Annotated in this window: 41 protein-coding genes, 7 tRNA genes and 1 pseudogene; 12 read left to right on the top strand and 37 right to left on the bottom strand. The window is 41.6% G+C overall.

All coding sequences use genetic code 11. The features are described 5' to 3' along the window. Window positions 1-119: 119 nt before the first annotated feature. Window positions 120-710, top strand: coding sequence for a 5'-deoxynucleotidase (gene yfbR, locus DWW43_RS05470; protein WP_008401342.1), 591 nt, complete (start codon window positions 120-122; stop codon window positions 708-710). 412 nt (window positions 711-1,122) lie between these two features. Here the strand turns inward: yfbR and ftsH are convergent, their stop codons facing one another. Both ftsH and DWW43_RS05460 read right to left on the bottom strand, forming a co-directional pair. After that, on the bottom strand, window positions 1,123-2,997 hold the full coding sequence (ftsH, locus tag DWW43_RS05465) for an ATP-dependent zinc metalloprotease FtsH (RefSeq protein WP_119962955.1): 1,875 nt from the start codon (window positions 2,995-2,997) through the stop codon (window positions 1,123-1,125). Window positions 2,998-3,133: 136 nt separating this feature from the next. After that, window positions 3,134-4,363, bottom strand: a complete 1,230-nt coding sequence (locus DWW43_RS05460; RefSeq protein WP_119962954.1) for a hypothetical protein — start codon at window positions 4,361-4,363, stop codon at window positions 3,134-3,136. A 158-nt stretch (window positions 4,364-4,521) separates the two neighbouring features. On the opposite strand from DWW43_RS05460, the gene DWW43_RS05455 reads away from it, so the two are divergent. Continuing rightward, on the top strand, window positions 4,522-5,301 hold the full coding sequence (locus DWW43_RS05455; RefSeq protein ID WP_119962953.1) for a hypothetical protein: 780 nt from the start codon (window positions 4,522-4,524) through the stop codon (window positions 5,299-5,301). A gap of 130 nt (window positions 5,302-5,431) precedes the next feature. Here the strand turns inward: DWW43_RS05455 and DWW43_RS05450 are convergent, their stop codons facing one another. From DWW43_RS05450 to glyA, 3 genes are all read right to left on the bottom strand, one after another. Next, window positions 5,432-11,041 carry a fibronectin type III domain-containing protein gene (locus tag DWW43_RS05450; RefSeq protein WP_119962952.1) on the bottom strand — a complete coding sequence of 1,870 codons (5,610 nt, stop codon included), beginning with the start codon at window positions 11,039-11,041 and terminating at the stop codon, window positions 5,432-5,434. Between the two features lie 148 nt (window positions 11,042-11,189). Beyond that, window positions 11,190-12,746, bottom strand: coding sequence for an LCP family protein (locus tag DWW43_RS05445; RefSeq protein ID WP_119962951.1), 1,557 nt, complete (start codon window positions 12,744-12,746; stop codon window positions 11,190-11,192). A 9-nt stretch (window positions 12,747-12,755) separates the two neighbouring features. After that, entirely contained in the window at window positions 12,756-13,991 is a 1,236-nt protein-coding gene (glyA, locus tag DWW43_RS05440) for a serine hydroxymethyltransferase (RefSeq protein WP_119962950.1), read from the bottom strand. A gap of 297 nt (window positions 13,992-14,288) precedes the next feature. On the opposite strand from glyA, the gene rpsT reads away from it, so the two are divergent. Further along, on the top strand, window positions 14,289-14,552 hold the full coding sequence (gene rpsT / locus DWW43_RS05435; RefSeq protein ID WP_008401332.1) for a 30S ribosomal protein S20: 264 nt from the start codon (window positions 14,289-14,291) through the stop codon (window positions 14,550-14,552). A 178-nt stretch (window positions 14,553-14,730) separates the two neighbouring features. Here the strand turns inward: rpsT and holA are convergent, their stop codons facing one another. The 16 genes from holA to DWW43_RS05350 form a co-directional block, all read right to left on the bottom strand. After that, window positions 14,731-15,744: a DNA polymerase III subunit delta gene (gene holA, locus DWW43_RS05430; protein ID WP_119962949.1), complete on the bottom strand. Its 1,014-nt coding sequence runs from the start codon at window positions 15,742-15,744 to the stop codon at window positions 14,731-14,733. A gap of 68 nt (window positions 15,745-15,812) precedes the next feature. After that, window positions 15,813-16,475 carry a DUF6198 family protein gene (locus tag DWW43_RS05425; protein ID WP_119962948.1) on the bottom strand — a complete coding sequence of 221 codons (663 nt, stop codon included), beginning with the start codon at window positions 16,473-16,475 and terminating at the stop codon, window positions 15,813-15,815. Window positions 16,476-16,636: 161 nt separating this feature from the next. Next, complete coding sequence (locus DWW43_RS05420; RefSeq protein ID WP_119962947.1) at window positions 16,637-17,020, bottom strand: VOC family protein; 384 nt, start codon at window positions 17,018-17,020, stop codon at window positions 16,637-16,639. Between the two features lie 715 nt (window positions 17,021-17,735). Then, entirely contained in the window at window positions 17,736-18,365 is a 630-nt protein-coding gene (locus DWW43_RS05410; protein WP_243104401.1) for a helix-turn-helix domain-containing protein, read from the bottom strand. A gap of 220 nt (window positions 18,366-18,585) precedes the next feature. Further along, a complete protein-coding gene (locus tag DWW43_RS05405) occupies window positions 18,586-19,362 on the bottom strand; it encodes a hypothetical protein (protein ID WP_119962945.1) in 777 nt (258 codons plus the stop codon). A 479-nt stretch (window positions 19,363-19,841) separates the two neighbouring features. Further along, window positions 19,842-22,709 (bottom strand): ComEC/Rec2 family competence protein, encoded by a 2,868-nt coding sequence (locus DWW43_RS05400; RefSeq protein WP_133302400.1) that lies wholly within the window; start codon window positions 22,707-22,709, stop codon window positions 19,842-19,844. Between the two features lie 198 nt (window positions 22,710-22,907). Further along, window positions 22,908-23,858, bottom strand: coding sequence for a GerMN domain-containing protein (locus DWW43_RS05395; protein WP_008401320.1), 951 nt, complete (start codon window positions 23,856-23,858; stop codon window positions 22,908-22,910). A gap of 23 nt (window positions 23,859-23,881) precedes the next feature. Continuing rightward, on the bottom strand, window positions 23,882-25,336 hold the full coding sequence (locus DWW43_RS05390) for an ATP-binding protein (RefSeq protein ID WP_119962943.1): 1,455 nt from the start codon (window positions 25,334-25,336) through the stop codon (window positions 23,882-23,884). An 8-nt stretch (window positions 25,337-25,344) separates the two neighbouring features. Continuing rightward, the gene (locus tag DWW43_RS05385; protein ID WP_008401318.1) at window positions 25,345-26,031 is read right to left on the bottom strand and encodes a response regulator transcription factor; all 687 of its coding nucleotides are present in this window, start codon (window positions 26,029-26,031) and stop codon (window positions 25,345-25,347) included. 20 nt (window positions 26,032-26,051) lie between these two features. Beyond that, entirely contained in the window at window positions 26,052-26,699 is a 648-nt protein-coding gene (locus DWW43_RS05380) for a helix-hairpin-helix domain-containing protein (RefSeq protein WP_165853018.1), read from the bottom strand. A 183-nt stretch (window positions 26,700-26,882) separates the two neighbouring features. Then, window positions 26,883-27,773 carry an acetylglutamate kinase gene (argB, locus tag DWW43_RS05375; protein ID WP_044945251.1) on the bottom strand — a complete coding sequence of 297 codons (891 nt, stop codon included), beginning with the start codon at window positions 27,771-27,773 and terminating at the stop codon, window positions 26,883-26,885. A gap of 13 nt (window positions 27,774-27,786) precedes the next feature. Continuing rightward, a complete protein-coding gene (argJ, locus tag DWW43_RS05370; protein ID WP_119962941.1) occupies window positions 27,787-29,013 on the bottom strand; it encodes a bifunctional glutamate N-acetyltransferase/amino-acid acetyltransferase ArgJ in 1,227 nt (408 codons plus the stop codon). Between the two features lie 55 nt (window positions 29,014-29,068). After that, entirely contained in the window at window positions 29,069-30,109 is a 1,041-nt protein-coding gene (argC, locus tag DWW43_RS05365) for an N-acetyl-gamma-glutamyl-phosphate reductase (protein WP_008401314.1), read from the bottom strand. Between the two features lie 398 nt (window positions 30,110-30,507). Next, window positions 30,508-32,049 (bottom strand): sodium:solute symporter family protein, encoded by a 1,542-nt coding sequence (locus DWW43_RS05360; RefSeq protein WP_119962940.1) that lies wholly within the window; start codon window positions 32,047-32,049, stop codon window positions 30,508-30,510. A 375-nt stretch (window positions 32,050-32,424) separates the two neighbouring features. Next, window positions 32,425-32,937 carry a shikimate kinase gene (locus DWW43_RS05355; protein WP_119962939.1) on the bottom strand — a complete coding sequence of 171 codons (513 nt, stop codon included), beginning with the start codon at window positions 32,935-32,937 and terminating at the stop codon, window positions 32,425-32,427. Between the two features lie 112 nt (window positions 32,938-33,049). Beyond that, a complete protein-coding gene (locus tag DWW43_RS05350; RefSeq protein ID WP_008401306.1) occupies window positions 33,050-33,994 on the bottom strand; it encodes an AEC family transporter in 945 nt (314 codons plus the stop codon). Between the two features lie 350 nt (window positions 33,995-34,344). Between DWW43_RS05350 and DWW43_RS05345 the strand changes: the two genes are divergently transcribed. The 7 genes from DWW43_RS05345 (at window position 34,345) to DWW43_RS05315 (ending at window position 35,126) form a co-directional block, all read left to right on the top strand. Next, window positions 34,345-34,419 (top strand) — tRNA-Pro (locus DWW43_RS05345). Between the two features lie 39 nt (window positions 34,420-34,458). After that, window positions 34,459-34,529: transfer RNA gene (locus tag DWW43_RS05340), tRNA-Gly, on the top strand. Between the two features lie 38 nt (window positions 34,530-34,567). Beyond that, window positions 34,568-34,641: transfer RNA gene (locus DWW43_RS05335), tRNA-Arg, on the top strand. Between the two features lie 58 nt (window positions 34,642-34,699). Then, a tRNA-His gene (locus tag DWW43_RS05330) sits at window positions 34,700-34,773 on the top strand. A gap of 31 nt (window positions 34,774-34,804) precedes the next feature. Beyond that, a tRNA-Gln gene (locus tag DWW43_RS05325) sits at window positions 34,805-34,876 on the top strand. A gap of 19 nt (window positions 34,877-34,895) precedes the next feature. Further along, window positions 34,896-34,968: transfer RNA gene (locus tag DWW43_RS05320), tRNA-Lys, on the top strand. Window positions 34,969-35,044: 76 nt separating this feature from the next. Further along, window positions 35,045-35,126: transfer RNA gene (locus tag DWW43_RS05315), tRNA-Leu, on the top strand. A 54-nt stretch (window positions 35,127-35,180) separates the two neighbouring features. Here DWW43_RS05315 and DWW43_RS05310 read toward each other — a convergent pair. From DWW43_RS05310 to DWW43_RS05245, 14 genes are all read right to left on the bottom strand, one after another. After that, complete coding sequence (locus DWW43_RS05310; RefSeq protein ID WP_119962938.1) at window positions 35,181-37,169, bottom strand: TIM-barrel domain-containing protein; 1,989 nt, start codon at window positions 37,167-37,169, stop codon at window positions 35,181-35,183. Between the two features lie 267 nt (window positions 37,170-37,436). Continuing rightward, complete coding sequence (locus DWW43_RS05305; RefSeq protein WP_044945249.1) at window positions 37,437-37,985, bottom strand: transcription repressor NadR; 549 nt, start codon at window positions 37,983-37,985, stop codon at window positions 37,437-37,439. Window positions 37,986-38,083: 98 nt separating this feature from the next. After that, window positions 38,084-38,938 carry a carboxylating nicotinate-nucleotide diphosphorylase gene (gene nadC, locus DWW43_RS05300; RefSeq protein WP_119962937.1) on the bottom strand — a complete coding sequence of 285 codons (855 nt, stop codon included), beginning with the start codon at window positions 38,936-38,938 and terminating at the stop codon, window positions 38,084-38,086. A 112-nt stretch (window positions 38,939-39,050) separates the two neighbouring features. Next, window positions 39,051-40,349, bottom strand: a complete 1,299-nt coding sequence (locus DWW43_RS05295; RefSeq protein ID WP_119962936.1) for an L-aspartate oxidase — start codon at window positions 40,347-40,349, stop codon at window positions 39,051-39,053. Between the two features lie 470 nt (window positions 40,350-40,819). Beyond that, entirely contained in the window at window positions 40,820-41,116 is a 297-nt protein-coding gene (locus DWW43_RS05290) for a hypothetical protein (RefSeq protein ID WP_119962935.1), read from the bottom strand. A gap of 96 nt (window positions 41,117-41,212) precedes the next feature. Beyond that, window positions 41,213-43,558 (bottom strand): UvrD-helicase domain-containing protein, encoded by a 2,346-nt coding sequence (locus tag DWW43_RS05285; protein ID WP_119962934.1) that lies wholly within the window; start codon window positions 43,556-43,558, stop codon window positions 41,213-41,215. A gap of 15 nt (window positions 43,559-43,573) precedes the next feature. Further along, the gene (locus DWW43_RS05280; protein ID WP_008401297.1) at window positions 43,574-44,560 is read right to left on the bottom strand and encodes an SPFH domain-containing protein; all 987 of its coding nucleotides are present in this window, start codon (window positions 44,558-44,560) and stop codon (window positions 43,574-43,576) included. A 10-nt stretch (window positions 44,561-44,570) separates the two neighbouring features. Further along, the gene (locus DWW43_RS05275; RefSeq protein WP_119962933.1) at window positions 44,571-45,251 is read right to left on the bottom strand and encodes a PspA/IM30 family protein; all 681 of its coding nucleotides are present in this window, start codon (window positions 45,249-45,251) and stop codon (window positions 44,571-44,573) included. Between the two features lie 146 nt (window positions 45,252-45,397). Then, the gene (locus DWW43_RS05270) at window positions 45,398-46,354 is read right to left on the bottom strand and encodes a hypothetical protein (protein WP_119962932.1); all 957 of its coding nucleotides are present in this window, start codon (window positions 46,352-46,354) and stop codon (window positions 45,398-45,400) included. Window positions 46,355-46,394: 40 nt separating this feature from the next. After that, window positions 46,395-47,075: a gamma-glutamyl-gamma-aminobutyrate hydrolase family protein gene (locus tag DWW43_RS05265; protein WP_008401294.1), complete on the bottom strand. Its 681-nt coding sequence runs from the start codon at window positions 47,073-47,075 to the stop codon at window positions 46,395-46,397. Window positions 47,076-47,079: 4 nt separating this feature from the next. Beyond that, window positions 47,080-49,488 carry a PEP-utilizing enzyme gene (locus tag DWW43_RS05260; RefSeq protein ID WP_119962931.1) on the bottom strand — a complete coding sequence of 803 codons (2,409 nt, stop codon included), beginning with the start codon at window positions 49,486-49,488 and terminating at the stop codon, window positions 47,080-47,082. 179 nt (window positions 49,489-49,667) lie between these two features. Next, window positions 49,668-50,210 carry a nitroreductase family protein gene (locus DWW43_RS05255; protein ID WP_008401292.1) on the bottom strand — a complete coding sequence of 181 codons (543 nt, stop codon included), beginning with the start codon at window positions 50,208-50,210 and terminating at the stop codon, window positions 49,668-49,670. A gap of 107 nt (window positions 50,211-50,317) precedes the next feature. Next, complete coding sequence (locus DWW43_RS05250) at window positions 50,318-51,403, bottom strand: N-acetylmuramoyl-L-alanine amidase (protein WP_119962930.1); 1,086 nt, start codon at window positions 51,401-51,403, stop codon at window positions 50,318-50,320. Window positions 51,404-51,461: 58 nt separating this feature from the next. After that, window positions 51,462-52,841 carry a M18 family aminopeptidase gene (locus DWW43_RS05245; RefSeq protein WP_119962929.1) on the bottom strand — a complete coding sequence of 460 codons (1,380 nt, stop codon included), beginning with the start codon at window positions 52,839-52,841 and terminating at the stop codon, window positions 51,462-51,464. 134 nt (window positions 52,842-52,975) lie between these two features. Here DWW43_RS05245 and DWW43_RS05240 point away from each other — a divergent pair, with 134 nt between their 5' ends. Beyond that, window positions 52,976-54,070 carry a prephenate dehydrogenase gene (locus tag DWW43_RS05240; RefSeq protein ID WP_119962928.1) on the top strand — a complete coding sequence of 365 codons (1,095 nt, stop codon included), beginning with the start codon at window positions 52,976-52,978 and terminating at the stop codon, window positions 54,068-54,070. 51 nt (window positions 54,071-54,121) lie between these two features. Beyond that, window positions 54,122-55,393, top strand: coding sequence for a 3-phosphoshikimate 1-carboxyvinyltransferase (gene aroA, locus DWW43_RS05235; protein ID WP_119962927.1), 1,272 nt, complete (start codon window positions 54,122-54,124; stop codon window positions 55,391-55,393). 636 nt (window positions 55,394-56,029) lie between these two features. Here aroA and queA read toward each other — a convergent pair. After that, the gene (gene queA, locus DWW43_RS05230; RefSeq protein WP_044945243.1) at window positions 56,030-57,055 is read right to left on the bottom strand and encodes a tRNA preQ1(34) S-adenosylmethionine ribosyltransferase-isomerase QueA; all 1,026 of its coding nucleotides are present in this window, start codon (window positions 57,053-57,055) and stop codon (window positions 56,030-56,032) included. A gap of 204 nt (window positions 57,056-57,259) precedes the next feature. Next, window positions 57,260-57,671: pseudogene (locus tag DWW43_RS05225) on the bottom strand (hypothetical protein); the annotation flags it as partial.

The raw sequence follows: 57,671 nt of genomic DNA, 5'->3' as shown, positions 1-57,671 counted from the left end.
AGGCTTGCTACATAACAGTATGCAATATTCCAGACTGTGGGCGGTTTTTAGTTCAAACAAGGTGTAGCGGGTATATATCTTTGCAAATATCTGCATACATACAACAAGGAGATTGAAAGATGGAATATAATTTTTTTGCTATGATTTCGAGAATGAAATACATTGACCGCTGGGCGTTGATGCGGAATACAAGGGAAGAAAATCTGTGTGAACACAGTCTGGAAGTCAGTATTATCGCTCATGCCCTTGCCGTGATCGGCAATACTTACTACGAAAAGGATCTGAATGCGGAACGGGCTGCTCTGATCGGGCTATACCATGACGCTTCAGAGATCATAACCGGTGATATGCCGACTCCGGTCAAGTATTATAATGATGACATCAAGGAATCATTTAAAATGATCGAGAAAACAGCCTGCTATAAGCTGTTAAACAAACTGCCGGATGAGATGAAGCCACAGTATGAACCGCTCTTCTTTCGTCAGTCCGGGGATGAATATATCTGGAAGCTTGTAAAAGCTGCGGATAAGCTGTCCGCTCTTATCAAATGTATGGAAGAAACTTCTGTCGGCAATCCGGAATTTTCCAGTGCCTACGAATCCACAAAGGCTGCTGTCGACAAGCTTGCTGCCGACCTTCCGGAAGTTACCCATTTCCTGTCCGACTTCCTCCCTGCCTACGGCAAAAACCTCGACCAACTTCAATTTTAATTTTAGTAATGCCGTTTTTGGCGTGGCATGTAATACAACTATTATTCCGCAAGACGCTTGCGCTCTATTCCTCGACGTAACGGTACATAAAGTTGCAAAATACGTAACTTAAGTACCGACGCTCGGAAAGGCTTGCTTCATAACAGTGTATTACATGCCACGCAAAAAACGGCATTTTTAAAACTACCACAACATATTGCAACTATGCAGTGGTATATGTTTTTAGGGGATATCAAAAATACCGCACATGGGCGGTTATATTACACACTGTTATGTAGCAAGCCTTTTTCCACGCCGGTTCTTAGTGAACCGCCACAGGCGGAGAACTTAGCACCGCTGCGTGGAAAATAGAGCGCAAGCGTCTTGCGGAATAATAGTTGTGTGATATAACCGTCCATGTGCGGTATTGCACCTATCTCTGTGGTTCCACCTGAGCAAGAATCGACATGAATTCTTTGCCGGTGATCGTTTCGTGTTCTATAAGGAAGTCAGCGATAGAATCCAGGGCTGCCATATGAGCAGACAAAAGTCTTTTTGCTTTATTATAGGAATCTCGCAGCATATCGCGGATTTCTTTATCGATCTTGGTAGCGGTCTCATCCGAACACTGAAGGGCAAGATTTCTGTCCAGATACTGCCCTTCTATCGATTCAAGCTGCACCATACCGAATTTGTCTGACATACCATACATGGTTATCATGGCTCTGGCTGTCTTGGTCGCCTTCTCGATATCATTTGATGCTCCTGTTGTCACCGAGTCGAATTTCAATTCTTCCGCTGCACGTCCGCCAAGCAGGGTTATAAGCTCTGCTTCCAGCTCTTTCTTGGATTCCAGATATTTTTCTTCTTCCGGAACCTGCCATACATAACCCAGAGATCCCATTGTTCTTGGAACGATCGTAATCCTCTGGATTGGCTCAGGGTGTTTCTGAATTGCAGCAAGTAATGCATGTCCGACTTCATGATAAGCAACGATCTGTTTTTCTTCTTTACTGAGCAGACGATCCTTTTTCTCTTTGCCGGCAAATACAACCTCTACCGCGCCGATCAGATCCTGTTGAGAAACCAGGCTTCTGCCATCACGAACGGCTGCCAGTGCTCCCTCATTTATGATATTTGCAAGATCCGCACCAACTGCACCTGAAGTTGCAAGTGCCAGTTCATGAAGATCAACGGTTTCATCCATCTTGACATTCTTGGAATGAACCTTCAGTGTATCGATTCTTCCCTTCAGATCCGGCTTCTCTACGATAACTCTGCGGTCAAATCGACCCGGACGAAGAAGCGCCTTATCAAGTACCTCCGGGCGATTCGTTGCTGCAAGGATTACAATCCCCTTTGATGTATCAAAGCCATCCATCTCCGCAAGAAGCTGATTCAAGGTCTGCTCCCGTTCGGAATCTCCGCCATGTCTGGAATCTCTGCTTCTTCCGATCGCATCGATCTCATCGATAAATATAATACATGGTGCCATCTGTGTCGCCTGTTTGAACAGATCTCTGACACGGGAAGCACCCACACCGACATACATCTCTACAAAGCTGGAACCGGACATAGAGAAGAATGGTACATTTGCTTCACCTGCCACAGCTTTTGCAAGCAGGGTCTTACCGGTTCCCGGAGGGCCGACAAGCAGCGCACCCTTCGGCAGCTTCGCACCGATATCCAGATATTTCTTTGGATTGTGAAGGAAATCAACCATCTCTGTCAGAGACTCTTTTGCTTCTTCCTCGCCGGCTACATCCGCAAAGGTAACGCCCGTCTTCTTCTCAACGTAGATTTTCGCATTGGCTCTGCCTACGCCACCGCTTCGTTTCATGATCATCGACAACAGCAGATAGAATGCAACGATCATCACGATATAAGAAATGATCGTACCGACCATAGCACTTCCACTCTCATCTACACCTTCATATTCTGTTCCATATTTGGTCTTTGCCTGACGAAGCTTCTCTGCCAGACTGTCATCCGATATTCTGGTTGCTGTATATTTGGTCTTACTGATCAGCTTATCATCAGCATTATTTTCAAATACGATCTTGCTTCCGTAGATCTTTACAGAACCAACCTCGCCCTTATCCAACATCTCGATAAACTGACCATATGTGACTTCCTCTTCTCTGCCGGATGACACCCGGTCAAATACGCGCCAGAATAAAAATGTCAGTAAAATGGAAATAACCAGGATCACAATGATCGAGCGGTTGTTTTTCCCTTTATTTCCATTATTATTGTTATTATTGCTGTTGTTATTATTGTTACTGTTTTCCGGTAAATTATTGTCCAATCGGAACCTCCTTTTATACAGTTCTTATACTGTATCTTTCTTTTGTATGTATTTCTGATAATTTCGCATTCATTATAGACATATTCTTTTTTGCTTGCAATATAATAGCATTTTTGTTCATGAAGATTTAACCTTTTTATTGCTCTACATACATATCAACGTACAGATAGCCTCCCAGACGTGAAACCGATATCTCCCATTCTCCAATATGTACTTCTGTATAATTATTTCCCGTTTCATCTGATGTATCCGTCGCATCACGCAAAGTATGGAGCCCTGCTATAATAGAATCGTAACCACTTCCGGATTCCAGATCCGGTTCATCAAGAGCATTTGCAATTATCGTATATATATCATCCATACGGTAATAATCATTGTCATCCTGAATCTTCTGTGCGATCATCAATGAATGGATTCTGTCAGAGTTATAATCTCCATAGACCGCAACACGAAGGAATCCCATATCTGCATAAAATGAATCTTTTTTCTCATAGCAGGTATTTCCATCGTCATACTTATAGAGTCCAAGATATCTGCCATACTCATCCGCCTGCAGACCGATTCCCATATTCTGCGCGCCTGCCAGCATATCAGATTCAAAATCCGCCATGGCTGTGCCATCATAATGACCAACCAGAGTACATTCTCCGCCATCCTCTGACACTTCTTCTGCTGAAAGAGCCGTGTAATAATTACCTTCTGATCCCTGTTTTTCTCCGGGAGAAGTATAATACATATAGCCGTCCGGAGCAGCAAGTGAAGCATCATCTATGTCTTCGTTGTCCCATTCCGTATCCTGATCCATATAAGTATCATCTTCTATATTCTCTTCTTCTGTATCTGCCTCATACGAATCATCCTTTATATGATCAAATATGACCGGTAAAAATTCGCAGCATAAACCAATAATGACACCGATAATAGCAAGCGCAGATGCTTTCTTTTTCTTATTTTCTGTATTATACGAAGTTCCCGGTGCACGATTCTGCCAGGATTTCCATTCTCCTTCTGTCGATTTCGTCTGTCCGTTCTGTATGTCAGAATATGCTTTCTGTTTCTCCTTCCGGTTGTAATCTTCATTATGATCAGATCCGAATCCATCATGAAAATCCTTTTGCTCATCCCTGTCAAATTCAAATTCATCATGGCAGTCAGATACAGTATCTTCTACCTCCAGCTTATCCGCACTATAATCATAGACATCTCCGTCAAAATTATAATCTCGTCGATAATCTACATCACTCCGTCTTTCATTCAGATAAAATGTATGATTATTCTCGATCGGAGTAACAAACCGCTTACATGTCTTGCAAAAATTAATACTATTTACCGAACTGTCACAAATCGGGCAAAGCTTTGTACCCATTTACCGCACCTCTTTTCAAACAAATGTACTTCTGTCGTTTACTTTAAAGCCTTTTCCATATTTCGTCAACACCGGAAATGAATGGTGCCGCTTATTTCTCCGTGCTTGACACTCTACTATAAACTATCTATTATTATCTGAGAAAGAAGGTCAAGACAATGCCAGGATTTTTGATGCACCTCGTAGAAGGCGAAATGATTTTAAATAATTTTAGTAAACAAATAAATATATCTAAGACATTTACAGAAGAATTCATGCTTGGATGCATTCTTCCCGATGTCACATCGGATAAAGAACGAACGCATTTCCGTCCATTATACCAGAAATATCAGATCACAAAATATCCGGACATGACAACGGTTTATGCTCTGTATGGGAATCAGGAGCTTTCTCCTATCGATCTAGGGATTCTTGCTCATTTACAACTGGATGCCAGTTATGTGACGGATTTCTGGCAGCATTTTTTTATCTTTGAAGATGAATCCGGTGCTCCCTCTGTCGATACCAGGCATCCCTTATTTGTAAGGCTTCTCAAAGGGCAGGAGGCACGAATCCCGCTTGCGGACTTCTTCTCTGACAAATGGTTCTATGGCGAGTATGACCGGATCAATCCTGTTCTGAACAGACAGTTTCATCCATTTGTCCCGGATCATGTATCATATCGGGCGGAAGATATACATATCAAAGAATGTATCCCCAACGATGCCGGAATGATAAAAACAAGTTTATCGGCATATGTCGGAACCGTGGAGGCAATCGTGTCTGAAGATCAGGCCGCATTCGGCTCTGGTAATCAGGCGGTCTGCTCTAATGCACAGAACTCTCCTGATGATTGTAAGACAAAAATCTTTCCTTATAAGAATATCATCTCCTTTTTACAGGATCAGGCAGACAATTATCTGGCAATTCCCTATATGAAAAACATCTTATGTAAATAACATCCGTATGCCTAACGGCAAACATTATAAACTATAGAATAATCATATATAAATAAAGCTCCATCCACAGCGGTTTCTATTCTATCTGAATATGATCCGCTATGGATGGAGTTTTTTATAAAGTTTTCATCTATTTGATTTTTGCTTTTATAACCTTTGTATAAGCACCATAGGTTTTCTTGCCCTTATATGTCTTATACGCTCTGACTTTGAAATAACAGGTCTTACCTTTCTTTAATTTCTTCTTGGTAAGTGTTACTTTCTTGGTCTGACCGATCTTCTTATATTTGCCTTTCTTGGATGTAGCCATATAGACTTCATAACCATCGGCTCCCTTTGTTTTTTTCCAGCTTACTACGCATGTCTTTGCTTTCTTGGATACTGCCTTTGTCTTCTTAACAGCACCCGGCTTTGTAACAAATGTGTATGCTGTGCCGGAACCTTTGATCTTGGTCTTGCCTGACAATTTGTAAGCATAGATCGTGTATGTATACTTGGTTGCTGATTTCAGCTTTGTTGCTTTATAAGAAACTGTTTTTGAACTTACAGTCTTCACAAGCTTCGACTTTCCGGTCGATGGATTCTTCCTGTAAATCATATAACCGGATGCGCCTGATACCTTCTTCCATTTCAGGGTTGCAGATGTTGTCTTTACACTCTTTACACTGATTCCCTTTACCTTACCCGGCTTTGTTACAGTAGGTGTAACAGGCTTTGCTGCTGCCTTGATCGTAAATGTCGCCGAAGCGCTTCCAACATAATTACCCTGACCTGTAACCGTAACAGTTGCCGTTCCAACATTTATATTATTGCTATATGCTATGGTGTAAGCTGATGCCGGAAGAACCGCTCCATTTAACACTACTGTTATACTTGGTATCAATGTCTTTCCGGTATAGGTCTGATCTGCAACTGTTATCACAGCGGATGACAGATTGATCTTCTCCGGTGTTGGATCATTCTTCTTTACAATCGTAAAGCTTCCGGTATAGGTTCCGGTATAATTGCCCTGACCTTTTATAGTGATCGTAGCTGTTCCGGGATTTGTATTATTGCTGTAGGAAACTGTATAGTCCTTATCCTTTGTAAGTTCTACAGTTTCTCCATCCATTACAGTTACTCCCGGTCTACATTCTGCACCGGTATAATCAACACTTGAAGAATAATGAACCTGACATTCTGTGATATTCTTTGGTGTGATCTCGTAAGTTCCTGATGCCGTACCTGAGTAATCTCCACAGCCTTCTACGGTTATCGTAGCCGTACCTGCACCTATATTATCCTTTACTGCTACAATTGTATATGATGTATTATCAAGTACCGTTCCATCTGCTAATTTTACAGTGAGATCCGTTTTTTCCGGTGTCTGTACACTTCCGTTATATACAAATGTCTTATTTACCGTTACTGTGGCACCGGTAATATTAATAATGTCCTTACTGATCTCAAACTCTTTGGTAAACTGACCTGTATAGTTACCCATACCTTTGACAATAGCTTTTGCCTTTGAATATTCCGTTGTTACAGCTGTATTATTCTCGTAGGTAACAGTATAATCATTTCCAGTCAGTTCTTTACTTCCATCATAAACTCTGACTGGAGGCTTACATTCCTTACCATCCTCATAGGATACCTTTGAGGCACATCTCACATCAATGCTGCTATCCTGTAAGTTCTTAGCCGCAATCGTGAAATTGCCTGTCATTGTCCCGGTGTAGTTATCAACACCTGCAACTGTAACTGTGGCTGTACCTGCATTTGTATTATTATCATAGCGTGTGATCGTGTAGTCACCTGAACTTAATTGTCTGCCATTTACGCTGACTGTAAGATCAGATGCCTGCGGCTCCCATGCCTTTCCACTATAGGTATAAGAACGATTAACATTTACTGTTGCTCCGGCTATACTCTGCGGGTTGATCGTAAAGTACACTGTCTTCTGACCGGTATAATTATTCACACCTTCGATGACTATTGATCCGGCATCCTTGCCGGCATTGATATTCTCTCCATAGGACACAATCTTATAATCAGCCCATTGCTGAAGATTATTTCCGTTTCCGGTTACCTTAATATCAGATGTCTCAGGCTGTATCTGAGCTCCTGTATAGGTTGCATCTGCTACTTTACAAATAATATCTGCTGCCGTAATTGACTTTCTCCGGATCTCAAAAGACTTTGATATGATTCCGGTATAATGATTCGTCTTACCTGTGATCGTTGCCGTTGCTGTACCTGCCGCCGTATTATTAGCATACTGTACCCTCAGTTCAGACAGATCTGTAATCTTCTTTCCTGACTTTGTCGTGATCATCTTCACAACCGGAATGATCGCATCCCCTGTATACTCAAATGTATCCTTCTCCAGTTCTGCTACTGCTCCTGTAAGGTCAATTGCCGTGATCTCGAATGTCACTTCTCTTGTTCCTGCAAATGCATCTTTACCGGTGAGCTTCACAGTAATTACTGAACCGACTTCATATCCTTTGGTCTTATTTATCACAGCTACATCATAAGATTCTTCTTCTGCCAGAAGCTTTCCGTTCTGTGTCACTGTTATAACCGGTGTTACTTCCTTTCCACCATCATATTCCAGATCTGATGCATTAACCTTAATGGAACTGTCATTAATATCTGTTCTGTTTCTTGTGATCTCAAAGTAATAGGTCTTAGTTCCTGTGAAATTGCCTGTACCTGTTACATTAATCTCCGCTTTTGTGGTTTCATTCTGATTGTTATTATAAGTAACTGTGTAATCGATTCCTTTTACAAGGGTGTAATTGCCGAGTTTCAAAGTGATCTCCGGCGTAATTACCTGTCCGTTATTCCACATCATTTTTCCGGAATATTCGGCGGTACAACTATCAATCGTTGCTTTCTCGATCGTGAAATCTCCTGATGCCGAACCACTATATCCGTTTTTACCTGTTACAGTTGCTGTAGCTGTTCCCGCATCTTTATTATTTGTATACTTAACTGTGTAATACTTTGAATCCAGCGTCTTGCCATCTAATACAACAGATATCCGATCAGCTGATGGTGCAAATGCCGAACCGGCATATATCTGTGCCGGAACCGTTACCTTGGCTCCTGCAATACTCTTACTTACGATATTAAATGTCTTTACTGCATTACCTGTATAGTTGCCTGTTCCTGTAAACCGGATCGTCGCTGTTCCGACATTTATGTTATCTATATAATCTGCTGTATAGTCAATTCCTTTTACAAGGGTTCTTCCGGCAATTGTCAGTGTTGGTTCCGGCTTGATCTCGTTTTCGGTAAATGTCTGATCCGAAACAGTACTGATCATACAGGTGTCATTTGAAAGGGTCGCTTTCTTGATCGTAAAGGTTGTACTTGCAGTTCCTGTATAATTACTATTTGTACTCTTTGGTTTTACTGTAATCGTAGCTGTTCCTTTATCTACATTATTTGTATATGTAACATCAAAAGCATTCAGATCAGTTATTGTTGTTCCATCTTCCGTTACAATGCTTGTAACCTTAGGTTTTTTTGCAGATCCATTATAGATATTATCATATTCTGCATATTTAACGGTTGCACTATCAATAGAAACGGAAGTGATCATATACAACAGGTCTATATGATCTGTATAATTACCTTTACCAGTGATCACCACAACGTACGATCCCGCTTTTACCGGATTCGATGAACTATACTGGATCGTATAATCTTCATTCTCAACCAGAGTAATGTTTCCATAAATTACAGATATCTTTGGTATGATCGCCGAACCGGTATATGCGAATTTCTGACCGGATACCAGACCTTTCACGGTACAAACCCGATTAATATTCGCTGCATTGATCTTGAACTCAATCAAACGGGTTCCTGCACAGGTATGTTTATTTCCTGTCAATGTGATCTGACCATAACCAACATTCTTGTTCTCCCCGTAAGTAACGGTATAATCCTTATCCTTTGTAAAGGTCTGACCTGCTATCGTTATCGTACTTACATCCGGAGTGATCTGTTTTCCTGTATATGTCTGATCCGCTATTGTAAGAGACGCATCTTTAACATTTGGAAGTGGTGATGTGATCGTAAAGTATGATGTCACACTTCCTGTATAATTTCCTTTAAATGTAACAATAACTTTAGCCTTATCACCAGCATCTATATTATCCTTATAATCTACTGCATAATCTTTTCTGGTTTCCAAGGTTATTCCATTTACAACTACAGCTGTTACAGCAGGCTTAAACGCCTCACCATTATACTCATATTCCGTTTGTGCCAGTGTCACCTGTGCGGACTGTGATACATCAAGTGGCAGCACCCGATATGTACCTGTTGCAGTTCCTGTATAATTAGAATCTGCCTTTGCTGTGATCGTAAATGAATAATTGTCTCCAACTTCTGTAGGACGTGTAGGATAACTGATCGTATAATCTGTACCATATGTTCCACCAGTTAATTCTTTTCCCGATGCTGTATCTGTAACAGTAATTACAGGTGATGAAACATTAGAACCATATGCATATGTCACATCACTTGCTGTAACCTTAATGGTCGGATCACTCAAATCCTTTTTATTGATCGTAAAGTTCTTTTCTACCGAGCCTGTATAATCACCCATTCCACTGATAACTGCAGTTGCAGTCATTGTACCAACATTTATGTTATTTCGATATTGAACCGTATAATCCTTATCCTTTTTCAATGGCGTACCGGCATAGACAACTTTTACATCCGGAGTCACCGCTGCACCGGTATAAGTTGCATCCGATACTTTGATATCCGCCTGGGAAATATCCTGATTCTTTCCGGCATCACTGATCGTAAATTCTTTCTCAACCGAACCAGAATAATTACCTTTTCCTGTGATCACTACTTTCACGGTTCCCGGCTGTATATTATCATGAGCTGCATCGCCATATGTAACTGTATAATCTGTACCCTCTTCCAATGTTCCATCAACTGTTGCTGTTGGATAATATGTTCTGAATCTGGAATCCTCTATTGTAATCTTTGGTGCCTTTGCTGTTCCATCATAGGTACAATTCGTATATTCCATGGTGATATTCTCGGACGCAATATCTGCCTTTACTACCTGCCAAGGTATTTTCTTACTGTAAGAAGAAGCCGATGACCAGTTAGAGCCTGATTTTCCTGTAATAACAAGATTGCCACTTTCTCCAACTCCTTTTAATGCGTTTCCCTTTGTCAATGTATAATCCTTATTTTCAGTTAACTTTTTCCCTCCATAGGATACTTTATCAATAAGTGGATTCATTACTCCCGGTTTTACATATGGCACATACAGGATTGATCCTGTCCTGTTATAATATGCATCACCTTTAAAAGCAACGTCAGCTTTTGAAATATCGCCCTCTATAATATGAAAATATGCATACTGAGAACCTGTATATCCCCGACTCTCAATACCATAGATCCAGATCTCAGCTGATTCTGTTCCCTTTCGAAGCTCTACATTATCCTTATATTCAACCGTATAACAATTCGGGCTGATCGTCTGTCCATTCACGGTAACAGAAATTTCCGGTTCAATCGGAGAACCTGTATACCGGAAGTTCCCTGTGCTATTTGTCAGATTAATTTTTACGTTATTCGTGTCTTCATCACTCAGATCGATCAAGTCTGCCGCCTGTACGGTTTCTCCGGCACCTGCCGCCAGCCCTCCCCACTGGAATACTGTCACTGCTACCATTACAATGGTTAGCAACCACGCCGTTACGAATCTTACACATTTTTTCATATTATGCAACCCTCCATGTCTTCGTTTGTCTGCGGAGCAGACCGCCCTGTAAAATAAAAATTCCAAATACGGAAAATCCGCAAAATCTAGGTCAATTTTACCATTTTTCCGATCTTGCTTCAATCCGCATTTGGAACATTTTTACAAATTATTCTTTTTCTGTATAAAATACCCGGATCAATAAATCAACCAACGCGTCCTGATCCAGTTTGTATTCATCAAAATACGTGTTTCTCTCATATTTACCCGGCAGATCTATCACATCCGCTTCTGTCACACCCAGATCAATCCCATGCATCCGGTAATATAAATACAGGATATCATTTCGATCCAGATTCGTCTGCATATACGGTTTTGCCGCTTCATATACAACCTTTGCTTCTTTCCTGCTATCTCCATAAAGCTGCAGGAATCGCTCAATCCATAAAGTAAGATACTGCTCCTGCCTTGCCATTCGTTTTGCATGTTCGCCAATGGCATCTATGCCAGTTGCCATCTTCTCTACATACTTATATGCATCTTCATCTTCAAGCGTCACTGTATCCTTGGCAAATACATTCTCACTCACCGTATCTTTGGCATATAGGGTAACACCTTTTACCGCGTCATTGATATCCGCAATTCCTTCCATATCAAGTGCGATATAGCCATGGATCGGAAGATCGTAGAGCATCTCTGAAATCTTCTTTGTGAAATTCTGACAGCTTATCGTCCCGCCATCTGCATATCCATAGGCAAGCCCCACCTGCATCGTATCAGTCAGCGCGACCTCGCCCTTCGTTGTACAGATATCGACATCCGTCATGCTGTCCCGGTTAATATCGATCACATCCAGTTTTCCTGTCTTTTTATTAAATACAAACAGGAAACACATATCAACCCTTCCACCATACCGTACATATTCCGATCCATTTGCATCGGAATATGTCAATTCATCATCCCTGTCTCTGGTATCGGTTTCTTCCGTTGTCTCTTCCCCATACAGATTCAGGTCATCGGAAGAATCCTCTTTTGGTGCCTGATACTCACTGTTATCTACGCCAAATACAAGGATCGATATAATGTCTTTATTATATACATAATTTTTTCCATTATAGGTTACCGCAGTAGAATGCGAACCATCCTCATGAAAACTGATGATCTCCGATGCTGCATTTGCTGCCAGCTGTTTCTTTCCCTGATTTATCATCCAAGCCAGAATGGCTGTCGGTATTCCGACCAGAACAAGGATCGCCACAAATGTGCCAACAATTATTTTCTTCTTCAGACTCCACGGATCACGCAGCTTTTTCGGTCCCATTCGCTTATGTTCCCGCGCACGTACATACAGATCCTCATCTGTACTTTTCTCAATATCTCTTTTTTGATTCTGAGTTTTTTCTCTGAACGAAGTTTCGTTCTGATTTTCCGCTTTCTTTTGAAAAAAATTCTTTTTTATATCTTCGGTTCGGATCCCTTCCGCTGCAATCTCATCCTGCGCTTCCTGTACGATCTCTTTAATCAACAGATCAACAGCTTCTTCACCTGTCTGAGGAGCCGGGTCAGCAGCCGGTTCTTCCTGCCGGCTGACCGGACTGCTACTTTCGGTTTCCTGTTTTACTTCTGTCTTTTTTACTTCTGGCTCTTTTTCTTCTGACTGTCCATCCTGCAATGCTTCTGCAAGCCGGATCGCTTCTAACAGCTTCTCGTCAAATAAATCTTCCATATAACAACCTTATGCATACAGTGGATATTTCTCTACAATACTCTTAACAAGGGCTTCTGCTCTTGCCTTATCATCATCAATAACTGCTGCCTTGATAGCCTCAGCAATTGTCTCCATATCAGCTTCATTTGCACCTCTGGTTGTAACTGCAGGTGTTCCGATACGGATACCGCTTGTTACAAACGGAGATTTTGGATCATTTGGTACTGTGTTCTTATTTACAGTGATATGAACCTCATCCAAAAGCTTCTCTACTTCTTTACCGGTACGATCCAGATTCTGAAGATCTACCAGCATAAGGTGGTTATCTGTTCCTCCTGATACGATATTGAAGCCTCTTGCCATTAATGCAGATGCAAGTGCTGCTGCATTCTTTACAACTTGTGCCTGATACTCCTTATATTCCGGCTGTAATGCTTCCTTTAAGCATACTGCCTTACCTGCGATGACATGCATCAGAGGTCCACCCTGGATACCAGGGAATACTGCCTTATTGAAGTTGAATTTCTCATTGATCTCGTTGCTGCACATGATCATACCACCTCTAGGTCCGCGAAGTGTCTTATGTGTAGTAGTTGTTGTAACATGTGCATATGGAATCGGGCTCATATGAAGTCCTGCTGCTACAAGACCTGCGATGTGTGCCATATCTACCATCAGATATGCACCAACCTCATCTGCGATCTCACGGAATCTCTTGAAATCGATTGCTCTTGCATATGCAGATGCACCTGCTACGATCAGCTTTGGCTTGCATTCCTTTGCGATCTCAAGAACCTTGTCATAATCTATAAATCCATCATCATTTACACCATAAGGTACGCAATGAAAATATTTACCGGACATATTTACAGGTGAACCATGTGTCAGATGTCCGCCGTGATCCAGATTCATTCCCATAAACGTATCGCCGGGATTTAAAATAGCGAAAAATACTGCCATATTCGCCTGTGCTCCGGAATGTGGCTGAACATTTACATATTCACATCCAAATAATTTTTTTGCACGCTCTCTGGCAAGATCTTCCACTACGTCTACATACTGGCATCCACCATAATATCTTTTTCCGGGATAACCTTCCGCATATTTGTTTGTCAGATGGCTTCCCATAGCTGCCATAACTGCCTTTGATACGATATTCTCTGATGCGATCAGCTCCAGATTGTTATTCTGTCTGTTCAGTTCATCCGTCATTGCCGCCGCAACTTCCGGATCCACTTTTGTAATTTCATCAAATCCAAACATTTTCTTACCTCCTGGTATGTAATAATATATAACGCATTAATAGAAACAGTATAACATGTCCTCCCTTTCCATACAAGCCAACAAGTACCAGAAATAGGATGAAATAAGATAGAAATAAAATTGATAGGAATAAGATCCGATCTTATTTTTCAGAAATGGAAATATTTTCACTTCGCCCCTTGACAAATAAATCTCTCTATACTAATATTGATGAGTATGTTTACATTGAATTGTCCGTGTCCGGTTTTAATGTAAAAACCTTATTATAATCTATAATTCAAATGGAGGTAGAGAATTTTGGCTAACATCAAATCTGCAAAGAAAAGAATTGAAGTAATTGACAAGAAGACTTTAAGAAACAAGATGATCAAGTCTAAGGTTAAGACAGTTATCAAAAAGGTAGAAGCTGCTATCGCTGCTGGTGACAAAGAAGCTGCTCAGGCAAATCTTCTGGTTGCTATCTCAGAGATTGACAAGGCTGCTTCAAAGGGCGTTTACCACAAGAACAATGCTTCTCGTAAAGTATCACGTCTTACAGCCGCTGTCAACAAGATGGCTTAATCTGACTCATATATATTTTTATAATTGATTACATATGTAAGGCTGCACATATATAATCAAAACCGTCAAAAAAACAGAACCCTTGAGGTTCTGTTTTTTTGTGTAATAATTCCGGCATCCAAATCGCAATACCTACGGTATGTTTTGACTCACTGCATTCCTGCGCGTCACATACCAGCTACCGACTCAATGATATTAACAGCACTTCCACTGCCACTACATCCGATGCCTGACTCGTCTTTAATTTATAGTCAGTATCCTGACAGGCTTCCATGATCTTCTTTAATTCCTGTTCCGAATAATTCCGGCACTGTTCCGCATATTTCTTCACCGACCAGGACGGAACCCCAAGTACAGATGCCGTATCTGCATAATTCTTATTCTCAGCAAGACACATCTTAGTCTTTAACAACAGATCGTACTGTCTCGCTATCAAAAACAAAATCCGCATCGCCGGTTCCCGGTTCTCAAGCAACTCATGGTACAGATGGATTGCTCGATCCTGCTGTTTTCTGGAGATTGCATCAATCATCTCAAAGATATGTCCTTCCGAATTCCCCACGCAGAGATTCTCGACATCGGATGTCGTTACAGCCTCTCTGTCCACTGTATAGCTTATCAGTTTATCAATCTCATTCTTGATTGAATTCATATCCGATCCGGTATGCTCGATCAGCGAACGGATTGCATCATCGGTTATCTGTTTTCCTTCGCCTTTGAACATTCCTTTAACCCATACAGCCAGAGTCTTCTCATTTGGAGTTTCAAAGCACAGGGCTTCTCCCAGCTTATCAATGGTTTTATATAATTTATTTCTCTTATCAACTTCGGACTCAACAAACAGGATCAGCGAAGTATCCGGCAGCTCTTTGATCCGCTCGACAAATTCCTCACAGCTCTTTTTAAACAATCCGGTCCCTTCTGCCAGCACCACCCGCCGGTCAGCGAAGAACGGCATTGTTTCACAGAAGCCTATGATCTCCATCGGATCTGTCTTCTCGCCTGCAAACTTTGCAAAGTTCATATTGTCGTCACGGTCTGTTACCGCCGAAAGCAATTTATCTCTGTACTGGTTCACGAGATATGTTTCGTCCCCATATAACAGATATACCGGAGCATAGCTTTCGTTTTTTATATGCTCATTTATAACCGCCATTGCATCCTTATCATTCTGCTTTTTTCCTGCTGCCATAGCTATGTCTCCTTTCTTTCCTGCTCCAGTACATTATGCCAAATACCGTTTTTATTTTCAACACCTGTCTATGATATTCTTCCGTAATACAGATGATCACGCCATATTCCAAATGCCTTTGTTACCGATCCCAGTACAAAGCCCACCAGAACCGCTGCCATAACTGTTCCGATTCCAACACTGCCAACACTATGTATCGCGATCAGACATGTAACAAGTGAAATGATAACCATGCTGCAGTCAAATCCTATCTTAACCTTTGGAAATGCAATGCCGGAAATCTTAGATACTGCCTGCATCGCACCCTCTCCTGCTAGTGGCATAATATTTGCCGGCAGATAGAAGAAGATTCCGACAGCGATCAGAACAACACTGATTAACATCATTCCCAGTCGTATGATCATATTATCCGTAGACGGCAGTAATGCCACAAGCGAATTACACAAAGTCGTGAATTTTCCAAATATAATTCCTACTACAACCTGACACAGATTGATCCATTTAAAATCTTTCCGCAATAACAGGATCTGTAACAGGACCAATACAATATGAAACAGGATGGTTGCATTTCCCATCTCCATACCAAATACACAGGTAATCGTATATGGAATCGAGCTTACAGGCGATACTCCAAGGTTTGATTTTACCGATACGGCGATTCCTGCCGTCATGATAAATAAGCCTCCCAGATATGCCACCAGCCGGATTCCCAATCGATCTTTCCACTTCATTTTCTCTCTCGCCTTTCTCTTTCTGACTTTAAACCACAAAAAAGTCTGGTATCATACATCTACCAGACTTTTATCTGCTAATCTATTGTAAGGAATGGCACCGGCAAAGTCAAGCGGCTTTGCGTATAGTTTGTGGGGTGTTCCCAAATTCATTCCGAAATTCAGACCGTAATCTCGATCTGATTATCCTCTACATCAAAAATGCAGCTCTCATAATATCCATCTCCCGTCACCCGCGGTCCACTGATGACTTTATATCCGTCCTCCTGAAGTCTCCTGGTAAGCTCATCTACTTTCTCTCTGCTTCCAACCGAAAAAGCCACATGAATAAGACCAATTCTTGCCAGTTCCTTTCTCAGATTTGACACCCTTGGCTTCTGCATGATCTCAAGTCTTGCTCCATCATCAAAGCTTAAGAAATAAGACTGAAACTCTGTTTGTGGATTATAATAACGCTCACCGGCTTTTGCATCAAAATATTTTATAAAAAATTCTTTTGTCTTTTCCAGATCTTCAACATACATTGCAACATGTTCTATCTGCATATCTGATATCCTCCTGTTTTCTATGTGTTTCAAAAAAATAACCGAAATATAAAATTTATCCAACCCGGATTATCCAGGTTGTCAATTCAACTCTTTTCTGTTATAGTAGCAGAGGTTTTTGAGAATATCAAATACAAAAATCTAAAATTCTATTTTCAAATGGAGGTGAATTTTCATGGATAGTTGCGATCGTATTGGACGAAGTAAAATATGCGATGTTATGATAAGGAAGCATAAATGGATGTGGCTGTCTATGAAGCTCCGATAACCCCATCTTATATTGTTGTGTGCCTTTTCATACATCGCATCAGACGATCCTGACCATCCGGTCTTCACACTGAGGCGATGTATTTTTATGCCTGAAAACAGGCAGGAAGGAGGTCACAATGAAGAAAATCACAGTATTTAAAAGAGATTATGTAACAGAACTCGTAAAGATCATTCGTAATGCAAAGAATGCACAGGTATTGCAGAAGCATTTGGCAAACTATCACGACAAAGATGTCGCAGAAGCAATCACACGGCTAAACGAAACAGAACGAATGCACCTGTACACTATGATCGGCACCCCACGGCTCGCAGAGATCTTCTCTTATCTGGATGATGCCAAGCCGTATCTGGATGAACTGTCACTTGATAAAGCCGCAAGAGTCATATCCGATATGGATGCAGATGATGCTCTGGATATTCTGGATGAATTCTTTTACCGGAACTTTTACATCATGTTTCTATTTTCTTTTGCCAGAACTTTCTTACACCAGGTTTTTGTTCCACATTTTGGGCATTTCAAATATCTGGTTGAAATCATATGCATTCCCATTGTATATGCACCAAAGGTCGGAACAAACAGCTCATTGCAATGACGGCATTTGTAATAACCAATGGTGCGCTCACCTTCCATCGCAACCATAAGTCCACAACCAAATATAACACATGCGATCACTATCAGTAATATCTTAACCGGTACTGCGATCACCTCTGTATACACTGCAACAACCATGATCAATGTAATAAATGATATCGTTGCAATTAAACCTGTTATAATTGTAGGAATTAATTTCTTCTTGTTTTCTTCTCTTTCTTTAATCATATTCACCATATTTTCCTCCGCTTTCTTTTGATATTCTTCCTCAGACACTCTTGCACCGGACAACAGTTCATTTACCGTAATGTCCAGTTCCTTACATAAAGGTAATAACAGAGACACTTCCGGGAATCCCTTTCCACATTCCCATTTGGAAACTGTTTTATCACTGATATTCAGTTTTTCTGCAAGTTGCTTCTGTGTACAACCTTTTCTTTTTCTTTCTGCTGCAATAAACCTGCCTATTCTGATCTGATCCATATCGGCCTCCTTTCTGACCAGATTATTACATACCTGCATCCGGCATCATACCCATAAAGCGTAGAAAATGGTGAATTTCTGCGGATTCTACGCACTGTAGAGTGTAGTTTGCCACTTCTTTATACTAATTATATCATGTGCTTCGCACATTCTATGCATTCCGCAAAATCAGCATCCTTGCGAGCAAATAATTTTGCATTCATTATATCAAATGTGTCATTTATCCGAAATAATATTCTGCCACTTGCTCTATTCTTTCCATTCCGATAGGACAAGCACTGGTTTCATACGTCATAATTAAATTAATAGATGGTATTATTCCATTATCACAATATGTTTTTATTTTCCTGCAGGCATGACTCGCATATTCCGAATTATCCATCATACCGAAATGTTCCCAATAATAATACTCTCCTGTTTTGGGATGTCGAATCGTAAAATCCGGATACATTACTATCCCATCCAGCACCAATTGATTTTCATATCGAAATGGTATTCTTTCCCGAAATAAAACATTATCGATCATTGCTTCTGATTTAGAACGAAGATACTTGCCCTGTGTCCCTTTTATATTCAACTTCTCCGGATATTTCTTATTTGTTTCATATTCTTCTGCCATCCATGCTTCTAAATTCTCTGAATGTGGTCCAAATGCCTTTCCAAGCAATTCAACATAGCCTTCATTTTTTAATAGCATACCAGATGTATCATTTTCATTTGGCATTTTCCTGATATACGCCTTGCACGCTTCAAGCTCGCACATTAAATCTTTTTTTCTTAACATATAATACTTTTTCATAGCAAGTTTTTCAGCCAAGTGTCTCTCTTTCTTTGGCAGATATATTGATTTTCCTGCATTCTTCAAATACCACTTGTGTCCTTTTCCGTTTTTGGCACATATTAATTCTTCTTTCGGAAGTGTTTTCTCTAACATCTCAATCTCATGTATTTCATTTTTCAATTCAGCAATTCTTTTTATTATCATATCTTTGATCATACGCATTCTCCTCGTTTCTTTATATGCTGTTATTCTGCAATATTTTTTATTGGTATAACTCTCATTTTCATTTATTAATACCCCTTGATAGCACTTCTCCCATGGTATCAGGCTATTTCCCCACTTTGCATACCCTTCTGCTCATCCTGTTTGTGGTATATTGTCTAATTTTCTTTATCCATACCCTTGTTCAATCCGGTGGGGCGGGTATTATTTTCGTTTTCCTTCTCCAATACCCGGCTCACTCTTCTGGGGCGGGTATTATCTTAGCTTGCTTTCTTTCATACCCGGTGCACTCCGCTGGGGCGGGTATTATCTTAACTTGCTTTCTTCCATACCCTACCCCCCGACATTGACATTGGTATGACAGCCTATTTTCTTGAACAATACCCAAAATCCCGCTTTGCCAAGGGTATTATTCAAATCTTTTCTCTCATATACCCATTATTTCATTTTAGGCTTGGTAGAAATCATAAATTTTATCCCCCATACCCATGAAGCATAATTTTTCCTGATTGTATGTGTAAAATTATTGCACCACATTGATCGGTGCGGTAAACCCTTGCGCCAATTGTCTGAAGCTGCATCAGAGTTTCTTCATGTGGATGTCCGTAATGGTTCTTTTTGCCGCAGCTAATAATGGCATATTGCGGTTTTGTCGTCTGAAGGAAACCTTTGGAAGATGCGGAATGCGAACCGTGATGCCCCACCTTTAATGCATCTGTCTCTGACAACAGGATACTTTTTTCTAAAATCAATCTTTTCTCTACCATACTTCCGGCATCTCCTGTAAACAAGATTTTTCTTCCATCATATTTCGCAAGAAGAACCATTGACAGATCATTCGCATCCAGACCGGATCCTGTAGCCTCTTCTCCCGGAACATTCGCTGTAATTGCATTATCCAACCCAATTGCTATCTTCTTATCATCCGTTATACCAGAAGCTTCTCGTTCAGCCACCTGTTTCGCTTCCGCTATACTATCAGCTTCTCGCTCAACCACCTGTTTTGCTTCCGCTATACTATCAGCTTCTCGCTCAACCACCTGTTTAGCTTCCAAAGTGCTCCCGGAGGGATAAAGACATTCCAAAGTCAAACCTGCCATATCCGGATTCTGCTTTTCCTGAATCTTATCCCCTGCTTCCATGTATACAACATTGATATTCTTCTCTTTTGCCAATGTCTCTATATTTGCAAGTCCTTGTCTATCTCCATACTTTGCAAGAACCAGATTCCGTATCCGTACACCGATATGTTCGGCATTCAGCAAATACTCTATGCCTGATATATGATCGGCATCCCCATGCGTCACAAATACATAATCAAGCTCCGACATCCCATAATACCTGATTGCCGGAAGCAGAACATATTCCCCAACTCTCTGGTTACTGGTAGATCCTCCATCGATCAATATCGAAGTTCCCTGCTCCGTCCGTATCAGAATTCCATCACCCTGACCAACATCCAGAAATACAGTGACAAATGAACGATCAAGATTGGCGTATTCATATAACGCTGTCAGCAGTATAACAAGTATAATTCCATATAAATATCTGCCACATCTGCCTGACTTTTTCCTCACCGGCTTAGTCAAGTCTCTACCTAATGATTTTCTCATCGACTTATTAACTTCTTCGCCCGCCGAATTGTTCTCATCCGTACTCTGAGAGGAATTCTTCTCTCCCGCATAACACCTCAAGATAAAAAGAACCACTCCAAGTCCCAAATAATAAACGAGAACCATTCGAACAGAAATATGCCCTACATTTATACTGCTAAATGGAATCTTCTCGGACAGACCGCACAGTCTTTCATACAATATCAGAATGAAATGTGCCGGTATCCCGGCAAGCTCTGCCGCTTTTATGGAAATAATGCCACATCCTGCTGTTACAAGTGCCGACATCAACAAGCAGGAAACTAACGGCACAACCAGAAGATTTAAAAGTATTCCATATAACGGGAACTGATAATAATAGAATACACAGATTGGAAGGGTAGCCAGAGAAGATGACAAACTGACCCCAAATGCCTGCCTCAGCTTCCCCGTTTTCCCGAACGTCTGAACATATATCGGATGAATCACCGCTAATCCTGCAACAGCAGCAAAGGATAATTGAAAACCTGCATCCCGGATCACATACGGATTCCATACAGCCATGCCTATACTTGCAATTCCTGCCGATGTCAGAAGATCCGTAGATCGTCCTTTTGCTTTTCCGATCATTACAAGTCCCATCATAATCACCGCCCGGCTGGTAGATCCGGACAGTCCTGTCATAATTCCATAAAATACAACCACAATCATCGCCACACATCCGGAAATACGATAAGACCCTGTTCTTTTACGAAGCCATTCAAAAAGTGTCATACCAAGTATCGCTATATGAAGCCCCGATATCGCAAGAATATGTGCAATTCCATTTAGCTGATACATATTTCTTGTATCCCTGTCCAGCCCTCGCTTATCACCTAGTACCATTGCAGAAAGAACCGAAGCAGCCTTCGGCTCAAATGTCTGATCATATACGGAAGCAACCCGTTCCTTTATCCCCTGCAGGGTATTCAACAGTTCAGATTTTTTCACTCCTGTTTCCACATAAGAAGTATCTTTTAAGAACATAAATATCTTCTTTGCCTTATAATAATCCGCTGCATCAAATCCACCCGGATTCGTCGCATGCTCCGGTAAAGCTGCAACACCGGACAGCACTACATCTTGTCCAAGTATCGGTTTTTCCGATGTTGACATATATGCGACTATCTTCATCTGTCCCGAATAAGCAAGCTGGTTCCCTACTTCTTCAATTTCTTTTGTCTTTTCAGCTACTTTTGTCTCTTCGGCTACTTTTGCCTCTTCAGCTACTTTTGTCTCTTCAGCTACATTGACAACCACTTTCTTTGCACGAATATGTATCACCCAGCCGGTAGTCGTCTCCTGCCTGTCATATATAATTCCACTCACTTTACAGGAAGCCCCCGCTGCAACCTTTGCAAAATTCTCCTGTGTCCGGAGTGAGGACATATTGCAATACCCTGCAATTCCCACAAAAACAAAGATCAGCCATACAAGCACTGTATTACGCCACTTATGTACACAATCGATTCTTCTCCGTCTATACTTATATCCTGTGTTCAGCTTAATATGATCGTTCTCAATCTCACCATTTCCTTGCATATGATCGTTTTCTTGTCCGGACTTTATCATAACATTATCCCCATCAGCCTCAGGTTTTACCTTCATACAAGCTTTCTCAGGTTCCTGTTTCAACTTTATACAAAAGCTCTTAGGACTGAACTTCTTCACACGATCATTCGTATGCACGATCATCTCATATCTGTGCATAACAAAAAGAGCTGCAAATATGATTGCAGCCCAAATACACCATCTGCTGCCAGCTATTGCCCCCGTCTCTCCAAACAGAAAGGCACACGCTACCCAAAACAATGGTCTTTTTATTTTATTTTCCTCCTGACTTACCGCTATTAAACTTCCAAATGCCTGTACTCCTGCATTTGCGTTTTATACCTTTATCCTTTATTCTCAATTACAAATTGAATAATCTGCCGTATAAGCTTTAGTAAAATCAAGATTTTCACCATAGATCAAATCCTGTTTACCATCTACCTTGAATACAACCTTATCTACATCCGAAAGCTGAACCAGTGAATCTACGATAGAATACAAAAGTATCCTGTCATCATACTGTTCTACATTTGTCAGAAAAGAACTGCTGTAATTCACATAGCAGACACGATCCTGAACATAGATGTCCAAAATATCTATATCATCTCCTAACGGACTTTTCCACTCCTTTGAGTTTCGCAGATTTTCCATCACCTGCTCTTCCGATGTCTTGTAGGACATTGCATCGATCACAATTGTTTTCTTATCCAAGCGTTTTCCGGTTGTATCAGGCACATAGATATCAACCGAATAATCAGACTTCAAAAAATTACCGTCTATGGTTGAAAAAGACTGTTCTGAATAGACACTCGTATCAAGTTCCCTCTCTCCGATCAGATCAGACAACTCAAAGGATACTTTATCAACACCCTCAACCTGACAAAGAGTATTTGTAAATGCCATCTTGCACAGCAAGATCTGATAATTCTCAGCAGTTTCATAATCCAGATTAAACATAATCGTCACAACACCCTGTCCATCATATGCGTAGCGCTGATAAGCCATGCCCATTGGTACCGGTATCTGGCAATTCTTGTCATCTGTTGATGTTATCAACAGATTCATTAATTTATCTATCGTATTCTCTGTTGCTTCAAGCTGGTCAATATTCGTACGCTTAACAACAAAATCAGTCCAGTCACCATTCATATAATAAATAGTATATATATCCATGCCTTCACTGGCATCCAGACCCGAACCCGTCGTATCCTTAACTTTATTATCTCCACACCCTGTCAGTGTAAATAATAAAGCAAAAACCATGACCATACGAATAACGATTCGATAACCGAAGATTCTAGTCTTCATATCTTACTCCTTCATCCTTTCGTCTAGTTGACATAATTCATCGGAACACGAACCGTAAATGTAGTTCCCTTACCCGGTTCACTATATACATTGATAATTCCCTTATGCATAACGATAATATTCTTGGATATCGCCAGACCCAATCCTGTTCCTCCGGTATCTCGGCTTCGTGCTTTGTCTACTCTGTAAAAACGTTCAAAGATATGCTCTACACAATCTTCCGGTATACCAACACCTGAATCAGCGACTTTTATATACAGATTTTTATGATCTGCATTCAACGATACCCTGATCCATCCACCATCCACATTATACTTTATCCCATTCTCGATGAGATTTGATATTGCAAGTGTGAATTTCACTTTATCTATATCCGCTGATACTTCACGGAAACTCTCAAATGTAATCTCAATATTTCTTTTTTCTGCCAACGGAGTCAATCTTTTCAGAATAACCTCCATCAACTCATTAATATCTACGCGTTCAATATTCAGACTGTCTGATCCCTTATCTGTTTTTACAAGAGTCAGAAGATCACTGATGATCTGGGCTTCGCGATCGATCTCAAGCACAATATCATTCATAAATTCCCGATATGTCTCAACAGGAACATTCTCCTGCATCAATATGGACTCGGATAAAACCTTCATAGATGTGATTGGCGTCTTCAATTCATGGGATACATTTGATACGAATTCCTGTCGTGATTCCTCCAGAAGCTGAGCTTTTGCAAATATCCCATTCATATTATCCACGACCATACCGGTTTCTTTCCATAAACCGGTCTTTTGAAGCTGCCCAAGGAATCCATCCTTCATGTTCAAAAGCTGTCTGCGTATCTCTCTGGTGTCACGAATCGCTGTATAAGAAATCACTACAGCAGCAATCACTCCAAGTACCAAAAATATACAGATCAAAATATTCGCACGGTACTCCAGATATGTCTTATTATCATTGAAATCCTTAAGACTGACTGCCACTACTGCTACATCATCGGTATAGCCTTCCCGATTTACCACAGGAAATATATACTCGATCGAAGCAGCATCTGCCACCATCTTTTCCGCCTCATCACCGCTCATGATTCTGTGAATATCATTATCCATGATATAAGTATCCCTCATTAAACGAAAACTATCATAGATCACATTATAATCTGTATTAACGATAATGATCCTGGCCGACATACTGTACGCAAGTGTATCTACTCCCTGATAAGTCTGACTTGTGCCCTCGGTTTCTGAATTAATATCATTGATCAGATATTCCAGATTTTTTGAATTATTTCTCAGAAGCTTTTCAACATCACGATATTCATTTTTTACAAGCAAATTGAAAAAAACAGTTCGCATACCTATCGCGACAAGGAACACCAATAGAACAATAATCAGAAAGAGCACTGTCTGAAGACGAATATGCTGTTTTCCATGTATCATGATATTTGTCTTTTTCAAATCATCATTTCTGTCTTTTTTCATCGCAAATATCAGCCTTTAAAATAATAGCCGACGCCCCATTTCGTATGGATATATACCGGTTCTCCCGGGTTATCTTCGATTTTTTCTCTGAGTCTTCGAACATGGACATCCACGGTACGGGCATCTCCCGGATATGTACTTCCCCATATAGTATCAAGAAGTTCGTTTCTTGAATATACTTTATTCGGATGTGCCATTAATAATTCCAAAAGATCGAATTCTTTTGCTGTCAGATTCAGTTCTTTTCCATGAACAAATACCCGTCTGCTGTCAAGCTCTACCTTCATACCATTAATTTCCATGATATTCACAGGTTTTACAGGTTCTGCCTTCTTACCGCTTCGTCTGAGAATTGCTTTTATTCTTGCTTTAACCTCAAGGATATTAAACGGCTTTGTGATATAATCATCTGCTCCATATTCCAACCCCATGATCTTATCCATGTCCTCTCCCTTTGCTGTAAGCATTATGATCGGGACATTGGAAAACTCACGCACCATCTGGCAGACTTCTATTCCTGTATATACCGGTATCATAATGTCAAGAAGAACGATATCATATGAATTGTTCTTTATTTTTTCAAATGCCTCTCCACCATCGTAGGCGACATCGACTTCCATATCATCCTGTTCCAGACTGAATTTCAATCCCTTGACAATCAATTTTTCGTCATCTACAACCAGTACTTTTTTCATACGATTACACCCCTATATCTTTATTTAACATATATATATTCTTTTATCTTCTGAAAAAGGCTCTCGCCAATCCCGTCTACATTTGTAATATCTTCGATCTGTGCAAAATTTCCATGCTCCGCCCTATATCGAATGATGGATTCTGCCTTCGCCTCTCCGATACCGGAAAGTGTCATCAACTGTTCTTTATCAGCCGTATTGATATCTATTTTCTGTGACTGTTCACTATTGTTCGCCTGACCATCCGTATATGTTCCGTCTACCGGAACACCTTGCTGATTCTCCATTTCATCCTTCGTTGGGAAATAAAGCTTCTGTCCATCCTGAACCGACTCTGCCAGATTCAAAACACCTGAAGCAGCATCCTCAGTCAGTCCACCCGCAAGAATCAGTGCATCATTGATCCTGGAGCCTTCCGGCAGCCGGTATACCCCTTCCTGCCTAACAGCACCGCACACATAGACATATACATATCCTGTATTTTCCGATGTTGCCGAACTTTCATCTGTCTGCTGCTCTGTCACCTGTGCATCTGCATCATCTGTCACATCTGCAGGTTCATAGGAAACGTGATCATTTCCACAGCCCGACAGCATGAAAATAATCATAAATCCGGCTACTACCCTGAATAAAACACAGCCGGCATTTCTTCTTTTTTTCTTCATCATATCTGCATAACCTCCTGTATATGCCGATATGACCATACACATTTCCATTTTAACGAACTTCTTTTCCTTTTACAATAGTAAAATAGAAAAAAGACCGGAACTGTAGTTCCTGGTTTTTCTCATTATTACCACACAGTTCCGATCTTTTTCTGTTTTATTTTTTTGTATTACTAAAATTATCATTTAGAATAGAGGCTCTTTTAAGATTGCAGTACCGATACCCTTCTGAGTAAAGAACTCAAGAAGCAGGCAATGCTTCAGGCGACCATCCAAAATATGAACTCTTGATACACCATTTTCCATGGCTGTGATACAGTTATTAAGCTTTGGAAGCATACCACCGCCGACAACACCTTTCTCAATGATATCCTTTGCCTCATGGATATCCATTTCTGAGATCAGAGTAGACTTATCTGTCGGATCGATAAATACACCTTCAATATCTGTTAAGAATACCAGCTTTTCTGCCTTTAATGCTGTTGCAACAGCACATGCAGCATCATCAGCATTAATATTATAATCCTCATATTCTTCACTGACACCGATAGGGGCGATAACAGGTATAAAATCCTGATCGACCAGTGCATCGATCACCTCTGTATCAACCTTTGTGATCTCGCCTACATAACCGATATCTTTTCCACCTGGCAGACGCTTCTTAACGGTAAACAGTCCACCATCCTTTCCACTGATACCCACAGCCTTTAAACCAACCTTCTGCATCATGCTGACAAGACTCTTATTTACCTTGGATAATACCATCTCGGCAATCTCCATTGTCTCCCCGTCTGTTACACGAAGTCCATTAATAAATTCAGGTTCTTTTCCAATCTTCTCTACCCATTTGCTGATCTCCTTACCGCCACCATGCACGATAACCGGTTTCAGTCCAACCAGCTTTAATAATGCAACATCTTCAATCACATTATATTTCAGATTCTCATCCAACATAGCACTTCCGCCATATTTTACAACAATTGTTTTCCCCTGAAATTTCTTGATATAAGGCAAAGCCTCGATCAGTGTCTGTGCTTTTGATATTACCTGATCTACTGTATAATCTCCCTTTACCATCTTATTTACTTCCTCACTTTCTATACTCTGCATTTATCTTGATATATTCATATGTAAGGTCACAGCCCCACGCGGAAGCTGTCTCTGTACCGGCATGCATATCCGCATGAAAACATACCTGATCCGGCGACAGGATCTCCGTCGCTCTTTCTTCATCATAATCGGTACAGACCCCGTTTTCAACTATTTTTAAGGAACCGGCCTCACTGGATATTATAATATCTACCTTATATGGATCAAAAGCGATCCCGCTCTGTCCCATCGCGCACACCAGACGTCCCCAGTTCGCATCCGAACCGTATACGGCGCATTTTACAAGGTTTGATGTCACCACGGATTTTGCAAGCTTTCTTGCGCCCTCCTTGGATTCCGCCCCTGCTACCTGTACCTGAAACATCCTCGTCGTTCCCTCTCCGTCCGCTGCGATCAGCTTCACGAAGTAGGTATTGATATATCGAAGTGCCTCCGCAAATGCCGGATAATCCGCATCCGTTTCAAGCAGCTCATCATTTCCTGCCATGCCATTTGCAAATATCATAACGGTGTCATTCGTTGAAGTATCCCCATCGACAGATAACATATTATAAGTGTCTATGACATCATTTCTCAGTGTTTTCTGCAATAACTCCTGACTGATATTCAGATCCGTTGTCAGGAATCCAAGCACCGTTCCAAGATTCGGGTTGATCATACCGGAACCTTTGCACATGCCTCCGACGGTAATTGTCTTCCCTTTGATCTGCAGCTTTACCGCGATCTCTTTCTTATATACATCGGTCGTCATAATGGCTTCCGCCGCATGACTTCCACTTTCCAAATCATCGGAAAGCATCCCTGAAAGTTCGCGGATTCCATGCGCGATCGTCTCCATCGGAAGCCTTATACCTATTACTCCGGTCGAAGCAACCGCAACCTGATCAGCCGGTACCTGAAGTTCTGCTGCCGCAAGCTCTGCCATATGCGCCACATCAACATCTCCTGCTTCTCCGGTACATGCATTTGCCACTCCACTGTTTACAACCAGTGCCTGACATAAGCCGATATCGTCACATAATGCTTTGTCCCACATAACAGGTGCAGCCTTGACTACATTCTGTGTAAATACTCCAGCTGTCTTCGCCGGACACTTGCTGACTAGCAATGCCATGTCTTTTTTCTTTTTATTTTTTCTTACTCCGGCGTGCATACCTGCTGCCAGAAATCCGATTGGAGCTGTCACTCCGCCGGAAATGATCTCCATACCGATCACCGCCTTATATCATCTGTTCTTCCACGATATCCGATGCCGTTACTCTTTATGGGAATACCGGAGCCATCAGCAGTCCTTCTTCTTCCGGAAGTCCAAACATAATATTCATATTCTGAACTGCCTGACCGGCTGCTCCCTTTACCAGATTATCAAGTGCTCCCATTGCAATGATACGTCCGGTTCTTTCATCAATCTTAAAGTTGACATCTACATAATTGCTGCCCTCTACCCAACGTGTCTCCGGACATACATCCTTGTCAAGAACACGGACAAATCTCTCGTTTGCATAATATTTGTCATATGCAGCACGAACAGTATCGTAATCTACCTTTTCTTTTAATGAAGCATATGCCGTAACCAGAATACCACGATTCATCGGAACCAGATGTGGTGTGAAATTAATCATGATCGGACTGCCGTATGCATATCCAAGCTGTTCTTCGATCTCCGGTGTATGGCGATGAGTCGTTACTCCATATGCCTTAATGCTTTCATTTACCTCACAGAACAGGTTCGGGATCTTTGCTCCTCGTCCTGCTCCTGATGTACCGGACTTAGCATCCACAATGATCGTATTCGGATCGATCAGCTTCTCTTTTACAAGCGGATATAAGGAAAGAATGGAGCAGGTTGTATAACAGCCCGGATTTGCCAGAAGTCTGCATCCCTTTACCTTATCTCTGTTGATCTCACACAGACCATATACGGCCTCGTCGATAAATTCCGGACTCTTATGCTCGATCTTGTACCACTTCTCGTAAGTAGCAACATCCTTAATTCTGAAATCCGCACTCAGATCAATGATCTTAACCTTTGATAAAATATCCTCATTTACAAGGGAAGAACATAAGCCCTGTGGGGTTGCAGTGAAAATAACATCCACTTTCTCAGCCAGCTCATCCATATTCTCGCCCAGACAGGTTGCATCCACGATCTGAAACATGTTTCCAAATACTTCGTAATATTTCTTATCTATAAAACTTCTGGAACCATACCAGACTATTTCCACATCCTTATGTCCAAGAAGAATTCTTACTATTTCCTGACCGGCATATCCGGTTGAACCAATAATTCCTGCTTTTATCATATCTTACTCCAATCTGCTGCGACCGGTCATTTTCCGTTACAGCCATCGTCCTATTTGTATTTCTACACATTCATTTATCTTACTCTCTGCATTTTCTTCCGTCAACCGCTTTCATAGGAAAATACAGTTCGTATAATCTTCCATGATTATACAGTTATTATGTATAATATTCAAGTATTAATTAATAAATATACAAAAAATTATTTTGATATTTATTTTTTTATTCTATTTTTAATATGTCCGTATACTTTCTTTCTGTTTTGAAAACTGATTTTACATTCAAAAAGCTCTTGTACAAACACATTTTTACGCATTTCACACAAATGTTAAAGCCGGCAGGACAGAATGTTTTTCTGTCTGCCGGCTTTATACATATTATGTATATTTTTTGAATAATATTAGTCCAATGCTTCCTTCTGAGGTACGGTTACTGTCGCTTCATAACAGGAGAAGATCTCCTCTACGCGCTCCTGATCCGGTTTCTTTGTGATCAGACTGACGACCGGAACAAGGATCAATCCACCGATCATCGCTGCTGCACCACAGTTTACAGGTGACTGTAATGCCTGTGGAAAACTAAATAACTGCCATGTATTACTGATAAAGTTCAGTGTCATGATACCAACGCCCCAGATAAAACTTACAAGGCAGGCTGCCACTGTCGTACGTTTCCAGTACAGACCATATAAAAACGGAGCCAGACAGGCACCTGCGATCGCACCCCATGAGATACCCATAAGCTGTGCGATAAATGCCACTTTGCTGGAATACTGAATGACTGCAATGACCGCTGATAATGCGATAAATACTACCAGCATGATCCGCATTGTAAGAACCTGCTTCTTCTCTGACATTTTCGGTGCGATCGATGCTTTGATAAAGTCGATCGTAAGTGTGGAGCTTGAGGTCAGAACCAATGAAGATAAGGTAGACATCGAAGCAGACAATACAAGGATAACCACCAGTCCCATCAATACTTCCGGAAGATTCTCAAGCAGGTGTGGAATGATCGCATCAAATCCTTCTGTTGCTACATCCGTCTCAGTCAGTCGTCCAAAACCACCAAGGAAATAACATCCTCCGGCTACGATCGTAGCAAATAAAGTAGATACGATCGTTCCTGTCTTAATTGACTTCTCATCTTTGATCGCATAGAATTTCTGGATCATCTGAGGAAGTCCCCATGTTCCAAGTGAGGTTAAAATGACAACACATACCAGATTGAAGATATCCGGTCCAAGGAAGGATGCAAATACACCCGGTGTGTCCGAAACCGCCGGATCATTTACACGAGCCAGCTTGTCTAACGCACCTGTAAGACCGCCTCTCTCGTTTAATACTGCATAGATAACTGCTACTATACCAACCAGCATGATCAGTCCCTGAATAAAGTCATTGATCGCTGTCGCCATATATCCGCCAACGATTACATAGATACCGGTAAGAACTGCCATAGCAACAACACAGATCTTGTAATCAATGTCGAATGCCATTCCAAACAATCTGGAAAGACCATTATACAATGAAGCCGTATATGGGATCAAGAATATGAATATGATCCAGGAAGAAATGATCTTCATGGATTTGCTGTTATATCTTCTCTCAAAGAATTCCGGCATTGTTCTGGAATCCAGCTTCTGCGTAATCAGTCTGGTTCTTCTGCCAAGCACTACCCATGCAAGCAGTGATCCAAGGATCGCATTTCCAATACCGATCCATGTGGATGCAATTCCATATTTCCATCCAAACTGTCCTGCATATCCAATAAAAATAACTGCCGAAAAATAGGATGTACCATATGCAAATGCTGTAAGCCACGGGCCTACGCTTCTTCCTCCCAGTACAAATCCGTTCACATCTGTGGCCTGTTTTCTTGCATAAAATCCTACACCGATCATTATGCCAAAGAATACAACAAGCATAATCACTTTAATAACCATGTCGACCTCCCGTCACTTCTCATTTTTGTATTCGCAGAATTTTACAGCCAACTTTCCACCAACAATAGCGCATCTTATAATTTCTGATTTTCGAATTCTGACATAATCCGGCTCATTTTGCTTTATTGCGTTGAAGTCAAGCAACTTTAAAGTTCTACGTTTTAAACCACAAAATAGATTATATTGGATACATCCATTTTCGTCAATATAAAAAACGACTTCCGTGCAGATATTTTTTCAGCTTTCGCCAAATATTTCATTCTGCTGTTCAGAAGTCGTTTTTCCAATCTGTTTTTAGTACCTCATAAGCCCGCTGCATATTTCCAAATTCATACCATTATTTTTGACCTATGCTGTTTGCGCTTGTTCTTCACATTAATGTGTGTTCTCATATGCCAACACTTTTTCTGCAATCGTATCCATTAGTTCTTCTACGGAAAGCCCCTCGGCTTTTACCGTGATCTGTGCATATTTTTCATACAATAAGATTCTCTCTTTATAAAGATCCTTTAAAGTCTGACCATCCTTTAACACTACGCCACGTCGTTTTACATTTTCCAGTCTGGAAGCGATCACTTCATATGGAAGCTCGATATATACTACAATATCATTTTTTACATAATGCTGCATGGCTTCATCACAGTATACGACACTTCCTCCGGTTGCAATAACCGTATTCTTCAAGTCAATTTCTTTGTTTACATCATTTTCTATCTGAAGGAACCCATCATCTCCGTATTCCGCTATCAACTCACGAAGCAGCTTACCATGCTTCTTCTGGATCAACACATCTGCATCTACAAAATCAAATCCAAAAACCTTGGCGAGTACCACACCTATCGTACTCTTTCCACATCCCGGCATTCCGATCAAAACTATATTTTTCATCTTCTTTCTCCATTCTCTGTATTTTAATTTTCTATATTATCTATTCTCTGTATTCATTACTTCTTATTTAGTCCCAGTTCTGTATATTCAAGGATTTCTATTATTGCTTCTGTCATATACATCCCATAACGCGAAGGACATATACCCATGCCGTTATCGTGATCGATGAAAACAGAGTTGTCAGCACGATTGCATTTGACGACAGGACTTCATCATTATTCATATTCTTAGCCATAATATAACAGGTTACCGTGGATGGTGAGCCTGTCATGATCAATATTGCTGCCAACTCACTCGGTGCAAACCCAAGCTTGATCGCAATCGGCATATAGATCAAAGGAAATACAATCAGCTTCATAAGAGCTGCTGTAACCGCAGGCTTCATTTTCTCCAGTGCCGCTTTTGTATTAAAACCAGCTCCTATGGCGATCAATGCGATCGGAGTCGCCGTCTGTGCTATATAATTGATCGTCTTCATCGGGATCGCCGGAATCGTAATATTAAATAATGAAAACGGAACTCCGAGTACGATACCGATTATGATCGGATTCTTTAAAATATTAATGCATGCCGTTTTAATTCCGTCTGAACCATGGATATTATCTCTGCCCCCAAAGGTCAGCATAATAACAGACAGGATATTGAACAATGGTACTGCCGCAACGATCATAAGCGGAGCCATCCCTGAGCTTCCACAGATATTTTCTACAAAGGCAATTCCAAGCACCGCCGCGCTGCCTCTTGCCGATGCCTGCGCAAACGCTCCGACCATCGTCTTATCCCGGCAATATATCTTTGCAAAGCACCAGGCACATGCAAACATAATAAAAGTTCCGAAGAAACAAAACGCCACAAATTTCATATTTACGTCTTTTAATACCGAGGTTGTTGCGATATCCCGGAACAAAAGCACCGGAAGGGATACCTTAAACACATATTTATTTGCTATATTTGCAAATTCATCATTGATCAGCCCAATCCGTTTCAGAAACCACCCCAACAGGATCACCAGAAAGATCGGCACTGTCGCATTTATACTAAATAAAAAATCACTCATTCCATTCTCTCTTTTCTTAATTAAACTGTCGCAGCCCTTACTATAGCACAGCTTGTTACCCGATTCAATTTTTATCCAATTTTTTTAAAAGATCTATATGCAACAGATACATACCTGCCAGACCTCGAAAACTTTAAATTAATGCTAAAATATATGAGATAATCATCAATCCATATATAATATTCAAAAAAATGAATACCGGGAAGCGGCTTAAAACCTAATGAAATCCGCTCTGTCAAAAAAAATGCAAAAAAAATAAAATTTATTGTTGACATCAAGGGGGTGTTTATGTATAATATGTCTTGCGTCAGAGATATGGCGAACATAAAAAAACGACAAACACTTTGTTCCGGGGTGTGGCTCAGCTTGGCTAGAGCGCTTGATTTGGGATCAAGAGGTCGCAGGTTCGAATCCTGTCACCCCGACTTAGATAATCATAAATCTAAACACTGTTAAGCAATCATGCGGGTGTAGTTCAATGGTAGAACACTAGCCTTCCAAGCTAGATACGTGGGTTCGATTCCCATCACCCGCTCTTTATTTTCGCTAATATTTATAGCGGGAATTTAAAATGTGTCCGTAGCTCAGCTGGATAGAGCAACGGCCTTCTAAGCCGTGGGTCGGGGGTTCGAATCCCTTCGGGCACATTTATTTGTTTCATTCTGTGGCACTACTGCTGTTCCATATGGATGTTTCACTTATATGGTGGGTATGGCGCAGTTGGCTAGCGCGCCAGATTGTGGCTCTGGAGGCCGAGGGTTCGAGTCCCTCTATCCACCCTTTTCTTTATCGCATATTAAGCGATGCTTTTGGGTTATCGCCAAGCGGTAAGGCACAGGACTTTGACTCCTGCATTCGCTGGTTCGAATCCAGCTAGCCCAGTCAAAAACTTAATTTATATGGGCCATTAGCTCAGGCGGTAGAGCACTTGACTTTTAATCAAGTTGTCCGGGGTTCGAGTCCCCGATGGCTCATTAAAATTTCAGATATAATTTTATATCTGATTTTTTTATATCTACTCTTCTGTTCTTTATATATAGAAGAAACTCTGCGGATATGGCGGAATTGGCAGACGCGCTAGATTTAGGTTCTAGTGTCAACAGACGTGCAGGTTCAACTCCTGTTATCCGCATCAAAAAAGGCAATCATAATCGATTGCCTTTTTCTTTTATCTGATATTCTGTTACTAATTATTCAAAATTACACAGGACATCTCCATATTACATTCTCTTGTAAATCCATCATCATCATACAACTGATAACTGCTTCCCGCATACCCAAGTAACTGCAGCTTCTTCGTATCAATATCCGCAACGCACTCGGCAAAGTCAGCAAGAGGAATGCATTTTCCTTTCCGAATAAATAAAATCACTTCATTTAACGGCACTTCTACAAAATGATGTCCTTTTTTCATCTCTGTCTGTTCAATATCACCCTCAGCCTTGAAACGGACAAGCATCATATCCTCCGGCAAATAAACATATCTTCCGATTGCATTCTGTGTATATACCGGTGCGATCATGATCTCATTACCAAGCATAAGCTGGTCTTCTACATTTACCGCCATACGATCTTCCGGATATTCAAATGCAAGCGGTTTGAACATCATTTCATCATTTAAAGCAGCCTTCATATATTCACTGTAAATATATGGAAGCAACCGATAACGAACACCTATGATATGTCTGAAATCTTCAATCTGCTCAAACTGATAGCACTCCTGCTCTCTTGTGCCAAGGCATGCATGATTACGCATCAGCGGTGTAAATACACCAAGCGCGAGCCATCTGAGCAAAAGATCTCTGGTCGTATTACAGCCAAATCCACCCAGATCTGCTCCTGTATATAAGAAACCACACATATTTAATGATGGAAGCATTTTCAGATTTAACAGGATATGGGACCACCAAGATTTATTATCTCCGGTCCAGATACCGCCATAACGATGCATTCCGATATAAGATGATCTGGAAAACAACAGGCATCTTTTCTCCGGACAGATCTCTCGAAGTGCTTCACCTGCTGCCCGTGTCATATTATAACCGAAAAGGTTATGTACCTGATCATGACGCACCATCTTTCCATTCACATTATGATACATTGAAGCATAGTCTTTGGCATTATTAGCCAGATCTACTACCATATCCCGGATTCCCCAGACATCATCCACGGATTCATCTTTATCAATAAATTCCCGCATTGCCTCTTTCACATCACAAACGCCTTCCGGTGTATAAAAAATTGCCGGTTCATTCATATCATTCCAGAAGCCTTCAATCCCTGCATCTGTAAGAAGCTTATATTTTCCGCCAAACCATTTTCTCGCTTCCGGATTCAATACATCCGGAAAATGTGTGTATCCCGGCCATACAGCTGCAACAAAATCACTTCCGTCCTCTCTTTTACAGAAATAATTGTTTGCTACGCCTTCTTCATACACATCATATCCTTCTTCGATCTTCACTCCCGCATCAATAATCGGGATCAAGCGTACATTTTCTTTTTTCAACTCTTCTACATATTCAGAAAAATCACCAAATGCTTCATTTATCGTAAAGTCTTTATAATGATCCATATAATCGATATCCATGTATACCATATCGATCGGAATATGATTCTCCCTGTATTTCTTCACAACATAAGCAAAATCTTCCGGTGTCTTATAGCCCCAACGGCTCTGTCCAAAACCAAAAGCAAACTTTGGAGCAATATAACTTTTTCCTATCATTTGTCTGAATTGTTTTACAATATCATATATACTTTCGCCTGTGATCACATAGAGATCCAAATCTGCTTTATCGCAGAAAATATGAAGTTCGTCCATCTTAGTATATCCGATATCAAATACCAGCGAAGACGGATAATCTATGTACAATCCAAATGTTCTCTCGCCGGATATAACAACAAAATTATGAGATGCATATAAAGAATAAACATCCTCATGATGATTCGGAATATCTGTATTATTGCTTATATATTTATATCCTCTTTTGTTGATTCCACGATTTGCTTCACCAAGTCCATATACTGCATCCCCTGCTTTCATATCATAAAGAAATGAAAAGCCATCATCCAGATTTACTGTTCCAACTTCAGGCATACCTTCCGATGCCTCAAATGACGCAACAACCGATTCTGTAAAAAACGGATTACCATATGTGTATTTTTTTATCATTCTCATTTCCTCTTTTCCATTTTATTTGGTATATAATTTATTATACCTGATAATGTTATTATATTATCTGTCCATCCGTTTTTCTTACATTATTTTTATAAATTTGTTGCACAATATTGACTTATTCAATAATACACATATTTGGTGATACCATAGATCACATCCGATGCACCCAGCTTTACTCCTGTGTATCATTAATTTCTTTCCCTCGTCATCTTATAACATAGAATGGCAGGTAATCCGTTATAGACCACCTGCCATCCCGTGTTATTCACTTTTTTCCCAAAAATCAACCGGTTCGAAATCCAGCAGTTTTGCAAGGAAACCACATTCCTCCAGATCCTTCTGAATATTATCCAGGATATCTTCTGAATCGGCCTGCACCGTATGATAATGGTAATTGTCGGTTATCTTAAGAAGCGGCGATGATTTTCCACTGCTCAAAGTCTTTACATATTCATAAATATCTTTTCTGGTTTTTATGTTCATCGGAGCTTTTACAACTCCATAAATCTTATGATATACAAATACATCCAGAATCCTGCCACCATTATCTACGATGATCTGTAATTCTTTCTCTATCTCTTCCGCAGTATGACGCACCTTGAATATTCGTTCGCATTTTCCCGGCTTTAATAACACATATCCCCGGTTTGTTGAAACAATATTATTGTCAGCCGCACGAAGCAGGGCAATATCCTGTACGATCACCTGTCTGCTCACACTGAGTCGCTTCGCCATCTCCGCCCCCGCGATCGGCTCTTTACTCTTCGCAAGCATCGACAACAGTTTTTCCCGTCTTTCAACTCCTGTCATGTTCTTCCTCCCAATCTTATCATCCATTAACCCATTCTATTTCTCATGTAAACCTTCCCTGCACCCAAAGGCACCAGAAATTTTGTTACAATATTCAGTTAGATTCTATGAAGATTTTTCAGAGAAATATCCATGATCGGAGCGGAATGTGTCAGCGCTCCACTTGATATATAATCAACACCAAGGTTCTTCAAGTGCTCGATATTTTCTGCTGTTACATTACCTGATACCTCGATCTCTGCCTTGCCATCAATGATGCCGATCGCTTCTTTTAACATTTCATCTGACATATTATCCAGCATGATAATATCCGCTCCGGCTTCAACAGCCTCCTTTACCATATCCAGATTCTCAACCTCGACTTCGATCTTTCTGACAAACGGTGCATATTCCTTTGCCATACGGATTGCCTCTTTCACTCCGCCTGCTGCACCTATATGATTATCCTTCAGAAGGACTCCGTCCGAAAGATTATATCTGTGATTATGCCCACCACCGACACGAACCGCATATTTTTCAAAAATACGATTATTAGGGGTCGTCTTTCTGGTGTCAAGCAACTGGATTTTGCTTCCTGCAAGAAGTCCTGCAACCTTATGTGTGTACGTAGCAATACCGCTCATCCTCTGCAGATAATTCAGTGCTGTCCGTTCTCCCGATAACAATACACGGATATCCCCGGTTACAACTCCCATCAACTGTCCTGCCTTTACCTCATCGCCATCCTTGCAGTAGAGTTCTGTCACGGTTGTATCATCTAATAATTCAAATACTCTCTTAAACACCTGTAAACCACAGATGATTCCATCCTGCTTGCAGATTAACTCTACCTTTCCCATGCATGCCTCCGGCATAACGGAATTTGTTGATACATCCTCACTTGTAATATCTTCTTTTAATGCTCCAAGAATAAAAGGGTCTACATTCAATTTTAAAGTAATCTGATCGTACATAATATCCTCCTGAATGATTCTTCTGTATTTCCTATCCGGTACTTACCGGCCGTATTTTTCTGCAAATGATCCGGCATTTGTCGGTCATGCTTTTTCTGTAAACGTTTCGTTTCTATGCGCTGTGCTTCTGAGCTTCTTCGTTTTCCCTTGCGATCTCAGCCTTAAGCAGCGCCTTATATTCTGCTGCCAGCTTCTTCTTATCTGTATAATCGTCTTCCCTGTAAGAGATTTCTTCTATCTTTGTCCGGTCGAACTGCTCAGTCATTTCCTTTGCTGCCCGCTTGGCAAATACCAGACTCTCAAGAAGCGAATTGCTTGCCAGACGATTCTTGCCATGAACTCCGTTACATGCAGTCTCTCCGATCGCATATAACTGATCCATCGATGTCTTACTGGACAAATCCACCTTGATACCGCCCATGAAATAATGCTGTGCCGGCACAACCGGTATGCATTCTGTATACACATCATATCCCATTTCTTTGCAATGCTCAACGATATTCGGGAAATGTTCTTCTAATTCTTTTCTATCAATCACAGTCATATCTTCCCAGACATAATCTGTCCCGTCCTTCTCCATTTGTTTGCGAATCTCGATCGTCAGCAGATCTCTCGGAAGAAGTTCATTTACAAACCGCTCATGATTCTTGTTATAGAGAAGCGCGCCCTCGCCACGAACTGACTCCGAGATCAGAAAACTCCTGTCCTCCGGCTCTTTGCTGTATAATGTTGTCGGATGGATCTGGACATAGTTCACATGCTCTGTCTCAATCCCATGCTTTAATGCGATTGCAACGGCATCTCCGGTCAGATGTCTGAAATTAGTCGAATGCCTGTAAATACCACCGATTCCTCCACAGGCAAGCATGGTATAGTTTGCCACGATCGGGAAGATCTTATCCTCCGCATCTCTTGCCACCACACCGTAACAGCAATTATCCTTACACAGGATATCCACCATGGTTACATGCTCGTAGATTGTCACATTCGGAAGCTTCTCTACATTGCGGAGCAGGGTACTCGTGATCTCTTTTCCTGTTACATCCTCATGGAAAATGATACGATGATGGCTATGTGCTCCTTCCTTTGTATAGCTAAGACTGCCATCCGGCTCCCGATGAAAGTCTGCCCCATACTTTACAAGGTCATTTACGATATCAACTGACGAACGTATCATCACCTCTACACTCTTTGGATCATTCTCATAATGCCCTGCCTTCATGGTATCTTCAAAATAACTGTCATAATCATCTTCTGATTTCAGCATACACATCCCCCCCTGTGCAAGGAAGGAATCACTGTGTTCTACGATATCCTTTGTTATGATCGTAATCTGTTTATCACCGGGGAGATTCAAGGCTGCATATAAACCTGCGCATCCACTTCCCACAATTAAAATATCTGTCTTCATATTGTTTCTCCAACTATATTTATTCGTTTTTTCTTCTTGTATAAAAAAGCGTTGCCTTAGTATAACACGTTCTGTCGCACATGACAATATAGTATTTTACACTGCTTTACAGGTGTCTTGTCAGTAGATAAAATGAAAGACAGCATTACTTATTATTCCGTAAGACGTTCGCACTCTATTTTAACGCAACGGTGCTAAGCTCCTCGCCTATGGCGACTCACTAAGAACCGGCGTTAAAAAAGGCTTGCTTCATAAAGTACATATACTCCAATGCCAAATCCCACTTCTCATTTTTGATTTAAACATTGATATCCTAATCTATGCTGTGACTACATTTTTTCACTACACAAAATTTCTCGCTGTAAACATTTAATGCCTAACAAAAAAGAACCGTCTGAATCAGATTTTAAATACTAATTCAAATGGTTCTTTTTAATTCGTTAATTTTTGTTGATTCTGTCTGAGTGATCTTACTCAGCGTCTGCTACAGGCTCTGCTGCCGGTGCTTCTGCTGTCTCAGCAGGCTGCTCTGCCTGAGTCTCTTCCTCGTCGTCATCGTCATCATCGAAGAAGTCATCATCAAAATCATCGTCAAAATCATCATCAAAATCATCAAGAAAATCAGGTGTCAGGTATGAATATACTGCATATGCGATACCTGCGATCGCTGCTACAGCACCGATGATCGCAAGGATTACAAATACAACACCTTTTGCCTTTTCTTCTGTTGGTTCACTTTTTACTAAAATTACATCATTATTTTTCATTGTAAACTACCACCCTTTCATTTAGTTTCTGTATGCCGTCATTATAGCATACTCTTTTTTCTATTTCTATATTATCTTGGAATTATTATAATTTCTTTATTCTTCCAGGCGCTTTAATTTTGCAAAGGAAGCAAACATTTTTCTTGTACCGCCACGATCAAAGTCTACTGTCACTTCATAATCTCTGCCGCCCTTTACAAGCTGCGTTACAGTACCGTTTCCAAATTTCATATGACGCACCCGATCACCTTCTCCATAGTCAAGAACCAGCTCCCGGTTCACGGTAAATTCTTTGCCAAATGATGGTTTGGTCGATGGTGTTATACTGATCGGCTCTTTCTTTGCCTTACTGTAACTGCTGTATGGATTCGATGAAGAATATCCGGAACCCGTCTGCGACGATCTTCCATGATATGAGCCTTTTCCATATCCAGACTGCCCGCTGCTGCCATACCTATTTCCGGTATATCCGGTGTCTGCAAACTGCCGTTCTTCCATCCGTTTTACATGCCTTGTAATATCACCGGAATCCTGGAACAGCAGCGGCGGAATCTCTTTAATAAATCTGGAGATGTCATTGCAGTTTCTACTTCCATGCAGCATACGGTTTCTTGCACAGGACAGATACAGCTTCTTCATCGCTCTTGTAATTCCTACATAGCAAAGCCTGCGTTCTTCTTCCAGCGCATCTTCATCATCCGAATTGATCGCCATCGCACTTGGGAAGATTCGCTCTTCCATACCACATAAGAATACATATGGAAACTCCAGTCCCTTTGAACCATGGATTGTCATTAACTTGACCATATTATCATCATCAGACATTTTATCGGTCTCCGAAACCAGCGCGACATCCTCCAGAAAATCTGCCAGTGTTGCTTCCTCATAATCGGTTTCAAACTGAACCACACGGTTTCTTAACTCATCGATATTCTCAAGTCTCGCCATCGATTCATCCGTGTGCTCCGCGATCAGTTCATCTTCATATCCGGTATCCTCCAGAATACGGTCAAATAATGTACTGAGTGGTTCCTGCTCCTCTATTATCTCCCGGAATCCGTCGATTAATTCCACAAAGCCGGAAATTTTTGCAACCGAACGCTGTAATCCCGGAATTTGCTCTATGATCTGCATGGCTTCCATCAGTGTCATATCATTTGCAGCAGCAAATGCTGCCACCTTATCAACAGTAGCATCACCGATTCCACGCTTTGGTACATTGATGATTCGTCTAAGATAGGTATCGTCTGTAGAGTTATTTACAACCTTCAGATATGCCATTACATCTTTAATTTCTTTTCGTTCATAGAAATTCTGACCACCGTAGACCCGATGCGGGATTCCTCGCATAACCAGTTTCTCACCAAGGATACGAGACTGTGCATTCGTACGATATAGCAAAGCAATGTCTTTATACTGTGCACCGTTCGCTGTCAGACGGATAATCTCATTTACGACGCGATCAGCCTCCATGTATTCATCCTCACTCTGATTAAATACAATCTTCTCGCCATCTCCCTGATCTGTCCAGAGGGCTTTATCCTTTCTTCCTTCGTTATGCTTGATCACCGCATTTGCAGCCGCCAGAATATTCCCACAGGAACGATAATTCTGTTCCAGCTTCACGACCTTTGCATCCGGATATTCCTTTTCAAAATTCAGGATGTTCGTAATATTCGCGCCACGGAATTTATAGATTGACTGGTCATCATCGCCAACGACGCAAAGGTTTCTATATTTGGATGCAAGCTGCTTTACCATCAGAAACTGTATGTGGTTCGTATCCTGATACTCGTCCACCATGATATAACGAAATCTGTCCTGGTATAATTCCAGTACATCCGGGTTATGTTCAAACAACTCAACCACCTTATAGATCAGATCATCAAAGTCAAATGCATTGAATTTACGGAGTCGCTTCATATACTCGGAATATACGGTTGCCGTCTGTGTCTTCACAAAATCTGTCGCATTCATCTTCGCATACTGATCCGGTGAAATATACCGTTCCTTTGCATTTGATATCTCTGCCAGGAACATCTTCTCCGGATACTTCTTTGGATCGATCTTCAGTTCCTTCAGAATGTTCTTAACCGCAGATTTCTGGTCATCCGAATCATAGATATTGAAATTTGTTGCATAACCGAGCCTGTCTGAAAATCGTCGCAGAATCCGTACACATAACGAATGAAAGGTGCTGACCCATACTCGTTCAGCACCCTCTCCAACAATGTTATTTACTCTGTCTCTCATTTCGGCTGCGGCTTTATTTGTAAATGTTATCGCAAGGATATTATATGGATTCACTCCGATCTCATCCATCAGATACGCTACCCGGTGGGTGATCACTCTGGTCTTTCCCGATCCGGCACCTGCCAGTATCAGAAGCGGTCCATCGACATGTCTGCATGCCAGATCCTGCATGTCATTTAATCCAGCCATCGCTTTTGTACTCCTTTATATCAGCTTTGTTCCACAGTTACCACAGAATTTTGCTCCATTTGTAGGGGTTCCGCAGTTCGGGCAGAACTTAGGAGCCGTACCGTTTCCGGTTGGAGCTGCCTGCTGATTCATCTGTCCGTTCATGTTGTTCTGCAGATTACCGGTCATCTGATTTGCCATCATCATACCCATCTGCATTCCCATCATACCACTGGCAACATCTGCCATATTGGTTCCGCCTTTTCCATTGGAATTTGCAAGTGCATCTACCATCTTCACCTGCTGGAACCGGCCCATATCACCAAGCATCGTATACTCAGCAGCCTGATCTGCACGTTTTGATATATTCTCAGGATATGTAAATTCGCTGATTCTGAAATCTGTCATGGTCAGACCGATCTTGATCAGTTCCATATCCAGATCTTCTAAAATACCCTTTGCAATATCGGTGGCATTTGCCATCAGATTGAATACATCACCGCCGGTCTTTGTAATCCATTTGATCAACAGTCCATCTAAGATTCCCTTAATACGATCCCTGACATCATCCACTGTAAAGATTGCCTTTACTCCGGCGATTCTCTCGATCAATACATTGTAATCATCAATCTTGAATGAGAATTTACCATTTGATCGTACAGGAAGTCCGCCCGGAAGTCCCGGTGCCTGTAAACGGATTGGGGAACTGGTTCCCCAGTTACAGGTAAACTCTTTCGTATTGATGAACAGAACCTCTGCACGAAGTCCTGAGTTGAAACCAAACTTAAATCCCTTTAATGTAGAAAGGAATGGAATGATATCCGAATCAATCGTATAACTTCCTGATTCTGTGAAGATGCCTTCTACCGCCCCGTTATACAGGAAGATCGCATCCTGCCCCGGTTTAATGATAAGTCTGGAATCTTTCTTTATCTCTCGATTTGTCCATTTCCAGAAGAGCAGGTCATCTCTGTATTCTTCCCACTCAACTACATTGGCAAACTGATTTGAAAATAATCCCATCTGTTTCCTCCTATGAAAGTCCCATCTTTGCCTTTAATGCTGCAAGTTCATCTGAAACTGCTGATGATGGTTCTGCATCGTATTTACTCATCAGATCATCTGTCTCATCCTTGCCGCTGGTATTTAATTCTGCCATTGCATTTGCCTTGTCAAGCATCGCATCAGCCTTTGCTTCCATTCTGTCAAATGCTGAGATCGTTCCGGCTGTATCCGTTACGCTTCCCATCATCTTATTCATCTTCTCCTGCGTCTTTGCAACCTGAACCTTCGCCTTGATGGCGTCCTTTCTGTTGTTCAGATCCATGATATCCTTTGTCAGCTTATCATGCATCTCTTTCATCTTTGCTGCATTTCCGGCTGCCATATCATATGACTGCTGTAAAGAAGTTCTCTTGGTCGATAACTGATTCTTCTTCTCTAAGAACTTCATGGCATCTGCTTCATTTCCTGCAAGGAGTGCCTTCTCTGCATAGCTCTGCATCTTGGCAATATCTGCATCACAGTCATCCAATGCACGTTTGCATCTGGTCTCATCTGCCATAACGGTTGCTGTCTCTGATTTTACGTTTCTAAGATCTTCCTGTAAGTCTCTGAGATACTGGTCGATCATCTTCTCCGGATCCTCTGCCTTATCAAGCATAGCGTTGATGTTTGCTGACATAATGTCTTTGAATCTTTTTAAAATCCCCATAAATAATTACCTCCTATATATATTTACACTTTATGGTTTCTTGTTTTTCGTGCTCACAAACCCATAATATCATAACAGTCGTACGCTTCGCAACGCCTGAATCATGAATTAAATGTAAAGTATCACGCTTCTGTTCTTAAGCGGTTTTAAAGTTCATTGTCAAGGTTCTTATGGATGTTTCCACCGATCCTGAACTCCGGAATCTTCTTAGGAGCCCCTTCTGCTGCCTTTCCCGCAACCCCTGCATCCGTAATTGATTCCTCTAACGGCACAGGTGTCCGATCCTCAAATAATGACTTTTTCTTTTCTTCCTTTAATTCATCTGCAATCTCAAATGCTGAATCCACAACCTCATCGTGTAGAATATCATCATGATGCTTCACCGGCTGTCTGGATGGTTTTACCTTGATCGGATCTTCCTTCTTGTCTTCAAAGTCAAATTCCCACTGAACCATCTCATTTTCTTCTGCCTGCTTCTTCTGTTCTTCTTCCTCAAACCGGTTCTTCTCGTAATACAATTCATTTGCAAGAAGCTGACTGATCTCTAAGATATCGGCATAACGTTCCTGCTTCTTCATATCCAGCAGTCCATCCATCAGCTCACGCTTATTCTGCTCGATGACATCAGATTTCTGTCTGAGAGAATCCAATACACGATCGGTTTCCTCACTGATCATATTATATGCCTGTCGTACCGATTCATTGATCTCCATAAGCATCTCATTCGTATAAATGATTGATGCCGCATAGATCTCATTTGCTGTCCGAAGTGCCATCTTATCTTTCTTATTCAGATCCTTTACCTGTCTCTGGACATAGAGTGGATTCGGCTTGCTCATACGAATCCGGCTTGCGGATTCTTCTGCCTCTACGATGATGTCCTCGGCTTCTTTATTCGCATCCTTTATGATCTTGCCACGCTTATCCGTAATCTCATGATACGCTTTTAATTCTATATCTATCGTCTTTTTCAGATCTTCTATCATTTCCAGCATTTCTTCTTTATTTACAAGAACCTTCCCTGCTGCAAATGGAACATTCTGTCCGTCCTCGATCAATACCTGCATCTTATCAAGCAGTTGTTTTGCTTTTCCTTTTTCCATGTCTATTACTTCCTCCAACTATGGCTTTATAGGATTTTATTTATAGATCCGGTTTCTTATCATCTCTTGGAATACCTAAGAAATCCTGGATCAGATGTCTGCTGAAAAGCCTTCCTTCTTCACTTTCAAAATACCGCTCCGGGTGCCACTGAAACGCAAGAATACTCATGGTTGGTGACACAAATGCCTCAACCGATCCATTTTCTTCATCTACAACCAACGGATAAAACATTGTTGAAAGGTTTTCCAGATATACACAATCACTGTGAAAATTATTTATCTTTATATATCGATCCGAATTACAGATTTTTGCCATATGGTCAACACCTCGCGGTCTTGGCACTACAAACGGTGCAGAATAAGATATCTTTCCTCCAAATAATGCATTCAGATGCTGCATGCCTCTGCATACTCCAATAATCGGTATCTCATTCTCCACACAGTACATAATGAGCCGTTCCTCCATCGCATCCCGATGTGGTTGCAGCTCTGCCTTATGCGGTTCTACATAATATTTCGGGTGAAGCGTACCGCCACCCGTTACGATCAGTACGTCAATCGGATCTTCAAATAAGGCTTCAAAATCTCTGGTGAAATTTGACACCGGATGAAGTCTTATTCCCATGCTTTCATAAAATTCTGTATAGGCAGCTTCCAGAACATCCGTGGATTTTCCATACATATTCTGACCTTCGCGTTGTGTTATCAGTGCGTGAAGCATACGCCTATTCCTCCTTCAGTATCTTTCCATTTTTACAATCAAGTGTCAGTTTGTCAAGTCCTGTTACATAATTATAAATAACGTCACCACATCCAATAGCCGCCGGAATATTGAATTCCGCACATCGGATTGCCATGTGCGATGCGACACCACCATACTTCGTAATAAAGCCCCGGATTCCTTTTGCAAATATCCAGTCATATCCGGGATCTGCTTTCGGGATCACTACGATCTTATCTGCAACATCAACCGCTCCGGCATCCTCGCGCTTTGATTCCTCATCCTCCAATACGACAACTGCTCCGGCAACGATCTCCGAAGTGATGAAATTCGGTCTAGCCTCTACCATCTCGATATATTCTAACTGCTGCTTATTGCAGATCACATCCGGCAGAATCATATCGGAAGCATCTGTATATGCCTTCCGGTTCTCTGCGATCACCTGTTCCCATATCCTTCGGATCTCCGTTTCTGGTTTATGATACACTGCAATTATATCATCTACTGTGAGATATGCCATATCTTCTTTTGAAAAATTCAACATTTCTCCAATATTGATCAGAATATCGATCGCCAGACTTAAGGATTTCGTAAATTCAAATTTAAAATATTCCCGTTCTTCCATGGAATCTTTTAAGAATTCCACAAATTTCTTTGCATCAACACCAAAGCCGATATCGGAAAGTGCCTGTTCTACCTTCTCCGGATCTAATGGCGTATGCTTTAACCGCTCAATTCTCTGTCTCTGCTTCTTTGCTGCCTCGCTTGCCTTGGAGCTGTCAAAATCCCGTTCCTCATATGTCTCACAGGTGATATCGTAAGTGCCGGAACGAAGATGCCCGTATTTCTCATCAAATGCAGCTCTGGTAATCCGCCCTTCTGCAAAATCCTGAAAATCCGAATCGTACTCCGATGCTACTGTGTAGATTGACATCATAAAGTCATCAATCTCACGGCTCGTAAAATATCCCTTTGCACTAAGCGACCTGCAAAGAGCCTTTGAGATAAATGCAAGTCTTGCCTGTCTTGCAAATTTCGGTGTTCCGTACTGTTTGATACTCTCGATCAATTCTATAAAATAACGGATGGAAGTATTCACATCTTTTGCTGCCATCAGCCAGTTATTCCTGATATTTTCCCGATGCACCTTCAGTCCGTTTAAGGAACGGATATCCTGCATCCGGTTCTGCCTGAAATTACAGATTGCACGATCCGTCAGACGAAACAGGCTATTCGACAAATCCTGAATCTCGCCTTTCGTGAATCCATATTCTAATAATTCCTGCAACCGATCCTCCGTTGTAAAATCATAATTGGAAAATACGATTTCAAATTCTATTTTATCATGTGCCGTTATATCCGATAATATCTTCCGGTCGTAAAACGCAAGAAGCTTCTTCACCATATCTGCATCCAAGTCCTCAGGCATCAGACACAGAAATGACTTCCGCAATGATATATATGGTTTATTACCAATCTTATACATCAGATCTCCATCCACCACACGATATCCGATCGTGGTAAGTCCCTGATTCCAGGCAGCCTTCGTTATGATCTCTCTGTAAAGGGAGAAATCAAGCGGATGCGGATTCACTCCTATGATCTCAGCCGGATTCCAGAATGCCATATCGGATAAAATTGCCTGTTTCTCATACAACAGATCACTGAGTTTTTGATACTGCTGTTTTGTCTTGTTTATCAATTCTCCAAATATACGATCATTCTTTGCTCTGTCTTCTTTGTAGTCAGACGGCTTTTCCAGTTTCTTAATACAGGCCGCAAGCGGACGCACCTGAAAGATCGTAACTGTCAGATCTGCTCCAACTGCAAATTCCACATCGAGTGGATACTCCGGAAAGATGTCTTCTAATTCCCTCATGGCTGTGATCAGAACACCCCAGCGTTCCGGGAGAGATGAACTCTCTGCTGTCCTTGCAATATAGATCGTCTTTCCTCCGCTTCCACTGGTTACCGCATCTGTCGAATCTTCATCATATGAGATTGCATAATACAGTCTTCCTGATTTGATCTCTCTGGAGAAGATAACTCCGCTGCTGATGATAGATTTCGTCTGCGTCTGGATCAACACCTGTTCATTTCTGATATCTGATAGATCTTTTTTATAAGAATCAAATACTGTCTCAACCGCATGACATACAGCATCGCGATCATCAGCGTCGACATCCAATATACTGTCATAATGACCCGCATTTGATGTCTCGGAGGAATCTTCATTGGAACAGGAGCTTCGAACAACGATCGTCTGTCCTTTAAACTGTGACTGAATATCGGCAAGGATCTGTTTCCGGTTCTCCCCATACATTTTCCCGGTCACGATCATAAGGTCTTCAATTCTCGATTTTGTTATTCTGTTTTTCAAATAATCTAATGTATCTGCTTTTGTCAAAACCATGAAAAAAATCACCTTCTACAACAAAACTGCACCTTAGCAGACCATATCATCTATACTAAAGTGCAGTATATTTTTTCTCTTTCGAGACATTATTCATTTTGTGGGCTGTTCTGTCAGACCTTCGATTCTTCAAAATCCGCCCTCTGTCAATATTCATTACACAATGGATAAAACAGTTCTTATTGGATCGTTAATAGATCGTCAACTGATTTTCTTGGCGGCATCTCCGGTGCAAATACCGGATATCCCATTGCGATAACAGTGGCAACTGTCTGTCCTTCCGGCACACCTACGATCTCTCCAACTTTCTTATCATCAAATACTCCAAGGATAACCGTTCCGATTCCCTTCTCATGTGCTGCAAGACAGAATGTCTGGGCTGCGATACCGGCATCGAACATCTCCCATCCGGCACCTTTGCTTGTACTGAAGCTTCCATCTCTCTCATATCCACAGATACCGTTCTTCTGTGTTACAACCATCAACTGATGTGCTCTGGAAACTGTCTTCTCATTTAATGCGAATCCCATTACACCCTCTTCTGCGATCTTCTTGATCTTCTCCGGATCAGAAACACTGATGTAACGAATTGTCTGTGTATTCTTCCAGGATGGTGAATAGGATGCAAGTTCTACTAACTCACGGATCACTTCATCCGGAATGATATCCTCTTTGAATTTTCTTACCGATCTTCTTGTCTTAATACATTCTAATGCTTCCATGTCTTGTCCTCCTGTATTTTTATAAATATCTTTTGTATCTTCTTACATATATCGCAAGTATAACTCACTCAATGTCTTCGAAAAATCATCTCATTATCTGTTACAGATCACTCACCTGCAAAATATGCATCTATACCATCTGCAATTCCTTTTGCAAGCAGATTCTGATAATCTGATGTTACAAGCTTCTGGTCTTCTTCTGAATTTGTCATATAACCGATCTCAACGATCGTAACCGGAACCTTACACCAGTTAATTCCACTCATGGAATCTGTCTCCCAGACACCTTCGCTGTTTGCCCCTGTTGCTGCAGCCATTCCGCTTAATACATCGGCAGACAACCGTTTACAGGAATCATAGATATCTGCATTGTATGGATTATCCTTAGTCTGGCATACTGTCATAACACCGCTCGCATTTGTATCTGTAGAACCATTTGCATGGATTCTTATAAATGCATCTGCCTTATCACTGTTTGCAAGTTCTGCTCTTGCAGCGTTACTGATATCGACATCATTGGATGTACGGATCATCTTCACAGTATATCCTCTTGCCTCTAATGCACTCTGAAGCTTTAACGCTACCTCAAGATTCAGTTCATATTCCTCTGTACCGGTTGTAACACCTGTATTACCGGCTGAGACTTTTACTTTCTTATCTTCCGCACCGGGACCTACCGGCTCTGTATCCGTATTCGGCGTTGCCTGATGACCTGCATCAATACAGATCAGCTTGCCTTCGCCAACATTGCTTGTCTCCTGTGTTGATTCTTCTGTGCTGCTGTCATCACCACTGGATGCTGCTCCTTCTGCCTTTACAAATTCCGAATAAACATAATAGGTCTCACCCTTGATCGATACCTTGCTCCACTCATCGTTATAACCGATCCGGTCAAGCTCTACACCATCTGCAAGCTGCATCGCAGGATCTCCGTCTGTCGATGGTGCTGTTCTGACATTTACATAATCAGTCGTCGTCACCTTGTCATTTACGATCGTGAATCCTTCTTCATCCACCTGTGCTTCCGTCGTCGCTTCTGTTGTATCCTCTGTGGATGCTACATCTTCAGAAGCTTCTGTTGAACTCTCGGTGGTCGTCTTTTTTCCTGCATCCTTTTTCCCACAGGCTGCAAGTACAAATGCTGAAAGAATGATCATCATACATATAAGTATTGTTCTGTAAACCTTCTTCATAAGTAACCTCCGTCTATATTTCTATATACCTAATGTCTATTATCGCATAAATATGGCTCTATTTCAACCAAAAAGCGATAAGCAGCCGTTTCATTGACTCATAGTCTGACAAATGTGCCATTTCACATGCTGAATGCATAGCGAGTACCGGCATTCCCATATCGACTGCCTTTACCGGAAGATAGGATGAAACGATCGGACCCAGCGTGGTTCCACCCGGCATTCCTGTCTTATTGACCGTACGCTGAAACGGAATCCCTTCATCCTCACAGAGCACCTGAATCACTGCAGCAGCCTCGCTGTCTGTCACATATCGCTGAGACGCGCTGCTCTTTAAGACAACCCCATTTCCAAGCAGTACCCGGTTGACCGGATCGGATTTCTCCTGATAATTCGGATGTGTTCCATGTGCCACATCAAGAGAGATCAAAAATATCTCCGGAAGCAGCTCCTGTATGGTACGGCTCTCTCCGCTGTCTTTTAAGATACGTTCCGTTATCATCCGAAGCAGTCCGGAATCTGCTCCCTGTTTGGACAAACTTCCGATCTCCTCGTTATCGAAGAATACTCCGATGTCGAGATTCATATCAGATCCATCTGCTTCCGATATTTTTTCATCTGCCAATGCAGCTTCTGTTCCCTTACCTTTTTCTTCTTTCCACTTGTTTCCGGTTTGCACCAAAGATTCCAAAATCGCACTAACGGAAGATACATTATCAATTCTCGGTGATGTAAATACGCCACTGTCTCCGATCATTTGGCAGGAATCGCAATTATATAAATACAGATCATAGTCTAATATGTCCGCCTTATCGATCTGAAGCTTTTCTGCAACCTCATCTAAAAAGCTATGCGGTTCATCCTTCTTCCAAAGCCCAAATACCGGGATCAGTTCTTTCTGCGGATCTAATTTTGTCTCTGCGTCTCCACGTTTCAGATGTGGCGCAAGACTCGGTATGATCGCAACCGGCTTCTCGGAATCATATAATCGTACCTCCGGATGAAATGCATCGCTGCCTTTTACCACTACCTTGCCGGCAAGTCCCAGTGGGCGGTCAAACCATGTCTTCATTAACAATCCGCCATATGTCTCTATATTCAACATATGATAACCGCCTTTTTCCATATCGGCTGACGGCTTTAACTTCAGCATTGGAAAATCCGTATGACTGGTTGCTATCCGGATATGCTGCAGCTGCTTCGGCAGATGAAATGCGATCATAACAGAACTGTATGGTCTGACATAATAATCTGCTCCTGCCTGAAGCTGCCATTTGTCCTTTAACTTAAGCTCGGAAAATCCGTGTTCTTTCAGATATTCCTCTACGTGCTTTACAACATGGAATTGGGTGATTCCTTTTTCTAACATATATTTTAACAAGCCTGTCTGTTCCGGCTTTTCTGATATGAGATCAACTTCTGTTTTTCTTTCTTCCATATGCTCTGTTCTCCTGTCTTTTTACTTTGTTTTCTATTGTACACCTTTTTAGTTTTTCTTGCTATTTTGATTTTATGTGTATATAATGTTGTTACACGCTTTAACGCGTTAAACCTCAAAAAGGAGAAACAGCTATGAATGCATTTAAAATTGGTTTTATCGGTCTTGGGCTGATCGGTGGATCGGTGGCAAAATCTATTCACCGTATTTTCCCAAACTATACGATCATCGGCTATGATGTCAACACTGTAACCTTAAAAGAAGCGCAGGCGGATGGCACCTTAGATCATTATACAACAAATATCAGCGACATCGCAGACTGTGATTATGTCTTTCTGTGTGCGCCGGTTCATTATAATATAGAATATCTGAAAACTTTAAAACCACTGATCTCTGATTCCTGTATCCTGTCTGATGTCGGCAGTGTCAAATCCGACATCTACGATGCTGTTAAGGAACTGGGACTTGGTTCTCATTTTATCGGCGGTCATCCAATGGTCGGATCCGAGCGCTCCGGCTACGATGCAGCAACCGACCGTCTGATCGAGAATGCTTATTATTTCATCACCCCATCTCCGGACGCTCCGACAGACCGCGTGGAGGAATTCATGACATTTATCGGTGACCTGGGTGCTATCCCGATCCGATATTCCCCGGATGAACACGATAAGATCACTTCCTATATCAGTCATGTACCGCATGTGATCGCCGCATCTCTGGTCAATCTGGTACGGCATGCCGATTCCCCGGACGGAATCTTTAAATCTCTGGCAGCCGGAGGTTTTAAAGATATCACACGAATCGCATCCTCAAACCCGGTAGTCTGGGAGCACATTCTACTCAGCAATCCGAAGAACATCGTGAATGGATTGAAGGAATATATTGAGCTTCTAAATAAAATGATTTATGATATTGAAAGAAATGACGCAAAAGACATCAATGCTTTCTTTGAGTCATCCAGAGAATATCGGGATTCAATCCCGAACAATACAAGCGGTGTTATCCGTATGCAGTATGAACTCTTTGTCGATATCCCGGATGAACCGGGCGCTCTGGCAAAGGTTACGGTACTGCTCGCTGATGCAGGCATCAATCTGAAGAACTTCGGTATCTCCCATAATCGTGAAGACGAGGAAGGCGTTCTACGTTTATCCTTCTACGATACGGATGCATGCCGGAAAGCATTTGACCTTCTTGCAGATGCCGGATACCGTTTATATAACAGATGAGACTACATAAAAAGGAAATGGACGATATAGCGTCCAGACAGGTAATACATTATGATATTTTCCAGAAGAACAGGATTAAAAGGAACCCTTACGATCCCCGGAGATAAATCCATCTCCCACCGTTCGATCATGCTTGGATCACTGGCAGATGGTATAACCGAAGTACATGGATTCTTAAACGGTGCAGACTGCATTTCTTCTATGAACTGTTTCCGCGAAATGGGTGTAACGATCGACCACAATGGGGATACCGTTATCATTCACGGTAAAGGGCTTCATGGTTTGCAGGCTCCGAAAGAAACACTCGATGTCGGTAACAGCGGAACAACTACCAGACTGATGTCCGGAATTCTTGCGGCACAGAATTTCAAGAGCCGCGTGATCGGTGATGCATCGATCTGCCGCCGCCCAATGAAACGGATCATGACCCCGCTCTCTCTGATGGGCGCTGATATCGTGAGCGAAAACGGAAACGACTGTGCGCCGCTTCTGATCACCGGAAAGCCATTACATGGCATCCACTACGATTCACCGGTTGCTTCGGCACAAGTCAAATCTTGTATTCTTCTTGCCGGACTGTATGCCGACGGCGAAACCAGTGTAACCGAACCATATGTATCCAGAAATCATACGGAGCTGATGTTTGATGCTTTCGGTGTCGATATCAAGACCTCCGGCACAACCGCAACTGTAAAACCTGCGGATAAATTATACGGTCAGAAGATCATGATCCCGGGAGACATCTCCTCGGCGGCTTACTTTATCGCAGCCGGACTTATCACACCGGATTCCTGTATCACGATCAAGAATGTGGGTATCAACAATACCCGCGACGGAATATTAGAGGTTGTAAAAATGATGGGAGGTACGATCACCTACGACCGGCTGGATCAGCCTGGTGAACCTTCTGCCGATATCACTGTACAAACATCAGATTTAAAAGGTTGTGTGATCCAAGGCTCTCTGATTCCGAAGTTGATCGACGAGATTCCGATCATTGCCATCATGGCATGCTTCGCAAAAGGCCAGACCGTTATCAAAGATGCACAGGAACTGAAGGTGAAGGAATCAAACCGGATCGATGTTATGGTGAGAAATCTTTCCGCTATGGGCGCAGATATTACTGCTACCGATGATGGCATGATCATCCATGGCGGCAAGCCGCTTCACGGCGCTGTCATCGACAGCCATCTCGATCACCGGATCGCCATGAGCTTTGCCATTGCCGGACTTAACGCCGACGGCGACACAGAGATCCTTGGCAGCGACTGCGTAAATATCTCCTACCCGACCTTCTATCAGGATCTCGCCGGGCTGAGATAAATAATCCTCGGACGCTGGGATGAATGTATCAACATTTCTGATAGGGAATTACAAAAAAATCCTGCTGCCCGGCTATGTCAAAAGACAAGCACGTTTTCTATTCGGTTCGCACATTTATTAGTCAGCAGTCGCCCAAACTCACCCTTACGGGTTCAAACATGGGCTTGGTGCTGACAATTCGTGCAAACCTCATAACGAAAACTTCGCTTACGTCTTTTGTACATAGCCGGGCAGCAGGATTTTTAATGTAATTCCCTTATATAAAATATCAATTTAACTCATCCCAGCGTCCGAGCTTTTCAAAGCAATGAGGAAAAAGGCTCCGCCACATAAAATAGATTTTCTGCTTTGATGCCGATTTCACTAACATCTATATTATAAATAAACGACAATACCAGTGGTAATAGAAGATGTTCGTGTAATTTTCGTCATGAGGTTTGCACTAGCTGTCAGCACCAAGCCCTTGTCTGAACCCGTAAGGGTGAGTTTGGGCGACTGCTGACAAATCAGCGTGCGAACCGAATAGAAAATGAAACGAATCTTGCTATACCACTGGTATTGTCATTTATTTATATCAAGATCCTGAAAACCGGCATCAAAGCATATTTCCATAAAATATACGGCGGAGTCTTTGTCCTACAGAATCAACATAGCATCGCCGAAGGAGAAGAAACGATAGCGTTCTTCCACGGCTACCTTATAGGCTTCGAGAATCTTCTCGCGGCTGTAAAGGGCTGATACCAACATCAGCAACGTGGATTCCGGCAGATGAAAGTTCGTGATCAATCCATCGATGGCTTTGAACTTATAACCCGGATAGATGAAGATATCTGTCCAGCCGCTGCAAGCCCGAAGCATACCGTTTTCATCAGCTACTGTTTCCAATGTTCTCGTACTGGTCGTTCCTACTGCAATGATACGACCGCCATTTTTCTTTGTCTCATTTATTGTCTCTGCTGCTTTCTCATCGATCACATAGAATTCTGAATGCATATGATGATCCAGAATGTTGTCCTCTTTTACCGGACGGAATGTTCCAAGTCCGACATGAAGGGTTACATGTGCAATCTTGATGCCTTTTGCCTTGATCTCCTCTAAAAGCTCCTTTGTAAAATGAAGTCCGGCTGTCGGTGCTGCCGCAGAACCTTCATGCTCTGCATAGACCGTCTGATAACGGTTCTTATCTTCCAGTTTATGTGTGATATATGGCGGAAGCGGCATTTGTCCAAGTTCATCCAAAATCTCCTCAAAGATTCCCTCATATTCAAACCGAACGATACGGTTTCCTTCTTCCACAATATCGATGACTTCACCAACCAGTTTGCCGCCACCAAAGATGATCCTTGCGCCGACTCTGGCTTTCTTTCCCGGCTTTACAAGCGTCTCCCATGTACAATCATCCAAACGCTTCAATAACAGCACCTCGATAGCTGCTCCTGTTCCTTCTTTCTCACCGATCAGTCTGGCAGGAATCACCTTTGTATCATTAATAACCAGACAGTCGCCTTCTTTCAGATATGATATTACATCATAAAAATGTTTATGTTCGATGGTTCCTTCTTCTCTGTCTAAAACCATTAATCTTGAATTATCACGCTTTAAGAGTGGGTCCTGTGCGATCAACTCCTGAGGCAGATCATAGTAAAAATCTGATAACTGCATTTTCTTATCCTCCTTAAAACTCAACTATGATAATGCCACGTTTTATGTCTAAATGCAAGGAAGAAAATGAAGCAGCCAGCCTTAGTGAGAGTGCTTTTTACTTTATAGAACGAACTTTCCTATATAGCAAAAATCCGGATACAGCAATTCTGCCATATCCGGACTTCTACTAAAATATACATGTTATCTGTTCTGCTTATGTCTTTATCCTATGATTGCCTTGATTTCAGCTTCACTCATTTCGGTTACATCCATGATCTGCTCCAAGGAATAGCCTTTCTTATGCATTTTCAGGATAATACCAGCTCTTTCTTCCGACCTTCCAACAGCCTTGCCTCGTGCTTCGCCTATCGCTATTCCAGCGGCTTCGCCCTTTGCATATCCCATTTCCTCTACGCCTTCACTCAGATTGCACATGATCTTCAGCCCATCTCTTATCCCGCGTCTCTCTACCGGTATATCATACTCCTGTTTCATAAGCTTCAATTTTTGTTCTGCCGTCATTGTCTGCGACGCTTCCAGATTGATGATCATTTTTGCCAGTCCATCCCTCATCCGCACATAGAAAATGATGTCAAAACACACCTTGCCCTCATCGATCTCGGAACTTTCTGTG

The organism is Clostridium sp. AF15-41, assembly GCF_003604095.1.
Taxonomy (GTDB): Bacteria; Bacillota; Clostridia; order Lachnospirales; family Lachnospiraceae; genus Coprococcus.
This window is presented reverse-complemented; position numbering and strand designations above follow the sequence as displayed.

Coding starts and splice junctions, on each gene's coding strand:
- yfbR (WP_008401342.1), top strand. CDS start 120: ATGGAATATAATTTTTTTGCTATGATTTCGAGAATGAAATACATTGAC.
- DWW43_RS05460 (WP_119962954.1), bottom strand. CDS start 4,363: ATGGGTACAAAGCTTTGCCCGATTTGTGACAGTTCGGTAAATAGTATT.
- DWW43_RS05455 (WP_119962953.1), top strand. CDS start 4,522: ATGCCAGGATTTTTGATGCACCTCGTAGAAGGCGAAATGATTTTAAAT.
- DWW43_RS05450 (WP_119962952.1), bottom strand. CDS start 11,041: ATGAAAAAATGTGTAAGATTCGTAACGGCGTGGTTGCTAACCATTGTA.
- DWW43_RS05445 (WP_119962951.1), bottom strand. CDS start 12,746: ATGGAAGATTTATTTGACGAGAAGCTGTTAGAAGCGATCCGGCTTGCA.
- glyA (WP_119962950.1), bottom strand. CDS start 13,991: ATGTTTGGATTTGATGAAATTACAAAAGTGGATCCGGAAGTTGCGGCG.
- holA (WP_119962949.1), bottom strand. CDS start 15,744: ATGGCAGCAGGAAAAAAGCAGAATGATAAGGATGCAATGGCGGTTATA.
- DWW43_RS05425 (WP_119962948.1), bottom strand. CDS start 16,475: ATGAAGTGGAAAGATCGATTGGGAATCCGGCTGGTGGCATATCTGGGA.
- DWW43_RS05420 (WP_119962947.1), bottom strand. CDS start 17,020: ATGCAGATAGAACATGTTGCAATGTATGTTGAAGATCTGGAAAAGACA.
- DWW43_RS05410 (WP_243104401.1), bottom strand. CDS start 18,365: ATGGATCAGATCAGAATAGGCAGGTTTATTGCAGCAGAAAGAAAAAGA.
- DWW43_RS05405 (WP_119962945.1), bottom strand. CDS start 19,362: ATGATCAAAGATATGATAATAAAAAGAATTGCTGAATTGAAAAATGAA.
- DWW43_RS05400 (WP_133302400.1), bottom strand. CDS start 22,709: ATGCACAGATATGAGATGATCGTGCATACGAATGATCGTGTGAAGAAG.
- DWW43_RS05395 (WP_008401320.1), bottom strand. CDS start 23,858: ATGAAGACTAGAATCTTCGGTTATCGAATCGTTATTCGTATGGTCATG.
- DWW43_RS05390 (WP_119962943.1), bottom strand. CDS start 25,336: ATGAAAAAAGACAGAAATGATGATTTGAAAAAGACAAATATCATGATA.
- DWW43_RS05385 (WP_008401318.1), bottom strand. CDS start 26,031: ATGAAAAAAGTACTGGTTGTAGATGACGAAAAATTGATTGTCAAGGGA.
- DWW43_RS05380 (WP_165853018.1), bottom strand. CDS start 26,699: ATGATGAAGAAAAAAAGAAGAAATGCCGGCTGTGTTTTATTCAGGGTA.
- argB (WP_044945251.1), bottom strand. CDS start 27,773: ATGGTAAAGGGAGATTATACAGTAGATCAGGTAATATCAAAAGCACAG.
- argJ (WP_119962941.1), bottom strand. CDS start 29,013: ATGGAGATCATTTCCGGCGGAGTGACAGCTCCAATCGGATTTCTGGCA.
- argC (WP_008401314.1), bottom strand. CDS start 30,109: ATGATAAAAGCAGGAATTATTGGTTCAACCGGATATGCCGGTCAGGAA.
- DWW43_RS05360 (WP_119962940.1), bottom strand. CDS start 32,049: ATGGTTATTAAAGTGATTATGCTTGTTGTATTCTTTGGCATAATGATC.
- DWW43_RS05355 (WP_119962939.1), bottom strand. CDS start 32,937: ATGAAAAATATAGTTTTGATCGGAATGCCGGGATGTGGAAAGAGTACG.
- DWW43_RS05350 (WP_008401306.1), bottom strand. CDS start 33,994: ATGAGTGATTTTTTATTTAGTATAAATGCGACAGTGCCGATCTTTCTG.
- DWW43_RS05310 (WP_119962938.1), bottom strand. CDS start 37,169: ATGATAAAAAAATACACATATGGTAATCCGTTTTTTACAGAATCGGTT.
- DWW43_RS05305 (WP_044945249.1), bottom strand. CDS start 37,985: ATGACAGGAGTTGAAAGACGGGAAAAACTGTTGTCGATGCTTGCGAAG.
- nadC (WP_119962937.1), bottom strand. CDS start 38,938: ATGTACGATCAGATTACTTTAAAATTGAATGTAGACCCTTTTATTCTT.
- DWW43_RS05295 (WP_119962936.1), bottom strand. CDS start 40,349: ATGAAGACAGATATTTTAATTGTGGGAAGTGGATGCGCAGGTTTATAT.
- DWW43_RS05290 (WP_119962935.1), bottom strand. CDS start 41,116: ATGAAAAATAATGATGTAATTTTAGTAAAAAGTGAACCAACAGAAGAA.
- DWW43_RS05285 (WP_119962934.1), bottom strand. CDS start 43,558: ATGGCTGGATTAAATGACATGCAGGATCTGGCATGCAGACATGTCGAT.
- DWW43_RS05280 (WP_008401297.1), bottom strand. CDS start 44,560: ATGGGATTATTTTCAAATCAGTTTGCCAATGTAGTTGAGTGGGAAGAA.
- DWW43_RS05275 (WP_119962933.1), bottom strand. CDS start 45,251: ATGGGGATTTTAAAAAGATTCAAAGACATTATGTCAGCAAACATCAAC.
- DWW43_RS05270 (WP_119962932.1), bottom strand. CDS start 46,354: ATGGAAAAAGGAAAAGCAAAACAACTGCTTGATAAGATGCAGGTATTG.
- DWW43_RS05265 (WP_008401294.1), bottom strand. CDS start 47,075: ATGCTTCACGCACTGATAACACAACGCGAAGGTCAGAATATGTATGGA.
- DWW43_RS05260 (WP_119962931.1), bottom strand. CDS start 49,488: ATGGTTTTGACAAAAGCAGATACATTAGATTATTTGAAAAACAGAATA.
- DWW43_RS05255 (WP_008401292.1), bottom strand. CDS start 50,210: ATGGAAGCATTAGAATGTATTAAGACAAGAAGATCGGTAAGAAAATTC.
- DWW43_RS05250 (WP_119962930.1), bottom strand. CDS start 51,403: ATGAAGAAGGTTTACAGAACAATACTTATATGTATGATGATCATTCTT.
- DWW43_RS05245 (WP_119962929.1), bottom strand. CDS start 52,841: ATGGAAGAAAGAAAAACAGAAGTTGATCTCATATCAGAAAAGCCGGAA.
- DWW43_RS05240 (WP_119962928.1), top strand. CDS start 52,976: ATGAATGCATTTAAAATTGGTTTTATCGGTCTTGGGCTGATCGGTGGA.
- aroA (WP_119962927.1), top strand. CDS start 54,122: ATGATATTTTCCAGAAGAACAGGATTAAAAGGAACCCTTACGATCCCC.
- queA (WP_044945243.1), bottom strand. CDS start 57,055: ATGCAGTTATCAGATTTTTACTATGATCTGCCTCAGGAGTTGATCGCA.